Origin of the sequence: Algivirga pacifica, assembly GCF_039543525.1 — a bacterium.
Classification (GTDB): Bacteria; Bacteroidota; Bacteroidia; order Cytophagales; family Flammeovirgaceae; genus Algivirga; species Algivirga pacifica.
Genome location: NZ_BAABJX010000042.1, coordinates 1 through 57,671, shown reverse-complemented (window position 1 = coordinate 57,671; position 57,671 = coordinate 1). Strand labels below are relative to the sequence as shown.

The following is a 57,671-nucleotide window of genomic DNA, read 5'->3' as shown; positions in this document are numbered from 1 at the left end:
TACTAGAAAAGCAGCTATAGCATGCTCATTTTCCAGAAAATGTAAATCAATGGTATAGATCATAACTTAGGGGACTATTAAAAATTTTTCCAGTACAATATTTGCTTGGCATTATACAATCGACTAAACTTAAACTGATATAAATATACCAATTGTCCAAGAATTTATTTCAAAAGCTTAATCTCAAAACAATATGAGTAATCTTAAAGATCTGTTTTCTGGAGTTATCCAAAAGCTCAACGATACAGCAATTGACTTGACAACCCTTGATGTGACTACTGTTACGGGTGACCTTACCCATCACATCAACGACGAAGGGGGAATTGATTTCAAGAATATCCTGAACGAAATCAAAACCAAAGGTGGTAAAACAGAAGGTGAGTTAAAGCTATTAGCAGCTACTCACATTGATTTTGACCATGATACATTCAACTTCGTAAAAGAACAACTAACAGACCAAGAAAAAGAGCTACTAGGCACACATGTGTTGATGATTGAACAAGCACAAAAGGCTAGAGCGGCCATGTTCTCTTTTATGCAGGAAATCCTTAACTAAAATTTCCTGACAATCTTGCTAGTACTATTGGTGTGTAGTCCTCGCCTGAGACGCAATGCCATCAATTTAAGGAAATAGTACATGTAGAAAGCGTAGTGCAAACTCGCTTCAGGTCGTAGGGAGGACCCTACGACCAGTTTCTACCTTTTTACTTTCAGCTTAAGTTGACAGCATTGGGGTCGCCCCTACCGTTACCTTTTACCTTTTACTTATTACCTTTTACCTTTTACTTCTATCATGGAATTACTGGATGCGCTCAATGAACAAATAGACCTCTCTGCTCCAAAGAAAACTGCTGCTACTAAAAAAATAACGTTCATTGCTCCTCTTAAAGAACTAGGATATCTTCCTTCTGATTATCAAGTAGAAGATCGAGATCAATTAAAACAAGGCATTCAACAGTTTCGAGCAGAGTATCAAAAAGCAAAGCTTCTGGAGCAAGACTTCCTGTTTGAAGAGGATGTCGATATGGAAGCCCAAAAATATACGCTCAATCCTATCGAAGTAAAGCTACTGCATTCCATGCTTAGTTTAGAGGGAGAGTTCCGCATCCCTGTAATTCCTACAGAAGGAGTTCTATCGATTAGCAGCAGGGTTACCCACTATCGATTGGATGTCCTAGACCTATTGGATGGACATGCAGGAAATCCTTTTTCTCAACAAAGCCTAGAGGCTATTCATAAACTAAAGTTATGGCTTCCTGATGAGAGTACAGAAACATTAGTACGTAAAACGGCCAATATCCGACAACTTACCAAAGAAATTCTTCAAGGAGATTATTGTCAGGAACATCATCCCATTGCTTTTTTCCGCTATCAGGATGAGCAAATTGAAAAGCCTGCCAATAGTGTCGCCTTTAATCGAAAACTAAAAGATGTCCTTAGTGGGAAAGGCTTTAGAGCACTCAATAAAGTTCTTAAACTAAGAAAAACCGCCAATAAGGATAAACGAGATTTTGATTACATACAGGGACTTGAAAATAACAAAGGAAACTACTTCCTGATCAGACTACTGCAAGTATGGCAATGGATGGAGGGTACCTATCAAGGTAAACTGGACAATCAGGTCAAACAAGCAACCTATCAATCCATCGTTACAGTTTGTGAGCGAGAAGAAATCCCTTTAGAGCAAGTCATCAATTATATGGGAGAAGATTACTGGGCCTTAAATATACAGTATCTTCTAAGAGATATGAGTGAGGAAGAAGAAACAGAAGCGGTCACTTCCACTACTAGTGCTTTAGAGAGTATCGCTACCTTGATTGAGAATCAACTTGACCGAGCAGAAGACCGACTAGAAGCCGAACAATTGCTTCGCTCAGAATGGGCCAATAAAGCCAAAGCACTGGCGGAGCAATCTGCCTTAGGACAAAGAGCCTATTACGGTATCAAGACCCTGACACAATCTGTTATAAAAGGATTAAAATGGTTAATCAGAAAAACCAGAGAGATTGTTCTAAAAGCCAAAGAAGTGGTTTCAAAACTCTTGGAAACACTGGAAGGGGCCATTCTTGCTTTACAGGAAGAAGTACAGGAAGGGTTGCTCATTTTACGCCAAGGACTCAACTTTATCCTTAAAGACAAATTTGTGAGAACCACAGATCAGAGCGGCAAAACACTTTTATTCTCTCACTTTGACAGTGACTTTGATTGCACCACCTTTGCCTCTCCTACGCTAAACAAGGAAGCGTTGCAGCAACATTTACAACAAGCAGATCAGAAAGTCAATGGGCTACAACTCAGTATGAAGCTACTCGGCAGAATCATTAAATGGGTTATCACGTATTCCAATCCAGTAGGTTGGGTAAGATTAATGCTGCAGATTGCGATGTCCTTGCGAAAAATTCTTCAAGAAATGATCGCTCGGAAAAGCAGTAAAATCCAATATGCGATTGAATTTTAATATCGTAGGGGCAATCCCAATGCTGTCAATTTAAGCTAAGAACTGGTCGTAGCATCCTCGCTACGACTAAAATCATAACTTGAGCGTCCTCGCTCAAGGCCTTAAAAACGGGAGCGAGGACGCTCCCATTATGTTTAAGTCTTAGCCTGGAGGCTAAGACTAGTGTCTACCTTTTCTTAAATTGACAACATTGGGGGCGCCCCCACGTGGTCGCCCCAACACAGGTAGTAGGTAAAAGGTAAGTTAATTAGGGTTTTGTTACGATTCATTAAATTATAGGACTTTTTCAATAACTTTTATTCTTTTATAATCGTACATCCTTATTGGGTTTACCATCTACTGCCCGTAGCGTCCACGCTACGAGTATAACATAATTTGAGCATCTTCGCTCAAATGTAAAGGCAAGCGTGGACGCTTGCACTATGCTTTAGTCGTAGCGAAGACGCTACGACTAGTGTTTATTGACTGATTAAGCAAAAAGCAATCTAACTAACGGCTTTCAGCCACTTCAACAACAAACAGCTAATGAATCACATTAAACAACTAACGACAGCCTCCTTCCTCTTTTTGATCTCCTTACTTGTCACTACGATGGGAGTGGCACAACAGGACGAAGAGGAAATGATAGAACAAACCGTGCAGAAAATCAGCTCAACGGAAATTCTGGACGCTACTGTGATCAACCATAATCGCAGGACTCAACTTAGTAAGCGTGACGTAAAACAAAACGGTTATCGTCTCCTTCCTTTTTATTTTGAAGAGCCTGATGAATTGCTTGAAATCAGAATCAAGCTCAAAAAACCTCATACTATTGCTTCCGTTAAACCTATTCTTTCTCCTGAATATGAAATTGACGGAGAAATCATCAACGTTAATGAGGAATTCTTCCGAGTATATCTACGATTTACCAATCTGGTTCGTACCAACACACCCTCGTTTACTTTTGCCATCTGGACGATGGATGGGCAAGAAATACTACAGGAACTTAAGTTCTTACCATATACGGAAACCCGTATCGAAATGGCTGACCACACCTATCGTAACAAAACCTTATATGTGGGGGAAGATCAGGTTTTCGATTTGATTAGCAACCATCCAGAGAATATCAAAACAGATAATTTATGGAAAGAATCTGATGGCATCTTCTATCGCATTGCCAACGAACAAGGAAAATTACAATTACATGTGATGACACAAAATAGCCGGGATGATCAGCTTTCTTTTCGTGCCGATACTTATATCCCTCATATCCTGGCGGATACACTATTATACCAGACGAATCCAATCAACCTTACTTTTTCTGTCAAAAGTAGCCGACTAGCCTTTTTGGGTGCCAATCAGAAAGAAATCACCCTAACCAATGAAGCCCTAAGTGAAGGTGTAGAAATCGAAATTGAAAATCACCGTAACCTACGTTTACAAAAGACCTACCGCTTAGAAGAACAAGAAGCCAAGGGAGGTAAGCTCATGGCTGAGCTCTATACTAAGGCACGTTTGAGCAACAACCGTATCCTTTGTGAACTACGCCCTTATAGTACACACGATGCAGCTACAGGATACCTATATATCAAGGATGGGGATACCCCTTTGTTCCTCACCAACTTTACCCTTAGTAAGCCTGCACAGATTCAAAAGGTTAGCATCTTAAAAAGTGGAAGAAACTGGAGCACTAACCTGACGGTCAACCCCGGAGAAATTGTTGACTTACGTATTGAGGGTGAAGAGTTGGACAAGAGTTATTTTAAATTTGCAGGTACTGACGAGATCAAGGAAGACTCTTTGTTGAATACCCCTACCTTACACGAGGTACGTATCCGAATTCCGATGAATATTAATCTATCAGAAATTCCGATTTATGATCATCACAAACCAACCGGGTATAGTCTAAAAGTTCAAGAACATCAAAAACCCCGCAAGTTCGACTTTGTCACTTTAGAATACGATGACCAACACCAATATCGAGTAGATCAAATTGATAAAAATCTCTTTTATGAATCGAATATCAGGGATATTGTACTTTCCTTCAACCCTGCCCTATTGGACCAGCCCAGTAATATGAATGGAAAACAGTATCTGGAGGTTGATGTCAGGGTACTCAATGACAGGATGCAATTGACTGAGATCGCTAAAATTGAAAATTTTGTAGTATGTCCTGACGACAGCTCCCCTCGCTACCAACATTACGACAAAAGTGATTGTACAGCGTCCAGCCTTCGACTCAATGATTACCTGGCGACAAAAACCTATAACCTAGAGGGATGGTCCCGCATAGAGATCAAGGTGAAACACAAAAGAGACAAATACCAAGACACTATTCAGGAAAAGAAAATCACGCTTATCCTAAGCCGTAGATATAACTTTGACATCGATGTTTCTTTTCCTGCCGGACTTCTGGTCAAACGTTTTAATGAAGACGACATTGGTGGCCTTGGGGGGGTAAGTATTGCCGCCATGGCACAGTTTCAGTTCTATAAGAAAGGAACGATTGCCAAACTACAACCTTACCGTATTGGTGTGGGTAGTATCGCACTAAACGCCTTTAACCTGAGTGATGATAATACTGACCGAGACTTGGGATTGGTTACCCTACTATCTCTACATCCTCTGTATAAACCAGGAAGAAAGCTCTCCTTGCCAATCTATTTTGGGTTTGGTTACCTGATTAAAGCCGAGACCTGGTTTGTGATGTTGGGGCCAGGGATACGGGTGAGCATATAATGGATAAAGGAGGAAGGATAAAGGAATAAGGGTATCTCAATAGTGATCCTTCTTCCTTAAACCCCTTTAACCGTAGTACTTAACTGTAAGTTTACTTGGCATTCAGCCCACTAGAAATGTATTTTTTCGCTTATACAAAATACAGCGTGATAAAGTCTACTTTTTATTTAAATTAATAACCTCAAATTCTTTATGTCTAAAAGACCTTTACTCTCGTACATCAGCTTGATGATGATACTGTTTTTTTCATGTCAAGACAATGACTTCTTTTTAAGGTCGGGGCCCCCTACCGTAACTACTGAAAGTGCAATTAAAAATGCAGACGAAGAAGTCATACTCCAAGGGTTCCTCAAAATGAATAATACTGAAATAGAAGCTCTAGGCTTTGAATACGGAGAAGCCGGTGACACCTCAAGAAACGTTGTGTACGTAAAAAACAGTCCTGACAAAGGGAACTTCAAATATGTTATATCTTCCGGATTAAGCAGCGATATCACTTATTTCTACAGAGCATTTATCGTTACGGACTCCAGCATTTACGGAGAAACAAAGAACTTTTCCTTTACGGGATACACCCCAAAGGTCGATAGCCTCTCCAGTAATACAGGACAAGTGGGTGATACATTAAGGATTTACGGAAAACGCCTTAGAGAGAAAACTTTCCCTACCGATATACGATTTGGCAATCACTCCGTCTATATGATTCCCGCTTCCAATGATTCTATACTACAATGCTTTATTTCACACAACCTTCCCATTGATGATAGTACAGCTGTAACGGTGACTATCAACCAAAACGTCAGCAATGCTCATTCCTTCATTCTTAGCACCCCTAGCATCCATCGCTTTGAGCCAATCTCCGGTTTTGATGGAGATGAGATCACGGTCTTTGGAGAAAACTTCAGTAATAATATAGGATACAATGAAATCTTCATCAATGATAAACAGGTGGAGCGATTAACCTCTAGCAAGGAGCATATTACTTTTAAGCTTCCCTACATGAAATTCCATGGTAAACTTCCCATTAAACTATCCATTGGAAAACAAGTTATTTTATCCGAAGAGCTTCTTGAAATAAAAGGTCCGGTGATCAAAAGTTATTCCGCTAATGAAGGGTATTCAGGAGACACGATTTCCATAGTCATGGAAAATATTCAAGAAGACAATACTTTCGAAGTCCTTTTCGGTGATTATACCGCCGATATTATCGAGCACAAGAATGACTCTCTCAAGGTCATTATCCCGAGTGTCTCTAGATCCAGCTTACTCTACAATTACTTCTCTCCTATAAAAGTTATCGTCAACGGTTTAAAAGAGACTAGCTCAAGCACTTCATTTAAAATCAAGCAGCAATGGCATTCAAAAGCAGCCACTCCTTTCTCATGGGGGCATCCATATACAGCTTTTACGTACAACAACCTAGGCTATATTTTGGAGACCAACGACAAAGTATTTTACCGCTACAACCCATCTGTCGATACATGGCAAAGGGAAGAAGTAGTCTTTCCGGGGGAACGAGGTAAACACAGTCTCTTGGTCGTCAAAAGTAATAAATTACTTAAAATAGGTGGTCTTGTCAGAGGGGAACCTTCCCATAACTTTTGGGAATATAACTTTGACACAAACTCCTGGACACAAAAAGAAAATTTGCCGTTCTCTTTCACACGAGCCACTCACTTTGAGTATAATGGGCTATTATATATTCTTACAAATCAAGGAGAAGTTTGGACCTACAACTATTCCTCCGAAGAGTTTACCCAAAAGAATAACCTCCCCATCACCTTCTATGACTTCGCTTTTGCCTTTAAGGATAATCAAAACATCTACCTGATCACTTACGGAAGCAATTGGTTGTACGACCCTAATATGGATAGTTGGCAAGAGAATTCTCAAAATACCATAAGACAATACGATTACCTACAAGCCCCTGTAGGAGTGTATGCTGAAAATACTGCTTATATCCTTGATCAAGGGCAACACTTGCTCCGATTTGACACTCCAAGTGAAAGTTGGGTAAAAGTATCTACATACCCGGGCTGCGGGGGTTCTAACGCTTACAAGACTACATTTACGATAGACGACAAGATTTACTGGGGTGCTACATCCGGTGGTTATGGAGGGTGCACTCCCTTGATGTTTTCCTATCAGCTACCATAGTCATTGTTGAAGGCAAGTATTAAAAAAGATCTTCATCAAAACTATATCATCCCTCTTCGTACATAGTATATGTGAATAGATCAGAAGGCTAGCTATTCTCAGTTAGCCTTTCATTTTTTTATAAAAGTATGTTAACACAACCATTACTTACATGGTGTGGTTGCTTTGTACCTAAAATAACGAAAGTATTTGCTTTCAAGTTACCCATTTCATAACAACTCAAAAGCAAATACTTTCGTCATTTCCAGTCCAAGAAAAATTCTTGGACTAGCATACTTTTGGGGTCCATCCCTAGCAACGATAACTGAGAATAATACTTCAGCATTAATTCTCTTTAACTCTCTATTGCTTCCTGTACACTTGCTTTATACTGTATATCCAGCCTATGGATGATACTCTCCTTATACTCGGCTAGAATCTTAGCTCTCCCTGCTTCTACGGCAAGATTAAAAGCAGGTTGATCCTGCGGCAATACTTTGCGGTGTACCGAAAGCCCCTTACGATACATTTCTTCTTTCCAGCTAACGAAATACCATTCCATTGAAGGTTGATGAAACACACGTAAGTTTTGCTTATCAAAGACAAATTTCCTGATTCCAAACTGTTCAATAAAGGGCTTGATTTCCGTAAAGATTTCCTTGAATTGCTCAATGGGAACATACTGCTTCGTGAGTTCACAAATCAATATACTTTCATCTGGTAACAAAAATACTTTTCCATATGGTTTCTGAATGACTACCTCGAATTTATAAGGTAATAAAGGGAGTACCTCACTAGCAGTAATTTTTACTTCTGAAACTTCCATAAGTTCGAATTTATATTTTAAGTCCTGTAACGACAATATCATCGGTCTGAGGTATTTGTCCCTTCCATTTTAACAAAACCTCAGCAAGGTTATTCTTTTGTGTTTTGAGTGGTTTTTCCGCTATATGTTGTAAAAGTGTAAAAAGTCTTTTGCGGTTAAGCTTACGATCATTCTCACCTCCAAACTGATCCGAGTAGCCATCGGAAAAAGTATAGAACATACTTTCTTCCTTTACATGAATGATATGATTCACTACATCTTCTATCCTTCTATCTGGAGAACCGATGGTATACCTTGCCCCTTTATACACCATGATTTCCCCATTACATACTTGTACCAAAGGACGTTTTGCTCCGGCATAAACAAGTGTTTTTTCATCTGGAGTATACTTGATGATTGCTAACTCGGCACTGTCTGCTGTTTTATTCGATACATACTCCTGTACTAAACGATCCAAATGCCTTATAATAGATACAGGATCTTCTACGTTAAAATGGCTGACAATATGGTTAAGCATACTGATCACAAAGATGGAAAGCATTGCCCTAGGAACACCATGTCCAGTACAATCTCCCACCCCCAAGTAAATACTTTTACCCTGTTGATGGGTCCATACAAAATCACCACTAACAATATCTTTAGGAAGGTATAGAATAAACGATTCAGGAATCAATTGCTGTAGAGAATGATGGCCTACGACAAAAGCATCCTGAATGTGTTTAGCATAGTTAATACTATCCGTTAGTTTTTTATTCGTTGCTATAAGATTTTTCTCGGACTCCCTCAGCTCCTCCTGTAATCGTTTTAGATAAAGAGTAGTCATCTCATACATACTAAGCTGAGAGGCATTCTGTTCTTTCAGCGCTTCATTTTCAAGTTCCAGATGCTTAATATATTCCTCTGTACTTTGTAGCATATTCGCGGGTAGATTATGTTTAATCACTAGAATATATATACCTTACATAGAAAGCAGGCGCTAAATAGTGCATTCTTTGTAAGGTATTTTATACTATTTAGCAGATAATACTACAAGTTTATGCTTTATCCTACCTTTACAGAAGACATTGACTTTCTAACAAGAATATAATTTCCTTTTCCAACAATATTCCATTAAATTATAGGAATATTCATCTTTAATCATTCAAGAACTATGGTAGAACAACAAACACTTTTTGAGCGTATCGGAGGAATGGATGCCGTAAACGCAGCCGTGGACATTTTTTATTCCAAGGTACTGGCCGATGAAAGCATCAGCCACTTTTTCAAAAATACGAATATGGCTACTCAGGCGGGAAAACAAAAAGCCTTTTTGGCTTATGCTTTTGGAGCTCCTATGGCTTATACTGGTAAAAATATGCGTGATGCCCACGCCCATATGCAACTGGAAGAAGCACACTTCAATGCTGTGGCTACGCACTTGGTAGCAACACTACAAGAACTTAAGGTTGCGCAAGAGCTGATTGATGAGGTGGTGGTGATTGCGATGAGTACGAAGGATGATGTGTTGAATCGATAGATTTTTTTATCGATTAGACCTCTTTCTCCTTCAACATTATTTATTGAGCGAGGACGCTCAAAATATGGAAAGGTCGTAGCGAGGACGCTACGACCAGTTCTAGGAATTTTCAATTATTAAAAACCACTCCTTAATAATTAAAAACTCTTCATTAAAAATTAAAATCAATCCGCCTTTTGAAGGGCTCCTTCAATAATCTGATCGACTACTGATGGATCCAGCAACGTAGAGGTATCTCCAAAGTTGCTTACTTCTCCGTTGGCAATCTTTCTTAGGATACGGCGCATGATCTTACCCGATCTTGTTTTCGGTAAGCCTGTTACAATTTGGATCTTATCCGGACGAGCAATTGGACCGATGATATTGGATACCGTCAGCTTGATCTCCTTGATCAGGTTCTCTTCGGTACGGTCTGTAGTATCAGCAATCACATAGGCATAGATGCCTTGTCCTTTGATCTCGTGATCATAACCTACTACGGCAGACTCTACCACTTTAGGGTGCTCGTTGATGGCATTTTCTACCTCGGCAGTACCCATTCTATGTCCTGATACGTTGATCACATCATCCACTCTACCCAAGATACGGTAGTATCCGTCCTCATCACGCTTCACTCCGTCACCGGTAAAGTAATATCCCTTAAACATAGAGAAGTATACTTGCTTACAACGGTCGTGATCGCCATAAGTCGTGCGCAGCATACTTGGCCAAGGGAACTTCACACATAGGTTTCCTTCTACACTATTCCCTTTTAGTTCGTTGCCTTGGTCATCCAATATCGTCAACTGAATACCTGGTAACGGCAAGGTCGCATAAGAAGGCTTGGTAGGCGTAATTCCTGCGATTGGGGAGATCATAATCCCTCCTGTCTCGGTTTGCCACCAAGTATCCACGATCGGACATTTTCCTTTTCCTACAAAAGCGTGGTACCAGTGCCATGCTTCTTCGTTGATCGGCTCTCCTACCGTACCCAATACTTTCAGAGAGGATAGGCTATACCCTTCCAATGGCTCCTGACCGAAGGCCTGTAACGCCCTGATGGCTGTTGGTGCTGTATAGAACTGATTTACTTTATATTTGTCGATTACCTGCCAGAAACGGTCTGGCCCTGGGTACGTTGGCACTCCCTCAAACATCACCATAGAAGCTCCTGCCAGCAATGGTCCGTAGACGATATAAGAATGTCCTGTGATCCATCCTACGTCCGCTGAACACCAGAAGATATCATCTGCCTGGTACTGGAATACGTTTGTAAAGGTAAAGTGCGTATACACCATATAGCCACCACAAGTATGAACCACACCTTTTGGCTTACCCGTAGATCCACTGGTATAAAGAATGAACAACATATCTTCTGAGTCCATGGCCTCTGCCGGACAAGGTCCTTCATTGCCTTGGATCGCCTCATGCCACCATAGGTCTCTTCCTTCTTTCATGGTCACCTCCTCTCCTGTTCTCTTTAGGGTGATCACTTTTTCTACAGAAGTTGTATTTTCCAATGCCTCATCTACAACAGATTTCACTGGGATTTTTTTCGCTCCACGGAAATTTCCATCTGAGGTAATGACCATTTTCGCCTGACAGTCATTAATACGGTCTGCCAATGCCGTAGAAGAGAATCCAGCAAATACTACCGAGTGTACCGCACCGATTCTGGCACAAGCCATCATCGCGATTGCCGCCTCCGGTACCATTGGCATATAGATAATCACACGGTCGCCCTTTTCTACACCCTGCGCTTTCAAGGTATTAGAGAACTGACATACCAAGTCATATAATTCCTGATAGGTAATCGTACGGTGTGCTTCATTCGGGTCATTAGGCTCCCATAGGATAGCCGTTTTGTCTGCACTGGTAAACAGGTGACGATCCAGCATGTTTTCGGTAATGTTCATTTTACCATTGACAAACCATTTTACGCTAGGTTCCTCAAAGTTCCAGTCAACGACATTATCCCATTTCTTTTTCCAATGGAACGTTTCTGCTATTCTCCCCCAAAATTTCTCTGGTTCCAATACGCTCTTTTGGTATTCATGAAAATACCCACTTAATGTTTGAATCTTTAAGTTCATGTCTTGTTATGGTTGTCTATTATTTTGTGTGAAGTTGTTATTAGTATTATCTATAAGAGTACAGGATAAGAAATTGTACTTATCCCGTATTGCTTTAGAGCTTGTTTGGAATACGTCTTCAGATAGAAAATTCCTCTAATCACTGTTCAAATCGACTCAAATTTTCGACAAATAGAACCACTATTATTCTCAAATTTGAATCAATTTGAACAGGCTATAGAAATTTTCTCTATCTAAATCAGTATTCCAAACAAGCTCTTACTGTTTTAGACGCCTTGAATCAAAGCTAATGGGCCAACACAGAAGAAGGCTCCTCCTCTCGTGGCGTACCATCTGATTTTGGGTAACGAATATGTTCCACCATCTCTCTTACTTCCTCCGGTGGTGCTGGTGTAAAGCGTGAGATGATCATAGATACGGCAAAGTTGATCAGCATGGCAATCGTTCCGAATCCTTCTGGAGATACACCAAACCACCAATCTTCTTTAGTTCCTCCACCCAAAAATCCGAACTTATATTTCAAGATGTAAAATAGCATAACGGTCAATCCGACCACCATACCTGCCACGGCACCTTCCTTGTTCATTCGTTTGGAGAAGATCCCCATGATGATCGCCGGGAAGAAGGATGCTGCCGCTAACCCAAAGGCGAGGGCGACTACTGCGGCTACAAAATCTGGTGGATTGATTCCAAAATACCCTGCCACCACCACTGCTCCAGCAGCGGCAATTCTTGCTGCCCATAATTCTCCCTTATCAGAGATATTAGGCTTTAATTGTTTTTTGATCAGGTCGTGCGCTACCGAAGTAGAGATTACCAGAAGTAAACCTGCAGCCGTAGACAATGCAGCAGCCAGTCCTCCAGCAGCTACTAATGCAATTACCCAATTGGGCAATTGGGCAATCTCTGGATTGGCCAATACCATAATATCACGATCCACATATAGTTCGTTGGTGGTCGCCGTATTCACATTACTTAGCAGGCGTTCGCCATTTGCTCCTCGTTGCTCTGTAAATTCAGGCTTGCCCGTCAAGGCTGCTCCTGCGGTGTACTGTATCTTGCCATCTCCGTTTTTATCCGTCCAGGCGATCAGTCCCGTCTTCTCCCAGTTCGCAAACCAAGAAGGTAATAAGCTATATTCTTTATTCGATACGGTTTGTAATAAATTGGTTCTGGCAAAAGCAGAAATTGCTGGTGCAGTGGTATACAGAATGGCTATGAACAATAGGGCATAACCTGCAGATATACGTGCATCCTTTACTCTAGGCACCGTAAAGAAACGGACAATCACATGGGGCAATCCCGCTGTTCCGACCATCAAGGCCGCTGTAATAGCAAAGACGTCAATCATACTCTTGGAGCCACTGGTATAGGCTGCAAAGCCTAGATCAGTACTTAGTCCATCCAACTTATCCAATAAGTAAACATCCGTACCGTTTAAAGTTGCTCCAAAGCCCAGTTGCGGTAGTACGTGCCCTGTCATCTGTATAGAAATAAAAATGGCCGGCACCATAAATGCAAAGATCAGAACACAGTACTGTGCCACCTGCGTATACGTGATCCCTTTCATACCGCCCAATACGGCATAGAAGAGAACGATGATCATCCCAATGACCACTCCCGTATTAATATCTACTTCCAGGAATCGGGAGAATACAACGCCTACTCCCCTCATTTGTCCTGCTACATAAGTAAAGGAAACGAATAGTGCACAGATTACTGCGACAGTACGAGCTGCATTGGAATAATAGCGATCGCCGATAAAATCCGGCACCGTAAACTTTCCGAATTTACGAAGGTAAGGGGCCAGCAATAAGGCTAGCAAAACATACCCTCCGGTCCAGCCCATCAGGTATACCCCTCCATCATATCCCATAAAGGAGATCAATCCAGCCATGGAAATAAAAGAAGCCGCTGACATCCAGTCGGCAGCCGTAGCCATTCCGTTAGCCAGTGGAGATACACCTCCTCCGGCTACATAAAACTCTTTGGTTGAACCGGCCTTGGACCAGATCGCAATGCCGATATAAAGCGCAAATGATAGTCCTACCAGTAGGTAGGTCCAGGTTTGAATATCCATAAGTTTGTGTGTTGTTGTGGTGTGTGTCGTTTTCTAAGTACTTAGAACTTGTTTAGAATACTGATTCAGACAAGCTCTTAGTCTTCTTCTAGATTATATTTCTTGTCCAGTCGATTCATAAGTCGGACATAGACAAAAATCAGGATTACGAAGACATAGATTGACCCCTGCTGAGAAAACCAGAAGCCTAGCTTAAAGCCTCCCATTTGAATCATGTTCAATTGCTCTACGGCCAGCACTCCAAAAACATAGGATACCAAAAACCATATACCCAGCAATACAGCCAGGTAAAAGAGGTTCTCTTTCCAGTATTGTTTGACGTTTTGTTGCATGTTATTTAATCGTTGTTAGTTGTTTAATAGGTTTCCATTACGACAATCAAATGCCACAATATTATATTGGAAATATTACATAAATAATAATTTTATTTCACATAAACACTTATAAATTGCAAGTATTCCTTATTCTAATTGTATTTTCCCTATGAAAAACCTGTGGTTACTTTTCTGTATTCTCCCCTCTTTGGTCTCTGCCCAGGAGGTTCTTTTTTCTGAACTACCTCCTGCATTGCATCAGCAATACGAGCTTTCTGCCATGGATAGCAGGGACGACACTTTATACATTATGTCTGAGAACTGCGCGACAGTATTTAAATATTACCCTGATACAGAAACACTTACTATTCTTCCGTTAACTTTAAGCGATCAGGAGTATGACATCGAAGGGATTGCGCTCTACCAACAGTACTTATTCTTCAGCAATGAAGCATCCAATACGATACATCTACTCGATCTCCACACCGGAAAAGAACTCCCTTTGGACGTCGATTCCTCTTTCGGCCCATGTCAGGACTTCAAAAGAGGAAAAGGCATTGAAGGATTAGAAATCGATGAAAAAAGAGGTATCCTATATGCGCTAAGGGAAAGTAACTTCTGGTTCTCAGAAGCCTCTCTGTACTGTTTTCAGATCGAATGGAAAAATGGTCAATGCACCTTAAGCCTCTTGGCAGATCATGAAGAGTTCTTACTGCAGCTTCCCGATGGAGAAAGGTATACGGATATGGCACTCATGCCTAACTCCAACGAACTTTATCTATTCAGAAGTAAAAGAGGAACTTATGGTATGGACATCCTTCCTTTAGCCCAAATCAATGGACTGCCTACTCAGGAAGAACTTTCCAGAGCAGATTTTAGGCAACATAACTTTTCTGCAGCTATCAATACCCAAGGAGAGAAGGGGTACAATACTAATGTAGAGGGCATTGCTCCCATCGGAGATATCCTCTACCTGATTAGCGATAATGTTTTTGGAGAAGGAGATTGTGGAGAAGAAGGGAGTAAGCCTGTTTTTGGAAAAATTTTTAATTTTCAATAGACTTTATCACGGTTTGTTTCATGTAAGTAGAAAATACATCCTTGGGGAGCCGATGTAGTAAATCGCTTGGTCCAAGAGCAATTCCTTACTCGTGCCTCGTTCGGAATTTGAACTCTTGGACCAGTTCACTGCTTTTTCCTGCTTATAAACAACGAACCGTGATAAACCCTATTTTTCATTCTTCATTCTTCATTCTTCATTAACAATTGACCTACTCTCTTTTCCAACCCTTTGCGTATTCCTGGTGAAAGCGTGGAGAGGTATTCTTCTTCCAACAGATAGGTTAGTTCTTCTTTCAGTTCCGGATATTTTTGAATAATCGCCAACATAAGGTTCATCGCCATAGAGCGTACCGAAGGAATTTTTCCAATGCTCTCCCAAATCTGAACGGCATAATCAAACAACTCACCTTCCTGCTCTTCATTTAGCGTCAGCTCTTGTATTCTCTTTAATAGTTCTCGCTGATAACCATCGGATTTATCGGGCAAGGTAGCGATCAACTCTCCTACCCGTTGCTGTAGTCTATACTTGTCAGCTACAAACCCCAATAACCAGGCAGCCCTCCACCCTTCCGGATGTCGGCCTGAAACGGCTAAGTCAATCAGCTCTTCAGTCCATTCGGGATGTTCGTTCAAGATGGCGAGCAGCTGCTCTTTGGTGTGGCGTTGAGTGAGTAGTTCAGATAACATACTATTTATTTTTATACCCATGGCGGTGCCATGGGCTATGAAGTAATATTTAATATAATGATGCCATGGGCTATAGGTTAATATTTAATATAACCGTGTTATGGGCTATAAGCCAATAATCAATATAACGATGCTATGAGTATGGCTATTATTACCAAGCTCCATCGTACTTTTTTAGGAATTCTAACATTTAGTAGAAGCAATGAGTGACGACAATTAGCATTAACACATATTACCTCTTTGAGTACTTCTATTAACAAGTGCCAAAATAAGTATTTATGACACGAATAATAAATGAATATATATTCACATTTATTTTAAGACAATAAATAACAACCTACACATTAATTACAAAATAGTATATCATCCGCTTTGGTTATGAGACAAAATGATTAGTACGATTAATCTAAAAACACAATACATTAACACAATAACACCATTAATAAAATTAGAATAATCCTATTATCTATAGTGTACAGAAGACACTTAATTAAATCCCTCTCAAATCACCCTTAATAACACAACCTTCTACAAAACAATATTTTAACTATTTTTTTGATACTATTTAAAAGCCTACGTTTGTGCCTTAATAAACTACAAACACTTCTAATCTTAAATTTACTTTAAAATGCACGTTAGAATTTTACAATTCACACTTGTAGTACTGGGCTTTGTGTATTTCACCAGTGCAACTGCTGTGGCACAAAATACCACTGCAGCTATGAATGGCGTTGTTACTGATCGCGCAGGCGAACCACTTCCAGGTGCAACAGTAATCGCTGTCCACGGACCTTCCGGAACACAATACGGAATTTCCACGCTTTTTGATGGCAGCTATACGCTAAGAGGTATGAGAGTTGGAGGCCCTTACCAGATCTCCATCTCCTTCATCGGTTACCAAAAACTGGAGCTTAGTGGCATCTTCCTTAAACTGGGAGAATCTAAGAAGCTAAACGTTACGCTGGCAGAAGATGCTGTGAACATGGATGAGGTTGAAGTTACCGCCAATGCAAGTGCGGACATCAACTCAGAAAGAACAGGAGCAGCGACTAGCGTTTCTAGTGAGCAGCTTAAGGCACTTCCTACAATCAGCCGTTCTACTTCAGACTTCACACGTCTGACACCTCAATCGAACGGAAACTCTTTCGGTGGTAGAAACAATCTTTACAACAACTTCTCCCTTGACGGATCTGTATTCAACAACTCTTTTGGGTTGGATGTAGCGACTCCAGGTGGACAAGCTGGTGCTCAGCCTGTATCCTTGGATGCTATTGAGCAAGTACAGGTATCTCTTGCACCATTTGACGTAAGAGAAGGTGGATTTACAGGAGCTGGTGTAAACGCTGTCACTAAATCAGGTACCAATGAATTCAAAGGTACGGTTTACACATTCGGTAGAAATGAAAACATGATCGGTAATAAGGTAGCAGGTCAGCAAATTGACAACCTGGATTACTTTACGCACCAAACTGGTTTCTCTTTGGGTGGCCCGATCGTAAAAAATAAATTGTTCTTCTTCGTGAATGCGGAGGCAGAAAGAGCGAATGAAAGAGCACATGGCTTTGTTGCCAACCGTGGCGAAGAAGTAGGCGGAAACGTTACTTCTGTAAGCTATGACGATATCATGGCGGTGAAAAACCACTTGATGAATGAGTGGGGGTACGATGCTGGTGAGTTTGAGAACTACAACCACCAGAAATCAAACGATAAGCTATTGGTGAAGTTGGACTGGAACATCAACAAAGACCACAACTTCTCTATTCGTTACAACCACCTGAGTGCATGGAAAGATATCCTTCCTCACCCGGAAGCAATCATTGGTAGAGGTCCAACGCCTTACCGTTTGCCATTCTCGAACTCATCATACAAAACGAACAGTGTGATTAACTCATGGATGGGTGAATTGAACTCTCGTTTTGGCAACAAAGCGTCGAACAAATTACAAATCGGATACTCGAACTTCCACGATTTCCGTACTCCATGGTCTGAGCCATTCCCGGTAATCGATATCTTCGATACAAATGGACAGTTGGCAATTACAGCTGGTTCTGAGATCTTCTCAACCAACAACGTAGTTACACAGGATGTATTCCAGTTCAGAGATGATTTCACATACTATACGGCGAAGCATACCTTTACTGCAGGTACAAACATCGAGATCTTCAAGTTTGACAACTCGTTTAACCTGTTCTACTATCCATGGCATATGTTCTTCTCTCTTGAGGACTTCCTGAACACGACAAAAGCAGACATGGACTTTAATGCACAGGTTACTGAGGCTCAGAAAAACGATTACTTCTGGTCTGAGCTAGATGTAGCACAAGCGGCATTCTATGTACAGGATGAGTTCCAGGTAACGGACAACTTCAAGCTAACAATGGGGGTAAGAATGGATATTCCAATCTACCTAAGCGAAGTAGCTTACGATTCAACAACAGCGGAATTTGACGGATGGGTAGATGCAGACGGAAAACCTGCTAATGTAGATCCATCGACCTTCCCTAAGGCAAGACCACTATGGTCTCCAAGAGTTGGTTTCAACTGGGATATCACGGGTGATCAGCGCAAGCAATTGAGAGGTGGTTCAGGTATCTTTACCGGGCGTATCCCATTTGTATGGTTGGGTAACCAAGCAACAAACTACAAAATTGATCCAGGATATACGTTCCAGGTGAACGACACAGAGGATGATTTCAAGTTCCCTCAGGTATGGAAAACAAACCTAGCCTATGATCACTCATTCGGTAAAGGATGGTTTGCTTCCCTGGAAGGTATCTTCTCAAGAGACTTGAATGCCGTAGTACACAGAAACTACAACATACTGGCTCCTTCAGAGAATGCAGAAGGTACAGGTGATAACAGACCTATCTTCGGTGGATTTGATGAGACTAACATCTACTCTGGTTCTGAAGGTTCTATTGGTTTCCTTGATGCAGGAGCAATCGTATTGGAGAACGTAGACAAGGGCTACCAGTATTCATTGACTGCACAAGTGAAGAAGCAATTCCTATTCGGATTGAACATCATGGGTGCTTACACCTTCCAGGAGTCTAAGGACTTTACTTCTATCCCTGCAGAGATCGCTGCGGATGCATTCCAGCGTAACCCTCAGGTAATGGGTCCTAACAACTCTCAGTTTGCGCACTCAAGATACGGTCTTCGTCACCGTTTCATCACTTCTGTAGACTACAGAAAAGAATATGCTGGTGGAAAACTAGCGACATCTATCGCATTATTCGGTGAAGTAGCCAAAGGTAACAGATACTCTTATACGTATGTAGGAGATATGAACAGAGATGGTATTGCGACGAACAACGACCTGATCTACGTTCCTGCAGACCAAAATGATATCGTCTTTGCAGATCCTACTACGGCAGACGCACAATGGACAGCATTGGATGCATTTATTGAGCAAGACCCTTACCTAAGCACAAGAAGAGGTGAGTATGCAGACAGAAACGGTGCAATGCTTCCTTGGTATACACAGTTTGATATCAGAATGCTTCAGGACTATAACTTCACGGTGGCAGGAAGAAAGAATACGCTTCAGTTGTCATTGGATATCCTGAACTTCGGGAATATGCTGAACTCAAACTGGGGTGTAAGACAACTTCCAACCACTACTTCTCCAATCAACTTCGAAGGATACCAGGACGGAACAAATGTTCCTATGTTCTCTTTCGATACCAACCTGAAGGAATCGTTCACTAACGACGTATCAATTATGTCGAAGTGGCAGATGCAGGTAGGAGCTCGTTGGATCTTCTAATTGAGATAGAATTATGTTTATCGCTCATCGGTTATTGTTTATAACCGATGAGCGATTACGTAACATCTCTAAACCATATATATACCGTAGACTACGACAAGGAATAGTCTACGAAAAGCCTTACTGCATGATGTAGCAAGGCTTTTTTGTGTATAGATTTATCCATCGCATTTCGTATAGTGACGGATTGAAATCCGCCCCTATGTGATGTCACCCTTTCAGGGTTTTCACGGTATAACACCAAAGTAATCCATTTACTCTCAATCCTCTACCTCCTCAAAAAAAACGATATCAAGATCCTCCTTAATCACCTCATTGTCTTCTTGTAAACGGTATTCCTTTATCCCCTCGATACTTTTCATCATTTGCTCATAATAATGTTCGTGAACCGCTAAGGCATCCGGGCAAAAAGGTTGATCCTTTTCCAACTGCCCTAACAAAGCAGTGAGGGCAGTATCGTTTTGTGTACTGCTCTTTACTAATGTTTCAGAAGCAAAACATTGTACTCTGAAATCTTTTATAACTCCCAACTCCTCATTAAAATACAACTCTCTGGTACTATTAGGGGAGGAAACCCCACAAAATGAAGGCCACGAACGTTTCTGAATGAACTTTATTACTTCCACAAGCCTTCCCTCTACCTTATATACACGGTTTTCTCCATACCGATAATTTATCGTATCACAAGCTGCTCCATCAATCTTCAAATATTCTAAAAACTGCCGATTCAAGGGATTAAATTCAAGGATACGTTGATATCTCGAATCTCCTTGTTTTTGATAATTGTACTTCTTTTCCCCCTTTATTGTAACTGTTTTTCGCAAAATCTGGGGCATATACATATTACGCTCAGGAACTCCCGTCAGTTCTGAAAATATGGAAACCGTATCATACGTTACCGTTACATTTGAAGCAATGGGTGTTGGCAACTCCGCTTCAGGTTCCATCCATTGGCAGGAGCAAATCGAAATAAGAAGCAATAGAGAAAAATGGACTCGTTTCATATTGATAGTTTTTGATAGAGGTTGTGAATATTTTACATATCATTTACTCTATAAATACGAGACTACTGGTTGGTTACAGAATTCAATCACTTTGCTCTGTTTAATAGAAAAAAGAAAAACCTTTTTCGGTACACTTAGATTCAAGTATCTTTGCACTCCATATTATAATCTTACGATTAATATACTACTTACTTTTTATCTTAAGTTCAATGACAAATATGAAACCATTCTTTTACCTATTTATGATACTTCTTGCTCCTTTGAGTACTTTAGGACAGGACCACTCGATCAAGGTTTACCTAAAAAGTGGAGCTATAATGGAAACGAATTACATTGAAATCAATAATAATGTAACTATTAGCCGTGGAGAACATATTGTCTTACATAAACCCAAAGGAAGCGCTATTCCTATTTCAGCTATTGAGCATATTGAGGGATTTGACTCAAAGCTAAACAAAGAGCGTTACATTAAAGTCGTCAAGACAGGTACTAGAGAGATTTTTTCTGAAAGGAGTTTTCAAAGCAAAGAGCTTTCTATCTTCCAAACCAGAGTATATTACTCCCACTATAATTGGGGTATTTCACAGAATACTTACTCAGATGATTGGTATAGATATAGTATAGGTGACAATCAGATCAAAAAAGCCAATTACTTAAACCTGAAGAGAGATCTTAAAAAAAGCCAGGAATCTATGCAATTTCTCAAAAGGGGAAATGAGTATAGAATACTCGAACTTGGGCTTATGGCTGCAGGGACATTAATGCTTACAGGAGGAATTGTTAAGTCCATACAAAATAGCTCTGAAAACAGCGAAAATAGCATTCCATCTGAGGGTACAAGCTTTGAAGCTCCACATTGGACTGTATTTACTGGAGCTATCTGCTTTCCTATAGCGCACTTCTATGCCAGAAAACGTAAAAAGGATTACTTCATAAAAGCATTGAAGAGTTATTAAGAGCATGGTACACAGTGCAATTTGATAAAATTATAGCTACTGTACATGAAATCACCTTCATGTATTTTCACACATTCTGGACATACCTTTGGTATGTCCTTACGCTATTTTCAAGTAAAAGAAGGTGGAAAAAACACATCATACCCAGTAGTCAGTATATTACTGTTTCAGTAGCCTATGCTTTTCAATACCGTCTTTTGTCTTCACGAATAGTATATATACACCACGTTCTAATGATTCAATATTTTGTGTAAAAACAGATACTCCTTTTCCCTCATATGTTGCTGAAAGCGTTCCATTTTCACGGATAAGGATCACATTTTCTATAGGCTGATCACTCTTGATATTGAACTCCTTTTGGGTAGGGTTAGGATATACAGTGAGTGAGGAGGCTGGAATGTTTGAAGTCGTTTCTTCTTTTGATTTTGATTGTTTTGTTGTAATCAGAATCACACCTGCAGCACCACTAGATCCACATAAAGCAATAGCTGTTTCATTTTTTAATACAGTGATTGATTCAATCTGCTCAGGGTGTATAACAGATGATAAAGTATCATAAGGAGTAAATACCCCGTCAATAATTAATAGTGGATTACTATCTGGAGCTTTAGTACTATAACAGTTCCTGACTTTAAGCTCAGCAGTTGGTTGATTTTTTTCCTTTGGATTTTCCTGAGCAACAATTGAGGTGATACTCAAAGTACTTAAAGCGGTAAAAAATAGAAGGGTTTTCATTTTTAAAGCATCAATGATAAAACAGTATTTATAGCGAAAGCCATCCTTAATTTACTGATAATTTTCATTTTATATCAAAATTAAATCTATTTTGACATACAACTTAAGGAAGTTATAAAAGAGAAAAGCATAAACAACGTGATCATAAAACGTAAATAAATTTCATTGACAATGACTGCTATAGATATAACTATCAACAAATATGCTCAAGGTAAACTTCCCTATGCAGATATCATGAATTGGTTTGACACTTTTAGCTTATCTGAACAAAAAGTAATCATTGAAAAATTAGCCTTTTTTATTCAGCAAGCTCACCCTACCGAAGACTTAATATATCAAGGTAAAAGTAGCCCCCATTAAAGATACCATGACTCCTGTTGTACTCTTTAAAACGCAAACATTGAATAATGCCCTAAGAAAAATAGAAACGCTTGCTGCTAATGAGATGAGGAAATCCTTTATTATCATGCTAAGTATCTTTAAGACTGCTGATAGCTACAGAAGAAAAACAGCATGTCACCACGGCTGTACCCATGAGTGGCATAACCTATAAATCAAATACATTCAAACGATCTACACTATGAACTCACAAATCACGAAAACCACTTTTTGCATCCTTGCTGGCTTAGGATTAATACTAGGCCTAACGGTTCATATTATCTCATTACTTGGCATCTATATCGGAGACAGTATTCCTTTTGTTTGGATGCTACACCTTGGAATTTTTGTCGTTTGGGTACCTGCTGTTCTCCTACTCAAGGACAACCCTGAGTTACAACAACTCAATGCCAGCAAAAATAAGAATCCATTGAAGTTTTATGGTATACTTTTTAAAAATGCGCCTAAACCTGTGATGGTTATTTCTTTGTTCTTCTTCGCCTATGCCATGATTAACTTTTTCCTTTTTATGCAGAGTGGAGGCGGTGGTGTTCCTTCCATTATCGATGGGAAATACGTCATCAATAATCATGGTAATATTATCAAAGAATTGACTGAAGCTGAATTCTTTAAGATGAAGGCCAATGAAATTCGTGGATTTTCTGGACACTGGATTGCTTTTTATAGTTTATCCATGGGCATCTTATGGCCAAAAGCACAGGTAAACAACTCATCAAATAAAGTAGCCTGAAGCGTATGAGAAGAAACATCAGAGGGTTTTCTAAAAAGCAGAGAAAACAGCTACAGGTAGAGAAAACCCATCGTATCCAACAAGAACATAAGCGTGATCGAATTCGAAAGATTATTGGGGGAATTATGATCGGTAGCTCTACGTTTATGATACCCTTTGGGAATGTATACTTTGGATCTACGTTTATTGAGCTCTATAAAATTATTCTTATGGGCCTTGCGGTATTCCTGTTAGTCCTTTGGGCGATGACAAAAAGCGTTATTTTCCCATCGGCCTTTTTTAAGAACAAGCTGCTTACTCCTGCATTTTTTGCCCTTACTTTTTGCTTTGGCTTTTTAATGCTTAATACAGAGGTTCCTTTTTCCGAGAAGGTCTACTATGAACAGCATACGATTTTGGATAGAGGTGAGGGAATTAGAAGCAAAGGAGGCTCTTGTAAACCACCTTTTGTAACTATACTGCGCAATGGGATTGAGAAGACACTGGACTTCAGGTGTCCTGACAATGCTAATGTCTGGGATAAATCTTATTTAAATATTAAAGTACAGAGAGGATGCCTTGGTTTTGATGTTGTCGTTTCTAAAAAGCTTATAAGGTAACTATGCACTGATTCTGTCGTATTACAGCAATAGAGTCTACTTATTACAATTAATATCCATCTGATCATTCTATACATGCACTCAGAACTATTTTTTGCACTAAACCAATTTGCTACACTAAGTCCAGAGGACGAAAAATTCATCGCTGAAAGCTTTACTTTTCGCACTTTAGAAAAAGGTGACTTCTTTTTAAGGGAAGGAACTGTCTGTAAATATGTTGGCTTTCTGAAGAAGGGTCTGGTCCGGTATTTTGTCCTAAAAAATGAAGAAGAATCTACATTCGAATTTACGAAAGAAGGGGAATTTATCTCTGATTATTCCAGCTTTAACCGACAAACAAAATCTGTTCAGAATATAGAAGCGATTGAGGATTGTGAATTGCTAGTGGTTGATTACGAAAAGCTTCAAACCATTTTCAATACTATTCCTAATGGAAATTATATCGGTCGACATATTATTGAACACCGTTTTGACATTATGGTCAATCAATTGCTGGCAGTGTATATGCAAAACAGCGAGCAACGATATCAGAAGTTCATTGCAGAATATGCTGATTTGACACAAAGAATCCCTCAGTACCTAATTGCTTCCTATGTAGGCGTACAACCTCCCTCATTAAGCAGAATCCGAAAACGATTATCTAGATGATCTTTCTTAACCTGGGTTAACCGAACTTAGTCCCTAAGGGGGCTACCTTTACTATTATGTTCCACTAAATGCATGATAGACAAATGTTAACCGTTATATTAATTATTTTTGGATTTTGCTTTCTACTAGAAAGAATACACCCAGGATGGAAATTACCAGAAGTCCCTACCTGGACGATCAGAGTCTTAGGGGTAAATTTTATTCAACTTGCGATTGTAATCCTTGCCGGCATCTCTTGGGAGAAATGGTTATCTACTGATTCCCTTTTCAATTTATCTACAGTGACTAATCCCTACCTCGGTGGTGTCATTGCCTATATAATTGCCACTTTTGTCTTTTACTGGTGGCACAGATGGAGACATACTGTTGATTTCTTGTGGACAAGATTTCATCAAATCCACCACAGTCCCCAAAGACTGGAAGTAATCACTTCATTTTATAAACACCCTTTAGAAATGACAGCCAACTCCATCATAGGAAGTTTACTGGTTTACACATTTCTAGGATTAAGTGTAGAAGCAGGAGCCATTTATACCTTATGTACAGCACTGGGTGAGTTCTTTTATCATACGAATGTCAAAACCCCTCAGTGGGTTGGCTATATTTTTCAACGTCCTGAAATGCATAGGATTCATCACGAGTACAATAAACACACGAACAATTATGGTGACATTGTCTGGTGGGATATGCTATTCGGAACTTACGAAAACCCCAAAGAATTTAACACCTCCTGTGGATTTGACAATGAAAAAGAACAAAGGCTTCTTGATATGCTTCGATTTAGGGATGTTCATAAATAGATTGTAATCCTTTCCCCTATACCCTAACTTTGCCGACCACATCACTAATCACATAGCATTCGATGAACAGAGCGGATATTGAACAAAGTAACAAAGGCAATCTAAGCGACTTACAAGGGCATAAAAACTTATTGGTCTCCTTTGGAGGGGTATCACAGGGATTAGGGGTTCCTGTTTTCGAGTTTTTCAACTCGATTGCGGATATTCCTTGCGATAAGATTTTTCTGAGGGATTTTCATCAGGCTTGGTATCAGAAAGGAGTGGATGAGGAGCTGAATCATGTGGATAAAGTGATTACCTATCTTCAGGATATCATCTCCACTCACTCTTACGAAAGGGTCTGCTTCATTGGAAACTCTATGGGAGGATATGCTGCCTTGTTATTTGGCAGTATCTTGAACGTCGATCAGGTTATTGCCTTTGCTCCTCAAACGTTTATTGATAAATGGCATCGGTTCTTGTATAGGGATCGAAGATGGAAAAAAGAACTTGCGGAGGTCTATACTTTTGAAGGGCAAAAAAAGATGTTTTTTGACTTGAAAAAATACCTTAGTGAGCATCGCTCATCTACGACTCAGTTAAGTATTTATTATGCGCATAAGCATCGACTGGATAGAGGACATGCCAAAAGACTGAAAAGCATTCCTAACGTAGTATTACATCCGGTAAAAGAAGGAGGGCATGAGGTGGTGAAGGCTATTAGGAATAAGGGAGAGTTGAAAGCAATTATTAGAGGGTGTTTTGAAGCGTAATGGGAAGTACCTGTTTAACGCTTATCAGTTATCGTTTATGTGCTATAAACGATAACCGATAAGCAATAAACCTTATTCTTGTTCTTGCATTTCTTCCAGCTTTTCAGCGAGCTCTTCCCAATCCTGATGCAATTGCTCCAGCTCTTGCTTTAGGGCTTCATAGCCTTTGGTCAATTGCGCCATCTTTTCCGGATCTTCGTACAAAGATGGATCGGCCAATTGTGCCTCCAGTTCTTCCAACTCCTCTTCTTTCTCCATCACTTTCTCTTCCGTCTGTTCCAAAGCCTTTTCAGCTTTTTTCAGCTCTCTCTGGAATGCTTTTCGATCTGCATCTGAACGTTGTTTTTTCTCTGACTTCTTAGGCTTCTCTACTGCTTGTTCCTCTTGTTCCGCCAGCATTTTCTGCTCCATGAACAAACAATATTCATCGTAATTCCCTAAGAACTCCTTCACAATATCATTCTCAATATACCAGATCTTGTTGGCAATGTGAGAGATAAAATGTCTGTCGTGAGAAACCACCACATAGGTTCCTTCATACGCCTGCAATGCTTGTATCAATACATTGACGGACTGTATATCCAAGTGGTTGGTAGGCTCATCGAGCATTAGAAAGTTTGCTTGCTCAATCAAGGTTTTGGCTAAGGCCACTCGAGACTTTTCACCACCAGACAGTACTTTTACTTTCTTGTAAACATCCTCTCCTCTAAATAGGAACGCCCCAAGAATCGAACGTAATTCCTGCTCTGTCTTTTCAGAACCCGATTGCTTCAATTCATCTAATACCTCATTGGTCAAGGTAAGCGCCTCCAACTGGTGCTGTGCATAAAAAGCGGTAATCACGTTGTGTCCCAACTTACTTTCCCCTTGCTGGATAGGCTCTGTCCCTGCAATCACTCTCAACATGGTCGACTTACCCTTTCCATTGGCTCCGATAAAGGCAATCTTATCCCCTCTCATAATCTTGAGAGTAGAATCCTTGAAGATAAGGTTCTCACCATAAGCCTTGGTGACATTCACTAACTCTGATACCACTTTTCCTGATTCCTGCTGGAAAGTAAAATCCAGGTCAAACTCAGGATTATCGTCCTGCACTTCGTCTACCAGGTCCATCTTCTCCAACATTTTCACTTTGGACTGCACCTGTCTTGCCTTGGTAGCCTTAGCACGGAAACGCGTAATAAACTGTTCGGTTTGTTTGATTTTTTGCTGCTGGTTCTCAAACGCATTTTGCTGCACCTCCATACGTTGTGCACGCTCCTTCAAGAAAAAGCTGTAGTTTCCAGAGTACTGTATCAATTTCCCTCCGGATACCTCTACAATAATATTCACTGTGCGATCCAAGAATTCTCTATCGTGAGAGACAATCAACACCGCTCCATCATATTTGGAGATATACTGCTCCAACCACTGAATGGAAGGTAAATCAAGGTGGTTGGTAGGCTCATCGAGCATCAGTACTGAAGGCTTTTGCAAAAGCAATTTTGCCAACATCACACGCATACGCCACCCCCCGGAAAAGCTTCTCAATGGACGATCAAGTTCTTCTGTTGTAAAGCCCAGACCTTCCAGAATCTCCTCTGTTTTTGCCTTTACGGCATATCCATCCAAACGCTCCAACTGCTCTTGTAATGCGGCCAGCTTACTAACATGTTCCTCCTGATAGTTCGTCTCCATTTCTTTTAGCAGAAGATCGATCCTCTCTTGTACCTGCAGCACTTCCTCAAACGCTTGCATGGCAACATTCAAGATACTCTCATCGGTATCGTAAGACAGCATATCCTGATTCAGGAAACCTACTGTACAGTCATTTGGTTTGGAGATTGTGCCCTCATCAGGAGTCAAGTCTCCATAAATCAACTTCAATAAAGTCGTTTTCCCTGCTCCATTATACCCGATCAAGCCGATCCTGTTTTTTGGTTTGATATGCAAGGAAGCCTCCTTATACATAATACGGCTACCGAAATAAAATGAAAGGTTTTGTATTGCCAGCATGATGTTTTTCTTCTCTAATCAAAGTCATATACTTACTCGTATATGACCATTTATTTTCTGTCAAGCTCTTCGTTTCTGATGGATGCATTTGCTCAGTTGAGGCGGCTTGCGCCGCTGGTTGAGTGGCACTGCGTGCCGTTGAATGGAGCTTCGCTCCGTTGAGCCTTTACATGGTGTAGGCTTCATACGTTGAGATTTTGCAATACTGCCCCTTCTCAACAGCCCGAAGGGCTACTCAACGGCACGCAGTGCCACTCAACCAGCGGCGTAAGCCGCCTCAACTGTCAGTTTTCAACCTTAATATAGTGCATCCCTACGGGTTTACTTTATATCAAAATCCAGGAATTTTTCTCCTTCGATATGTCCTTCCAATCGATCTCCTACTTTGATCTCTCCTACTCCTTTAGGGGTACCGGTAAAGATAATATCACCTTTTCTTAAGGTAATAAACTGAGAAATGTAACAGATGATTTCCTCAAAGTCCCATAGCATCAGGCTTGTATTGCCTTCTTGCTTTACTTCTCCATTGACTTTAAGATCGAAGTTGATGTTTTTAAGGTCTGCAAACTTTTCTTTTTCAACAAAGTGAGAGACAGGTGCAGAACCATTGAATCCTTTCGCCAATGCCCAAGGTAAACCTTTTGCTTTAGCTTTAGCCTGTAGATCTCTAGCGGTAAAATCTACTCCCAATCCAATGGCATCGTAATAGCGGTGAGCGAATTTAGGACTAATGTATTTTCCTTCTTTACAGATTCTCAGAAGCACTTCTACCTCATAGTGAATTTCCTTTGTAAAGTCAGGATAATAAAAAGGGGTATTATTTTTTAGTAGCGCTGTATCCGGTTTTGTAAAAATCACCGGCTCATCAGGACGCTCATTATTTAACTCAGCAATATGATCTGCATAGTTTCTACCAATCGCAAGAATCTTCATACCTTCTCTATCTTTTGTCTAAAAATTAATGACAAATATAGAAAAAGTTTAAGGATGAAGGACAAAGGTAATCCTCCTTTATCCCTCCTCCTTCATATTTTTAATATCATCCTGCTCTAAAGGCTTTTTTTTTTCACGATTGTAGAATACCCTTTAGGAGTAATCATACTATTAAACATATGATTGATTCCTTCGATACTTCCTTTCAATACTCTACGTCCAAAAAAGAAGTAAAGGCTAAAAATAATAACCAGCGTGAATAATTCTTTTCCCTCAATGGAGAAATATAACGATTCAGACATTTGCTTGTTTGTTAATTGATTTTCACCGCAAATATACAAGATTTATGTTCAAAAAGTGATAGTTAAAAAAAATGTGCACGCAATTCACTATTCTTGACCTCACCCCATCACCGATTAAAGGGAGGATATTATCACCGTACGCAGGGTTTAGCACAAAAAAAGGAATCGTTTTCACGATTCCCTAATATATATAAATGATTATCAGCTAAGTCTGCGTTCTGCTTTTTCCCAGATCACTGTCTGTTTTCCCCTGAGCAACCTCAATAATCCAAGATAAACACTATAGTTCATCATAAAGAAATAATAAGGGATGAAGAAGATCTTGTAGCGTATCTTATGATTGGATATCAACCAGCCTACAGTAACTAGACTATAGAACAATAGCTGTCCCAACAATAATACATTGTATACCCCTCCCTGATCCATCGCCAACCATATATTTGTAAATAACAAAACAGCCAAGGACAATGGTGCTAAGGTCCAACGAATAGCCCGATGAGATACGTACTGAAAAGACAGCATGCCATACTTAAAGATATTCAGTAGAGGGAATAGCATAAATACGGCCTGCAAACCTCCCGCTGATATTCTGACTTTTCTTTTCAATTCCTCTTTTACGGACACAGAAGCAGTCTCCACCGCATAGGCATCGGGTTCATACACAAACTTGTACCCTGCCATTGCGATTTTTAGTGACATGTAAAAATCTTCAATCAGAATTGCTGTACTCACGTTTTCGTATAGCTCGGTACGAATCGAGAATAATTCACCTGCCGCACCAACCACACTGTTTAGCTCAGAATCCCATTTCTTAAGCGTAGACTCATATCGCCAATAAAATCCTTCTCCTGCACCACTGGCATTGTCTTCGTCCAGCTTCATAATTCTTTTCTCACCAGCTACGCCTCCCACTCGCTCATCTTGATAATGACGCACAATATTCACAATGGCATCTTGATTCAATAGTGTATTCGCGTCACAATAAATAGTAATAGGACTAGTAACAAAAGGCATCACTCGGTTAACCGCAGCAATTTTACCAGCTCGTCCATCCTGATGGTAAAGCATAATATCCGAATATTGAGCAATAATATCCTGCGTGCTATCGGTTGAACCATCTGTCACAAACAACAGCTTGAGCTTATCTTTGGGATAATTAAGCTCAAAGCAATTTCTGATTTTCTCCCGGATAAAGTCTTCTTCATTGTAAGCCGCTACCACCATGGTTACTTCGGGGTAGTCACTTAGTTTTGGAGGTTGTTTTTTGCCAAAGAGCATACGTTTAGCCTTGACCAGTAGTCCCAACAGCACACCATATCCCAGGTAAGCGTAAAGCACAACGGCCAGTCCTGTCCAAAATAAATATTCCATAGCTGATTGTTTTTAATGATAGTTATTGTTTCTGGGTTCTGAATAATACAGTGATGTATTATTTTATCGTTGGTGATTTGACCGCATCAAAGGTTCCATCCAATAGCGCCTTTAGGTTGGTCATACGCACCATAAATAGGTACTTAATCATTTCTTTAGGTAATACCACCGAGAAAAAGTATCCCTTGAATAAGCGATACTCCTGCTTACTAAAATTCCTTTTCATGAATAGAATTCTATTTCTCGTATGGTAGTAAGTTTTTAGTGGACTCATCTTTCCTGTTGCCACCGACTCCTTATGAAAAACAAAAGCCTCTCCTACATACTTAATTTTATAACCGGCTTTTTGGATCTGTGCACTCCAATCTAGCTCTTCATAATAAAGGAAGAAATCCTCACTCATTAAGCCCACCTTTTCTATCACAGCCCGGGAGATCATCATCGCCGCTCCATGTACGGAATAAGTCTCCCTGGTCTCATCATATTCCGACGTATTGAACTGATTTTTCCCTATTGCCATATTCCTTCCTGTAATAGGGTGAATAGAGGAAAAGCCTGCATATTGGATTTTTTCAGGCGTATAGAAATAACGGATCTTAGGACTTGCAGCACCTAGTTGAGGATCTTCAGCAAAAGCCTCAATCAAAGGTTGAATTGTTTTTTCTGTTAGAATGGTATCATTGTTAAGGTAATAAAGGTAATCCCCTTTCGCATGACGACTACCTAAATTATTTCCCCCTGCAAAACCTAGATTTTGTTCACTTCTCAATACAATCACCCCTGGATAGGCCTCTTGATACACAGAAGAATTATCTTGGGTTTCTTCATTGTCTACCACAATGACTTCCAGGTTAGGGTATTTCGTTTTGGGTATTGATTCCAGCATTTTGACCGTTTCTTGTACTTGCTTGTAATTCACGGTCACAATAGAAACTAGAGGATACGACATAATGGGTTACTTTAAGCATATGAATAATAGAAATACATTAACGCTCATTAATATTAGAATTTCTGGAAGATTAATGAAAAAAGGCTTGACGTATACCATGTACATATCCTTGAAGAACAGGTAAGATAACCCCCATAAAGTCTGTCGTTATCGATTGACTCTAATTTGTACTTCTTCTCTCAAAAGCTTTCTCCATGTGAGCATACGTTTCTCCCAAGTATTAGAAGCAGCGACAGCTTTACGTTCCGAGATCTTGTCTTCCCCATCAACTGTTAACGCTTCTTGCATTTTTTCCTGAAACTCCTCTTTAGATTCATATAAATACACCACATCCTTAAAAGAAGAGAAGTCTGCAAAGTTACTGACCAATACGGGTTTACCCATTGACAGGTATTCATTGATCTTCAATGGATAAATATGACGGGTATACTCATTGCGGATAAATGGAATGATACACAAATCAGCTCCCTTTATATATGCAGGTACCTTTTCATAATCTTTACGTCCTAAAAAATATACATTCTTATATTTTTTGAGGGCCTCTCCTTTAAATTCCCTCGAATTTTCCGGGCCAGCAAACACAAAATTCACTCCTTCATTTTCCGACACAATATCCTCTAACATAGTATAATCCATCCGTAATCCTATATTACCTAAATACAGCACTCTTGGATAAGGAATAGAAGCCATATCTTCCGGCACCTCTCCTTTGAACTCATCAAACATGCTGAAATCTGCTGCATTTTCGATGGTCATTGCCCTTCTGTTCCATTTTCTAAGGCGTTTTGTGATCGGCTCGGAAGTCCCGATAACAATATCTGCTTGTTTGGCAAAGAGCTCCTCTGCCTGTACACCGTGTCGGGCGATATATCGCTCTCCTGGCATATAATCAACGGAATGATAAATCTTAAGAAGTACCTCCTTGGTCGTATCTACCATCGAATATACAGGATCAAAAGAGTTAAGGTAGACGAATTCGGAAACCGCAAAACGATCCAAAGTCATATTGATGTAATTCCACACCAGTCGATTATTATATGCTCTACACTGGTTATACACACTTCCAGGAGGAAGAAAGTTAATAGAGGGCACTGGCTTTGGAGAGATGATTACCAGGTTAGGTAGATCCTTAAATGGTTTTTCATGATATGTTTGACGATTCCAAAGGGCACGTCTTCTTTCTAGTTGTGCTTCTGCACTTTTATTCAACATATCCTTCCAGGTAAAAGGATGGTCGACATAAAAAACAAGTCGATCCTTCGACAACTCTTTGGCAATCGTAAATGAGGTAGAGGCGTAAGCACCATCCCATCTAGGCATGGCTTGAATTACTACAGCTGGTTCAGCAAATGGGTTCATAGTTGAGTTAGTAAGGGTTAAAAACTACAGTATACAAATTGTTAATCGCAAGGTCAGTTACAGGGGTCAGGAGACTTCTTTGGGCAATACTGGCTTTTGAATACTGACGCCTTGTGTTGTTTTCTTTTGGTATTTGTCTCGATACGTTTTTTCTGCCTCCATAAATGTTGGAATCAAATACAGTAAAGACACCCACCACGAAATATTGATAAATATTCCCTGTAAAAATATCGAGGGTTGTAGGATAAACCGGAATCGTGACTTGAAGATCAAAGGCAAGTGCTTACAAAACATCTTTCCATAGATATTGACCCAAGGATTAACGGCACGCTTCCTTTTATAATCCTGTTTATTCTTATGATAAAGTAAAAACTCTGATTCCAGAATTTTCATTCTTCGTATCAACTTACTTAGCTTTTCCTTTCGAGGAGGATGGATGATCTCCATGGAAGGAATAAACTTCACCGTCCCAAGCTTCTCAAGTCTCCAACCAAGATCTGCATCTTCATTATGTGCATATGGGAAACTCTCATCAAACCCTCCAATATTTAAAAATGCATCTCTTCTGATTGCAACATTGCATGTAGGGAAATCAACACTCCCATGTTGATTATCTATCTGATGGGTCAATGGAGAACACAGATGCTTGTAAGTAGATGTTTTCCCTTGTAAGCCCACTAAAGAATCATCCTCAAACGATTTCATAATATTGGAGATCCAATCTTTAGTGACAATACAATCGTCATCCGTAAAAGCAATAATATCACCTCTGGATATACTTACTCCTACATTTCTGGCTTTCGCGGGACCTTCAGCATGTTTACTGATATATTTCAACTCAGGCCTTTGCTTACACAGCGATTTTACATACTCCACAGATCCATCAACGCAGCCATCCAGTACAACAATTACTTCAAAGGGTACGACTGGGTCCATTTCAATAAAGATGGAGTCTAGCAGTTCAGATAACGAGTCTCTCCTATTATGGGTAGGGATTACGATTGATATTACAGGGTTTTTACTGACAACATTTAAGCTCATCGTCAACGTTTTTTAGGTAGTTAAATCAGTACAGATAATCTATTCTACACCTTGTTATAGGGCGTATTAATTTTTGGTATTTGAGGAGTTTCCCTGACGGCTTCTAACATAAGCCTTGCTAGCTTTATTCCATACTTTTTGATAACTAGTAGGAATCATCAGAAAACAACGTATATAATTAATATTCAATTCTCTATTCATAATTACAGAAGTCCATATAAGGCTTACGAGTTCAGCAACCAAAGGCCCTAGTATTGTACCCCATAAGCCAAATAAACTAATCATTACGTAAGTTGCGATGACATTTACTAAACTCACAACTATTAACAACCAGGTATTTACTTCTGGCTTTCCTATGGCATTGATAGCACTCCCAAATGCATTTCCAAAAGGAGCTGTAATTGCCGACATACAAAGGATCGCCATAATCAAAGGAATAGATCTTTGGTACTCAGGTCCATTGACAATCGGAACTGCAATAGGGGCTATAAAGAAAGCTCCGACAACCACAATCACAAACATCCCCATCAAGGAAGACACGGTATTCTCAAACATATGCTTCACTAGCTTATGTTCTCCCTGATTTGCCGCCTCACAAAACTTAGGAAATAGCAAACTTTGAATCGCACTATTGGGCATAAGTACTAGATGAATATACTTTTGGGCTACACCATAAATGGCTGTATCCGTCATCGTTAATAACCCAGCAGTCAAAAAGACATTAATTCTATTGGTGATATTCCCTGTAAACCCTCTAAGGGCTCCATGTCCTCCATAACGCTTGATTACCTTAATGTGCTCTTCTCTATAATTACTTTTCCACAGTTTCTTTATGCCAATGACACCGATACCATATATTGCTCCCACACTACCAGAAACCGATAATACAAGGACCAAATAATGTACAGGGAGTTCCATCCTATACACTAACAATGTCGATATGACTAAACAAATAAATACCAATACATTTCCCCGGAAAATAACTTCCACTTGGTGTTGTAGTAAGTGTGCGTACACTTGCCAGCGATAAGCTGCCCAAGGAATGGCTCCCAATGGATAGAAAAGTAGGAAGTCATTGATCGATTCTCCCAACCCTAGCAATCCAATGGATAAAAAGATGATACTGATGACAAACTCCAGTACCGTATTGACCGTAAAGCTGAGTTTCATCGCATCATAACGACACTGTTCATCCACTCCACTTCCCGACTTATTCAAAGCCGTTTGTATTACACCTTCTCTAATTCTTGTAATCAAGAAAAAGATGGTTGTAAACAAAATCCATCGTCCCGCATCCTCTGTTGAGTAAAAGCGGGTGACCAAAATAAGTAATCCGACACCTATCATTAGGTCAACCACATTACTCAGTAATGCCCAAATAACTTTTTTAAGTGATAGCATCCTTCTCCCTTTCTTTAGCTCCTAATTTGTTACAGTTGATTGCAAGAGCAATTAAAACCCAGAATAATACATTAAATGGTAACTTACTGATAATATCCTGCGCATACTCCACAACACAAAGCGGTAGGGTACTAGTCAAAATAGCCATCCCTAACCATCGATACTCCCTTTGTTTTATTCCATAATATTGCATGATCGTATTCAATATAATACGCCCCCAAAGCATCAGATATACAATCAATCCTACCCAACCCATCTCTACCGCTACTCGCATATATCCTGAGTCTGGAGGGAAATTAGCCAGAAATGTATTGGGGCTGAATCGCTGCCCCCAAACCCCTGTTGATCCTAATCCACCACCCATAGGGTGACTCAAAATATAAGGAGTAATCAATTCCCTATTCTGTTTTCTCACCAGGTAAGATGCATCCTCCTCTGAGTTAAATGTTGACTGAATCCTTTTGATATGGTAGTTATTGGTCGGAAGGATCATCAATACCCAAAAGCAAGCTCCTCCGATTAATCCAAAGAAGTATAGCTTTGCATTCTTTGCCAGTACTACCATCAACCCTATACCCACTGGAATTACAGCATAAGCGGTCCGTGTTCCTGAGTATACCAAACTTAGCATCATCACGACTCCACCTATGGCATACATTATTTTTTCAAAAGTGTTTCCTTTCACCCAAAACATCATAAAGGACAATACACACCCCACTGCCATAGCTACCCCAAACTGAGATGGAGACCCCAACGTTCCAAAGCACCTCCATCGACCTTGTATGTACACAAGGTGAATCATATCATTCGCCTCCAGAAAGTCCATTTCAAATTTAAAGTATCCGTTAAAATACTGAATCAACCCCCAAGTACCCGAAAGGAACAATAACCACCATAGGTATTTTAAGAGCTGTCGAATAGACTTAAGTGTATTAAACATGCGGTAGGTGACAAAAAACAGCATAATATAACCCACTGCGGGCCTCATCACATAGAACCATGCGGTTCGGGATGCTGCATCTGGGTTCATCAACTCCAACATATGCCAACCTATCCATAGAAATATGGCCCAGGTTAGAGGAGATTTAAAAAAGGTAAACTTTTTTGTATTCAGATCATGAAACAGACAGCTTAAAACCATTAATAAAATGATATAATCCATACCTATACCAACGGGCACTTGTGGCAAGAGCATACGAAATATATTCAGTGTCATACTCACTAATATCAAAGTATACACACCTGTACGAACATATTTCACTAAGATTACAGAAATAGGAACTCCCAATATCCCCGCTACCAATAGATAGGAAACGGACCAATGTGTAACTATAGGTAACACAGCCATCATAAAGGCCAGCAAAGCACTTCCTACAATCCATAGGGATTTACTAAAATCAGGCTTGGACACATTGTAAATAGACATTCTTTATCAATTCAGGTTATTGTGTTACATTTTGCTTGGTCTTCAAGTATTGCTGAAGCTTAATGACTAATAAATGAATCGTTATACCATATAGATATTCCATAAAAGCCACTGGCAGTTGATAAATCAATTTCAATAGCCGGACATAACGTGCTGGCATGTCCCATAATAAAGTCATACCTCCCAGTAAAACGACAAACATTACTAATGACAGCAAATAGATTCCGCTATTGAACAATAAGTACTCCATGATAGAAGCTATTGTAATCCCTAGAAACAATATAGGCGCTGATATGCTGACTATCGATGGAGGTCTTACGGTTAACAATCGGAGCACTCGCTCTAATAAGTTTTTATCAGTTGCGTTAGCATCTTTATACGCAATAGCATCCAGCACCCCTTTGTAGACTAATACTTTTGAGAAGCTCTCCGTGGTTAAGAAGTAATTATCCAAAAGTCTCTTATCTACAATTTCGCCCTGCCACTTTATCGATGCCTGATCAAAAACGATTTCCTCTTGACAGTGGCTCAAGCGTTGCTCGTACACATCAAATAACTCCAATAAGCTTCTCCATAAAGCTCCATGGTAAAGTTTTCGGACAATGCCCTGAATCATATGATGTACCCCTGTATAAAAGGCTGTTCTTTTCAAATAATCCCTTCTCAAAAAGACTCCTTCTTTAAGGAAAACCCAATGTGTTGGATGAGCCAGCACATCTTTACAATGACGAAGAGAAGCTTGATAAACATAGCTCATCAACTTATGATCCATATGCCTCTGACAATAAGGCCCAGGTATTTCCTCTATATAACAATCTAATCGATTGTGAATCATTTCGTGATTAAACGTATGTCCTTCCGGTAAAAACAGGTGTACATGTAAGCGCCCGGCAAAATCCAACTTGCTTATATTATCCAGCTGTCTTTTCAACTTATCTTCCTTATCTCCTATAAAAGTGGTAACCATATACCACTCCATAGCAGAGGTATCTACTACCTTTATTGACTTTCTTTTTTTGCGCTCCCTATAATATGCCATTAAAAGACTTATCGTACTCTTTGTTATTGAAGCTACTACAATGAGGGCTATTAATAGGTATAAGTAATAAAGGTAGTTCATCGTATTCATTATGGGTTAGGATCTCAATAAAGCTCGTATGTCTGCATTATAGAAGCGGTAGATTTCAATAGACACCACTGTTCCCGCCAGTAAGATCAGGGTCGCTACAAATGCTCCAATGACCATCAAAATTCTCTTTGCTTCTTCTGGTTTGTCTGGAGGTAGCGGTGTATCGATGATAATAATATCCTTTACTCCAGCTTCTTTTTCTGCTAAAACGGCCGTCTCCAGCTTGCTAAGCAATTGTAAATATTTTTCTTGCGCCACCTTAACATCCCGCTCTAAAGAGTACATGCTAAACTCCAATGGAGCAAAATCCTTCGCATACCCTTTGATTCTCTTCAACTCATTCTGGACTAATGGCACCATAGATTCTTCTAACTCAAGATCTAATTGAAAAGTGATATAACGCTCTTGCAAACCATCCATTGGCTTCTCTGACGTCATCGCTACTAAACTCTCGTCATCCAACCCTTTCTGCTGTAGCAACTCTTCTGATATTTGTCTGCGAAGCTGATCCGCTTGTTGTTGTAATGCATACTTTTCTGCCTCATTACTCTCTGCTTGAATAGTCAGGAAAAACAATTGCTCTCCCACCTGTTTTAAAGAATCCTTTAATGCTAAAATTCTAAAATTATTATTCAAGGCTTGATCATTGACTGGTGCGACTAGCTTCTCTTGCTCAAGCATATCTTCCAGTTTAGATAAAGCATTTCGTTTAGAGGTAATTGCTTCTTTCAAATGAATCAAACGCACTTCCATATCCACTACCTGATTGACTATCGTACGTGTATATTCATCCAGATTGATAATATTATTATTGATCTTAAAATTTTCGAATTTCTTTTCCTTAATCGCCAGGTCAACCTTTGCCTTCTGTACTAACTCCTCTGTCTGCTCTCGCTTCGCAATATATTTGGCCTTAGCAATAGCTTGGTTATTGATCACTAATTCATCCAAAAGCAGTTCTAGCAAATACGTTGATTTATCTGGATCTTCAGCTGTAAGCGTAATGGCGATGTAGTTACTCGTCTCCATACGGTAGACATTAAGATTTTCAATGATATGCTCATATGCCAATCCATTCTCTTCAAATAAAGAGAGTACTGTGGCATCATAAACATTTCTCGAATCATAAAGTAATCCTTGCTCATAAAGGTTACTGTTGTAATTTTTGAAATGATCCAGGTCTTTTGACAGCTGCTCCTGCTCCTCTGAAAATTCCAAAAACTCGTGCTGGGCTAAAAACCAATCCGTAAGTACTCTTTGTCTTACCTTATCCACTACACTTCTGGATTTCAGTAATTGGAATAGGTTATCAAAATGGGTATCAATTTCGTACTGTTGTACCCCTTGATCTATTAAGCTTAACTTTTTATCCTTTAGGTTAAGTAAAATTCTGGCTTGAGAGCTATAATGCTTTTCCATCAGAAATGACCCTGCCAACACGGCCACTCCAGATAATAATGGCATGAGAAGTATAATCTTCCACTTCAAAAGCAGCGCCCTCAGTATATTGCGGTATAACATAAGGTGTAATCGTTAACTCATTCAACAGTTATTATAAGTGTTATTTACAATACATTTGATCGCTCAAAAATCATTGTAAATATTGTTATGAAGACCTCTCATTCTCCCACAAGCACATTTAACTCTGCCTGATACTTCAAAACAATCGCCTGTAATTGCATTAATTCCTGACGGGCTTTTTCTTCTAGTTCCTCCGCTTGCCCCAATTCTATATCACTGGCATCTCCCTTCTTGTACCGCTCTCTGGTTAAATACAGGTTCTGTTTGATTGATTCATAAGAGGCTGTCTTATCTCTTAAGACAGTGACATAACTCTTGTAATCCACCCACAGCACTTCAATCTCCTTTCTTAATTGTCGTATACGCTCTTCCTTTTGAAGTTCTACCTGCACGTATTCGGCTTCTGCCATCTTGGTTTTATTATTTGCCGTAATCAAGGTATAAGGACTTACCCCCACATTTACCCCTACAGCTGGAGAGTAGTCTGGCTGAAACCCAGACTCCGATGATCCAAAATTGGTTTGCCTACTATAGATCTGGATACCAAAGTTGAAGCCTTGCAACCAGCTCTTCTTCATCATCCGGACATTGTGCTCACTTTTTTTTCGTTCCTCTTCCAGCATTTGTAAGCCGGGCTCATTAGCTATTGCCTTCATCAATAATGAATCTACTTCCGTATCTTTTTCTACGAAGGTTTTCCAGTCTTGTGCTTGTGCATTAAAGGTGAATAGCGTTACTAATGAGAGGAGTATTAGGTAATAGTTAATGGGTTTCATTAGTACGGTGTTCAACTGTTATTCATTTCCAACTAAACATTTTCCTTTTGGAAAAGCGCCGGAAATGTTTTTAATATGATTTTTACATCTTGCAGGAAATTCCCTTTTACGGCATATTCTTTATCCAAAGACTTTCTTTCCTCTTCGGACATGTCTTTTTTTCCTCTTTTAGTCACCTGCCATAACCCAGTAATACCTGCCGGGGCCTTAAAGCGGGCAATTGCTTCATCCTCCGTAAGTTTTTCTGCTTCGTATAACGGCAGAGGACGATTGCCTACAATAGACATATCCCCTTTCAGTACATTAATCAGCTGCGGAAGCTCATCAAGACTTGTAGAACGAATAAATCGTCCCATCTTTGTAATTCTTGGATCATTGTGGAACTTGAGAAATGCCTGCTCCTTACTGCTCTCTTTCAAATGATATTCACAAACCTTATGTCCGTCGTCTGCATAAACCAAGGATACACAAGCCGATAAATCAGAGCGTAAACACAAAGGACACACCTTCTTGCTTTCCTCTTGTTTTATTTCATGCTCCTCCCCTTTAGCATACATGTTATGATCCTTCATCTCTGCTATACGCTGATCTGCATCAGCATACATACTTCTAAACTTAAAGAAGTCAAACACTCTATATCCTTGCCCTACTCGTTTTGAAACATAAAACACATCTCCTCTAGACTCTATTTTAATTCCAATCGCCACCCCCAACAGTACTGGAGAAAGTAATAATAAAGAAGCTGATGAAAATAGTACATCAAATACCCTCTTATACCAAGGAATCTTCTTGGAAGATAGTCTTTTCAAGTTTTTATTTCTCCAGGTAGAAGGGTCATCATCATCCTTCAATAGACGGCTGACTCTCAGCTTAAGCTCTTCCGGATGAAAAGGCTTCATTACAAAATCAGAGGCTCCTTTATTCAAACTACTGATTCTATCCTGGCTTTTATCACTACCAGATAGGATGACTACCGGAATACTATGCATCTCTTGCTCTGTATTCATCCAGTCCAACAATTCCCATCCAGTATGATCACTCATGTAAAGATCTGAGATTACTAAGTTAGGCTTCCATTCTTTAAGTAATTTCATTCCTTCGTCGAGATGATCAACCACACGTAGGTCATAGTGTTCCTCCAATAAAATTGCAGAAAGGAAATCTCTCATGAATTGGTCATCATCCATGATCAACACTTTATTTCTCATAGCCTTGGGATTATTGATTGTATAAGTGGTTCATTATTACAGATAGGGTGTCACTGCAAAGTGCCTTACGAAAAAGGGTCATTATCTTGGTCATCCTGCATCGCAATCAAAAAGCGATTACAATCAAACAAGAAATCTTTTATCGTAATATGCAGTACCTCTTTAGGCTCAGAGTCGTACCATGAATTATCATTCATCAGGTTCAGTACAGGCGAAAACTTGTAAATTCCCATAGTCTCAAACACAGGCTTCAACTTATGGGCAGTAGCTTTTATCACCCCCCAATCTCGAGAGCCTAATGCTTGATCCAACTCCTGTAGGTCTTCCTGAACACAGGAAAGAAAAGAATGGATTAATTGATGGTAAAATTCAGGATGGCCTTCCGTATATTTTGAAAAGGCCCTGAAATCATAATAATTCGTTTTCATAGCAAAGTAAAAGCTGAGAGTAGTTAATTTCAATAATTAATACAGATGTATTATTGTTGGGTATTTACAATTTTTATTTACATCAATATAGTTATACCTATAAGGCTTATCAATCATACAGATCAGCTTTAAAACTTATTATCAAATAATTAGGCCGTCCTTCTGATTTCAATAGGTCATCAATTAGAATACAACAAAACACCCCTGATTGGTTTCAGAATAACCCTCTAAAAAAATATATTGATGCAATAAGTGGGTAATAGGGCTATATATCTCTCTAATATTAAATTAAAGCTAAAAAAAATACTACCCCTATAAACCAAGAGGTAGTACTGACTTCAAACTATATATAGTATATACTTATTCCGTATACTGAATGGCCCCTACATCTATCGCTTGTGTAGAAATGCGATGATTATAAAAATCCGTTTCTACACCATAATGATGTACACTTTTACCCTTACCTAAAGCGGGAGAAGCTTTTGATAGCCTAAAATCTCCCTTTTGGTACCCCACAAACTTCACTTGAGCGGGGTCATATACCTTAAGATTATTTGATGCATTAATTACGGGTACCCCTGGACACCCCTCAAAGGTGATGAATTTTCCTGATCGTGGAGCAGCAATGATATTATTCAATATATCATTTTGTTGTACCAGCTCGGCGTATATCCAAATGCCATGCTTTCCCGGCTCTATGATCGTATTGTTAATTACTCTAAACCCAGACCCTTTTCCCAAAACAGTAGAAGGTGGTCGCTCATCAATGAAAATCCCTGCTCCAGCTGGCCTTACCAAGATATTATTGTACAATACGTTATCCCCCAACCCCAAAACAATAATTGCATTGGCGCTAGCATCTACTACCAAATTATTGTAACATCTCCCTCCTGTACCTTCTCCTATTTGAATGCCATTCTGCTGGCTTTTACGTCCATTAAAAGGATTAACTCCTGCTCTGAAGACCTTATTTCCATAAATCTCACATCCCCGAACAGCACAACCTACTTGTATCCCCTCTGCTCCAGTATCCTCCACAAGGTTATTATATAATTTAAGATTGACGATCTTATGAGGATACACTTTACCACAATCCTTCTTCATACCTCCTGCATAAAAAGAATTTCCTATATAAAACCCTTCACCTGTACCTGTCTCGTGGACGTAGTTATCATGTATTCGAACATCTTCCATCGTAAAGTTATCACGCCAGGTTTCAGGAGCACAGGTAGGATCTGTCTTAGCCATGATTCCAGCAAACCCAACTTTACTTACTTCCATATGGTCCAACTCAAAATTGGTACTTAATCCAATCATCTGTACTCCTATATTTCCACCTTCGATCTTGATCCCGTATTGTTCTTTCCCCGCTCCACTACCTGTAAGTCTAAAATAACTGGAACCCTGTACCTTTAATCCAAATGATTTGTCACTTGCCTGCTTAATCATAAACACTCCATCACAATTTTGAATAACAATAGGCTGTTCTGCGGTTCCTTTAATGTTCTTAATGACCAAAGGGGAAGTGCGTACTCCAGACTGTAAGCAAACCGTCTCTCCGGGTTTAACAGCACTACCATCCCAATTATATCCATTGTCAATCGCTATGGTATGATCACAATTGCAGGAAGATTCCTGGCTTCTGCTAGAGAAAGGTAGACAGCCCACCAAAAGTATAAATATCCCTAATGGAAGTATTCGTAATAATGGATGATTAAAGTATTTCATGAGAACATTAATGGGTTAATTAATAAAGGTAATAAGTAAAAGGTAATCGATAATTTGTTAAAGACTTTTCTTTCCACTGCTTCACACTTTTACTTGGGTATTTATAAGACAATACATCTTACTTTCTCTACAAAGTATAAGATTTCTTTTATAAATGTTTAACAGAAACCCCTACACCTAACATTACACCAATATTCTACCGTATTTTAAGCAAGTAGCATAACATTTATTTAAATAATAATATATTTGCATAATGAATGAATAATTCATCATTACTATTCTTAACCAAACCTTTTAACACTATGAATGAAGCATTAGAAAGTGCCGTGAAAAAATTGGATCTACTGAATGAAAAGCCCTCTAATGATATTTTACTGCAACTTTATGGGTTGTATAAGCAAGCTACTGTAGGTAATGTGAATACGGAAAGACCGGGTGGTTTTGACTTTAAAGGGAATGCAAAGTGGGATGCATGGAAAAAACTAGAAGGAACTTCTGCAGACGAAGCTTCCCAACAATATATTTCCTTGGTGAATCAACTAGTAGCATAAATAAAGGGCGACCACAGGGGTCGCCCTTTATGTTTCAACAAAAGCTACAGCCTATCCTTGTAAGACTCGTAGCCAAAAGACTTAAACAGCTCAAAAGAACCGTCTTTCTTATACATTCCAATTGATGGTAGGTTCACCCCATTAAAGGTAGTTGTTTTTACCATCGTGTAATGAATCATATCTTCCAGGATAATCTTATCTCCTACCTTCAGAGGGGCTTCAAAAGAATACCCTGCCATAAAATCACCAGCCAGACAAGTAGTTCCCCCAAGGTTGTAGTGATATTTCCCATCTTCTACCGCTCCCCTAACTCGTGGTTTGTAAGGCATTTCCAACGTATCTGGCATATGTGCCGCAAAAGATACATCTAACATGGCTGTAGTTGTTCCCTGATTCTCGACGATATCCAATACCGTTGAGATCAATGGTCCGGTCTCCCAACCGACTGCACTACCGGGCTCCAGAATCACCTGCAGATTATAATTCTTCCTTAATTGTTGTATCAGGTTGATCAACAGTTCAGTGTCATACCCCTTTCGGGTAATCGCATGTCCACCTCCCATGTTCAACCATTTTGCCTGATGCAGTAAGTGTCCAAAACGTTCTTCCACAGCCTCCAGGGTACGCTCCAAGGTCTCTGCTCCATTCTCACACAAGGTATGAAAATGTAACCCTTCTATACCTTCTGGCAGCTCATCTCCTATTTGCTCGGCACGAACGCCCAAACGGGAACCCACCACACAAGGATTATAAAGATCCGTAGTTACTTCAGAGTACTCCGGGTTAATTCTCAATCCAGCACTCACGCCTTTGGCCTTTACCTTCTCTTTGTACCTCTCCCACTCTGCAAGAGAATTAAAAGTCACATGGCTAGCATGCTCCAAAATACCATCGATTTCATTGGGCAAGTATACCGGGCTATAGGCATGAATCTCCCCTCCGAACTCATTCACCCCCAAAAGTGCTTCGTTCAATGAGCTAGCTGTCACGCCTGGAAGATACTTTTTTACCATGGGAAAAGTATGATAAGTCGAAAACCCTTTCAAAGCGAGGATAACTTTTCCTCCTGAGGCTTTCTGTACCATATCCAACACCTTCAAGTTGTTTTCCAAAAGCTCCTCTTCAATCACATAACAAGGAGATGGAATTGTATTTATAGTATTGATGTCCATTGACTGTCTATTCATTTTTCAAGAATTGGCAAGAACGACCACATGGAGTCGCCCCTACGTACGGGTACGATGCATTGCGCCCTTTTCAAAAAAAGGACTTCCCATATTTGATGAGAAGTCCCTGTTTCACTGATTATTCGTAAGAGTGAGGAAGTGTTCCTCCCACCTCTTCGTGCCATTCCAAACCGTACTTTCCAAGTTCAGCCAAGAATGGATCAGGATTAAACTCCTCTACGTTAAATACTCCGGCTCCATTGTCCCATTTCCCTTCCAGGAACATTTTTGCTCCTAGCATGGCTGGCACACCCGTTGTATAAGCAACACCTTGTCCACCTACTTCATCAAAGGCAGCCTGATGACTACAGTTATTCCAGATGTAATAGGTCTGCTCTTGCCCATCTTTGATTCCTTTGATCTGACAACCAATAGACGTCTCTCCTGTATAGTTCTCGCCCAAAGAAGATGGCTCTGGCAATACTGCCTTCAAGAACTCTAAAGGAACAATATCCATTCCCTGATACTTCACTGGCTTAATGCTTGTCATTCCGATGTTTTGCATTACTTCCAGGTGCGTCAAGTAAGCTTGTCCAAACGTCATCCAGAATCTTGCACGCTTAAGCGTTGGATAATTTTTCACCAAAGACTCCAACTCCTCATGGTACAACAAGTAAGATTCACGAGGACCAATATTCGGATAACTGATCGCCTTATGCTTTGACATGGCATCGATCTCTACCCATTCGCCATTCTCGTAATATTTCCCTTTTTGTGTAATCTCACGGATATTGATCTCTGGGTTGAAGTTCGTTGCGAACGCCTTTCCGTGATCACCCGCATTACAATCCACAATATCCAGATAATGCATCTCATCAAAGAAGTGTTTCGCAGCTCTAGCGGTAAATACCCCCGTTACACCTGGGTCAAAACCACAACCTAAGATTGCTGTAATTCCCGCTTCTTTAAACTTCTCCTGATAAGCCCACTGCCAGCTGTACTCGAACTTTGCTTCATCCTTCGGCTCATAGTTGGCCGTATCTAAGTAATGAACCTTCGTTTCCAAACACGCATCCATGATTGGCAAATCCTGATAAGGCAACGCCACGTTGATTACCATATCAGGCTGTACTTTTTGAATTAGCGCTACCAATTCAGGTACATTGTCGGCATCTACCTGTGCCGTAGCAATCTCCTTACCGGTACGTTGCTTAACAGCAGCAGCGATCTCCTCACATTTACTTACTGTTCTACTTGCCAACGTGATTTCTTCAAATACCTCAGAAACCATAGCGCATTTGTGAGCAACAACATTTCCAACGCCGCCTGCTCCAATAATAAGTACTTTAGCCATTTATTATAATAAGCGATTTACTTAATGATGAATAATGATTAAACTATTTCCGCCAGAGTGGCTGACTCTAAAGATAAACATCCTTTATGTCAATCTTAATGACCTATGCCGGCCATTGGCAGCGCAAAGATAGAAATCCATTCTTAGGATAAAATTTTATTATTGATTTATTCCAACACTTTCATTTTACCCATTGATTTACAATTATTTATATTTAATAAACAAGAAATATTCTTATTATACATTTAAAAAATCCTAAATAATCTGTCACAAATCTACAATTTTGCCATCCTTATGGGTAGATCTTGTTAGTTTTGTGCTTTAAACAAACTCGAAAATATGATGACTAAAGTAAAACTGACTTCTCTTTTTAGCTTCCTGGCTCTTGTACTGTTTTTTTCTAGCTGTAAAGTGCATCAACCTGAACTAAAAAGTGTTCGTAATGTAAGCATGGGTACGAAAAACGATGGAAAGGTATTCGTATATGGCGATGCTGAGCTATATAACCCCAACAAATTTTCCATGGAGATACGAGAAATTCATGTGGATGTCTTCGTTAATGGAGATTCTGTAGGGAGTGTAGACCAAATGCTAGAGCAAACGATGCCAGCACAAGGTGACTTTAGCTTGCCATTGGAAGTTGCTTTTCCTCCGGGACAAATTTTCAGCAGCATGCTTACAGGGATTTTTGGAGCAGCAACCGGTAAGCCTTTTGAAATTAAGTATAGAGGATATATCAGAACAAAGGCTGCGGGCGTTCCATTGAAAGTTCCTATTATCTCAAAGTCTAAAATTAAATTTACAAAATAAATACTATGGCTAACGCTTTTAACCAGTCTATTCATCTTGCACAGTCCGCGCAACAAAATGCCGAAAAATACGGCGAGCGAGCTGCTTTGTATTATCAACGTCATGGAAGAGGAGAATGGATTCCAGTATCTTGGCAAAAGTTCTACCAGCAAATCCAAGGAGTTGGTAAAGCTTTACTAAAAGAAGGGATAAAAGTTCAGGAAATGGTAGGCATTTTCTCTCAAAATATGCCTGAATGGAGTATGGCAGACTTCGGGAGCCTGAGTGTACGTGCCGTACCAGTACCAATTTACGCAACCAATACCGCTGAACAAACCGAATACATTATCCATAATGCAGATATTCGTATTCTTTTTGTAGGAGAGCAAGAGCAGTATGACAAAGCGTTAGCCATATTACCACAAGTCCCTCAGATCGAACGTATCATTGTTTTTGACTCCTCAGTGAACTTGATGGGAGAAGAGAAGGCTGTACATTTTTCTGACTTTATCAAAATTGGAGAAAATGACCCTTCTTTGGATGAGATCCTTCAGACACGAACCAAGGAAGCACAAATGGATGACCTGGTCACTTTGATCTATACCTCTGGAACGACTGGCAACCCCAAAGGGGTAATGCTGGATGCTTCCAATTTTTCTGCCTGTATGCAGATGCACGACCAGCGCTTGCATGTGACCGATCAGGATACCTCTCTTTGTTTTCTTCCGCTAAGCCATATTTTTGAACGTGCCTGGTCTTACTACATGTTCCACAAAGGTGTCACCAACTATTATAACCTGGACCCTAAGAACATCAAGGAAGCACTAACGAGCATCAGACCAAATCTACTATGCTCTGTTCCTAGACTGTATGAAAAGGTTTATAGTACCATCATTGGCAAAGTTGAAAAGGCTACCCCTACGAAAAAAGCACTCTTCAATTGGGCAGTTAACGTAGGAAAGCAAGTCACGAAAAGAAAAGAAAAAGGTAAAAAGCCTTTCGGTCTACTACAACTGAAATATGCAGTAGCTGATAAGCTTGTCTTAAGCAAGTTGCGACAAGCCACTGGACTAGATCGAAATAAATTCCTTCCTGTAGCAGGTTCCCGACTATCGACCGAAGTCAAAGAATTTATGTTCGCCATTGGACTGAATATTAAGTACGGATATGGCTTAAGCGAAACGTGTGCTACGGTATCTTGTTTCCAGGATAAGATATTCAAACTAGGGACTATTGGTACTCCTATGCCTGGTGTAGCCGTAAAACTGGGAGAGAATAACGAGATTCTTGTGAAAGGTCCTACAGTGATGAAAGGGTACTATAAAAACCCTGAGGCTACGGCTGAAACCTTTGAAGGGGAATGGCTAAAAACAGGAGATGCCGGAGATATCGATGCAAGCGGCAATCTCATCTTCACGGAACGTATCAAGGACTTGATCAAGACTTCAGGAGGAAAGTATGTTGCTCCTCAAACGGTCGAAAATACCATCTGTAGAGACGAGTACGTGGAGCAAGTAGCCGTTGTAGGAGATGAACAAAAGTACGTAACCGCATTGATTGTTCCGGCTTTTGAAGCACTGGAAGAATATGCTCGCAATGCAGGAATTGCCTTTAAGGACAGACTGGAGTTAATTTCTCATGCCGATATCCAACAACTGTTTGATAATCGTATCAAAAAGATTCAGGATAATCTGGCACGCTTTGAGCAAGTAAAGAAGTTCACCCTATTGCCTGAAGCCTTTACTATTGAGAAAGGAGAAATTACGCCTACTTTAAAAGTAAGAAGAAAGATTATTCTGGAGCATTTTGCTAATGAAATTGCTTCCATGTATCCAGCTATCTAGGTTGAATCGTTGAATCGTTGAATTGAGCTTCGCTCGTTGATTCGAGTTGATTTGTTGATTGAGGCATGTACTATACTCACTTAACAAATCAACTCGAATCAACTCACCGAAGGTGAAATTCAACGATTCAACAACCTTTATCGCTTTACCCTTGATTGCTTCACCTCCTTTTTGCGCTTCTGCACAAAGTACTTCCGCATACCAATAAAGTAATCTTCGAAGAAGTGCTTTGAGAGGTAGGAGATCCCTATTGTTCCAATCATAATCAATCCGTGATAGCCGACAAAACTCACCCAACCGCTATACTCAAACAGCACCCCTCCAATCCCGTATACAATCCCAAAAATCACGAGTAAGTGATACATATATATCCCATAAGACAGCGACCCCAGCCATTCCAGGAATGGGTAATTGACATTGAACAATCTTCTTTCATTCAGCGATATATTTAGAATTAGCCATAGAAATAAGCCATTCATTAATACTGTACCGAATACCGGTGTCATAAAAATCCATTGGTATATCCCTGACAACAGTCCCTCCCTATTCGCCAATGTTTCATGGAAAAGAAAACGTACCCCCAATAATCCTAGTAATAGCAATTGGGCTCCTGTTCCAAACAAACGATAACTTCCTATCGGACGACGGGTATGAAAAACAAAATAAGCCCCCAGTCCTCCTATGGCCATAGCATCCATACCAAACGTGGTGGCTATTTTGGTCATCACCGGATGCGTTGTATCCACAAACTCGTAATAATATCCCCAGGATAGGCGAATCGCAATTACCATAAAAAAGATAGGTGGTAAAAACTTAATCAGAAAACGCACAACGGGTGCCCATAACACATAAAACACCTCTTCTACCCCGATAGACCAAAGTGGATACAATAAAGAGTAGCCATATTGGGCTGATACCACAAAAGGCATAAAAAAGATATAATACCAGAGTACATCACTGACCTTATAAGGCAACTCATAAGCCACCGAAAACCATTGGGTCAGTAATGGTACTATTGCCAAACCGATGAACACCAGCAGAAAATACAAGGGCCAAATCCTGATCACCCGCCGCATATAAAACTTCTGAATAGACACCCCTCCATACTCCTTATGTTCTTTTAATAAAAGGTAAGTGATCAGAAAACCGCTCAAAACAAAGAAAAAGCTCACGGCAACACCTCCCAAACTGAATACTGTCCATTCATGTAGATTGGGCAATCCCCTACTCTCTTTTACGCTTTCTGCATGGTGAATCACCACCAGATAAGCCGCTATAAACCGTAGGGCATTTAGTCCCGGAAAGAATTTTATACTTTTCATAGCTAGACGTCAAAGCAAACTGTTCGTATTCTTCATTTAGTACTACCAATTTCTTGGTATTAATAAATTTACCTCAATTTAAGCTAAACTAACCTAGTATATAATTCATTTACAAGTGATTATAATCATACCTTAGAGACTGAAAATTGTATTATTTCCTAATTAAGGTCAATTTTCTGTTATAATTCCCGATTATCTTTTTCGCTTTCAGTATAACCGATTACATTTGCGGGATAAATAATCATAATCTTCTAAGAGTAAAGATGACAAGCATTCGTAACGTTGCTATCATAGCACACGTTGACCACGGTAAAACAACCCTGGTTGACAAAATCTTGCACGAAGCAAAATTGTTTCGTGACAACCAGGAAACTGGGGAACTTATCCTAGACAACAATGATCTTGAAAGAGAAAGAGGTATCACTATCCTTTCCAAAAACGTGTCCGTAACTTACAAGGATACAAAGATCAACATCATTGACACTCCTGGTCACGCCGATTTCGGTGGAGAAGTAGAGCGTGTATTGAAAATGGCTGATGGGGTAGTACTATTGGTAGATGCCTTTGAAGGTCCAATGCCTCAGACACGTTTTGTATTGAGCAAAGCATTAGAATTGGGACTACACCCTATCGTAGTTATCAATAAAGTGGATAAACCAAACTGTCGTCCTGATGAGATTCACGACGGTGTATTTGAATTGATGTTTAACTTGGATGCTACTGAAGAGCAGTTGGAGTTCACCACTGTTTACGGTTCTTCCAAGCAAGGATGGATGGGACCAGACTGGAAAAACCCTACCGACAATGTTCAATACCTATTGGACGTGATCATTGACGAGGTTCCTCCAGCACCAGCACCAGAGGGTACTCCTCAGTTGCAAATCACTTCTTTGGATTTCTCTAGCTACACAGGTCGTATTGCGATCGGTCGTTTGGTAAGAGGAAAACTGACAACTAACATGCCTGTTGGTGTCGCAAAGAAAGATGGTACTATCCAGAAAGGACGTATCAAAGAGCTTCACGTATTTGAAGGTCTTGGTAAAAGAAAAGTAGAAGAAGTAGTTGCTGGTGATATCTGTGCGATTACAGGTATTGATGGTTTCGAGATTGGTGATACGGTTACTGATCCTGAGACTCCAGATCCACTACCACGTATTGCGATCGATGAGCCAACGATGAACATGTTGTTCACGATCAACAACTCTCCTTTCTTCGGTAAAGAAGGTAAGTTTGTAACTTCTCGTCACCTTCGTGACCGTCTTTACAAAGAGACTGAGAAGAACCTTGCCCTTAGAATCCAGGATGGAGAATCAGAGGATAAATTCATCGTTTACGGACGTGGTATCCTTCACTTGGCGGTATTGATTGAGACAATGCGTCGTGAGGGTTACGAGCTTCAAGTAGGACAGCCACAGGTAATCTTCAAGGAAATTGACGGACAACGTCACGAGCCTGTTGAGACCTTGGTAATCGACGTTCCTGAAGAAGTAGCTGGTAAAGCGATTGAATTGGCAACACAACGTAAAGGTGAGTTGTTGATCATGGAGCCTAAAGGAGACTTGCAGCACCTAGAGTTCGAGATTCCTTCAAGAGGTTTGATCGGCTTGAGAAACAACATCCTTACAGCAACACAAGGTGAGGCCATCATGACACACCGCTTCAAGGAGTACGCTCCTTACAAAGGAGATATCGGTGGACGTATCAACGGTTCTATCATCTCTATGGAGAATGGTCCTTGTACTGCTTATGCGTTGGACAAACTACAAGATCGTGGTACGTTCTTCGTAGCACCAGGTACTGACCTTTACGGAGGTATGGTAATTGGTGAGCACAGCCGTCCATCAGATATTACAGTAAACGTACAGAAAGGTAAGAAGCTTACCAACATGCGTGCTGCCGGTTCTGATGACAGTAGCAAGCTTCCTCCTCCACGTGCATTCTCTTTGGAAGAATGTCTGGAGTACATCCAAAAAGATGAGTACGTAGAGATCACTCCTGAGTCGATCCGTATGCGTAAGATCCTATTGGATGAAAACGAGAGAAAGAGAGCAGGAAACAAATAAGACCTTTTGGAAGTAAAAGGTAATAAGTGATAGGTAAAAGGTAAGGCGTCAGGATTTTTATTCTGCATGGCTTACCTTTTGCTTTTAGTAGCCTATACGATTAATTTCATGTTGAACCGTTGAATCGTTGAATTGAGCTTCGCTCGTTGATTCGAGTTGAACTGTTGATTGAAATATGTGCTGATAAGCATACATACAACATATCAACTCGAATCAACGAGCGAAGCTCAATTCAACTCACCGAAGGTGAAATTCAACGATTCAACAAACCTATAAGAACATGCTGATCAAGAAACAATACGACCAACTCCCCCTATACCATTTCGAGCATCTATCGAAACAAGAGGATATCAAGCATTATATCTCTTCCAGAGAAGGCGGAAATAGTGAAGAACACCTCTCCTCTCTTAACATAGGTCTTGCGGTAAATGATCACCCTGAGAACCCCGTAAATAATAGGGCTAAAATTGCCACTGCATTGGGTATTTCTCCCTCACATCTCATATTCCCTTCCCAAACACATAGCGATCATATTACTGTCATTGAGGATATAGATACCCCTACTCTTGATACAGATGCCCTGATCACCAATAAAAAAGGTATATGTATTAGTGTCATGACGGCTGACTGTGTTCCGGTTTTACTGTATGATCCCGTTGCTAAAGCTGTCGCAGCCATTCATGCGGGCTGGAGAGGAAGTGTAGAAGACATCTGTGGAAAAACGATACAGTTGATGAAAGAAAAGTATAACTGCCAACCTCAGCATATATTAGCAGGAATAGGCCCTTCCATCTGTGTGAAAAACTATGAAACAGGAGCAGAAGTGATTGAAGCCGTACAAAAGCTAACCGGAGATGCTCACCCCTTTATCGCCTCACCACAAGCTAATGGAAAAGCAAACCTGGACCTATGGACACTCAACCAGTATTTACTCCAAAAAGCTGGAGTACTTCCCGAAAATATTGAAATCGCAAATATTTGTACTTTTGAAAGAAATGATTTATTCTACTCTGCCAGAAGGGGAAAAACAGGACGATTTGGTAGTGGAATTCTTTTACAGTGAGCAGTGAGCAAATTATTTAAACAGTAGAGTTTATCTCAGTTAATTATCTATGAGTAAAAAAGTCTACTGAACTGCTTCTAGAGTGGGTTAATTTTCAATGATCAATTTTCAATTTTTAATTAAAATGAATTCCCCAAAAAGGCTACTGAACTAGTTCTAGAGTGTAATCAATTATTGAAAATTAATCATTGATCATTGAAAATTATAAAAGCTATAGCGTACCACTGACCTATTTTAAAAGCTCAGAGTTTTCTGCTTAGAGCTTGTTTGGAATACTGATTTAGATAGAGAAAATTTCTATAACCTGTTCAAATCAAGTCAGATTTGAAGATAATAGTGGTTCTATTTGATGAAAATATGAGTTGATTTGAGCAGTGATTAGAGGAATTTTCTTTCTGAATCAGTATTCCAAACAAGCTCTTATACTAAATTAACCGTGAACCACTTACAGGACATATATATGAAAATCAAACAGTCTACACACATTGTACTACTCATATTACTCGGGACATTCCTACGACAATATAGTTTCGGGCAAGAGAGATATATTCTCTTTTTTCAGGATAAATACCCTATAGAAAGCTATTCTACAGAGGAGCTACTTAGTCCCAAAGCACTCGAACGCCGAGAGACGCAAAACATCCCTTTGGATGAAAAAGACCTCCCGATCAAAACAACCTACCTTAATAACTTAAATAATAAAGGCATTCCTATTATCCTTACCTCCAAATGGCTGAATGCAGTAGTCGTTGACCTCGATACAGAAGTGTTGAATAGCCTTCAACAAGAGTCTTTTATTCGAGAAATCTTACCGTTACATAGCAAAACAGTTCCTGAATATGTAAACACTAGCAGTACAGCCCTGGTAGCACAACCAACTAGTCCAGCCAATGAATCTTTCTATGGAGCAAGCTTTACGCAAAACGACATGATAGGTATCCCACAAATGCATCAAGAGGGATATACTGGCAAAGGTATTTGTATTGCTGTATTTGATAATGGTTTTTTACGCTTGGATGAATCCTCCTATTTTGAACACCTCAATATTCAAGGGACCTATGATATTGCTGAAAAAGAGGCGGATGTCTTTGACGATGGATCTCATGGTTTACAAGTCCTCTCCATTATCGGTGCCTATAAAGAGAATGACTATATAGGCGGTGCCTATAATGCTGATTATTACCTCTTCCGCACCGAAGTGGATGCCTATGAAAGCAGAATGGAAGAATTGCACTGGCTGAAAGCGGCAGAATTAAGTGATAGCCTGGGTGTAGATATTATCAATTCTTCCTTGGAATACTTTGATTTTGATGATCAAAGAGCCAATTACAGTGCCGATGACCTTACTGGAAAAACCGCCTGGATCTCTTTTGCTGCCAATGTTGCCAGTAGCAAAGGGATATTGGTTGTCAACTCAGCCGGTAATCAAGGAAGTAGCTCTTGGCAAGAAATCACTTTTCCTGGAGAGGCAAACTTGGCTTTTACCGTAGCTTCCGTAAATCGCTTGGGGGAAAGAGCATTCAGCAGCTCCAAAGGCTTTTACAGAGATGGAAACCTAAAACCTGATATTGCCGCTATGGGAGAAGGCACAGCCGTTATCACAGCCAATAACTCTGTAGGAAGTAATCGGGGTACTTCATTTTCCGCTCCCCTTATCACAGCATTAGCCGCTGGCGTATGGGAGAAATACCCTGAGCTCACCAACTTAGAACTGATGGATCTACTGCGTCAATCCAGCTCCCAGTACTCCTCTGCAGATACATTACTAGGGTATGGCATCCCTTCTTACTTACGTATTACAGATATTATCAATGCGGTAGACACTCCTTTCTCCCTTGATCAACTAGCCCCTTATCCTAATCCAACAGATGGGCAGATAAAAATTCGTACCGAACAATACATAGGGGAAACTATAAAGATTTTTTATTATACGCTGGAAGGAACCTATATAGGACAAGAAGAAAGAAAGATTACTCATACTACCGAAACTTTCAATATCACTCCTTACACGAGTAATAAAACATTCTTGATACGAATCATGGTAAAAAAAGATTCCCGATATTTCAGAATCATTACCAATTAAGCATTACCACTACTTATGAAAACAAGAATCTTAGTTACTGGGGGAACAGGCTACATTGGCTCCCATACTGTCGTGGAACTACAAGCACAAGGATTTGAGGTAATCATCATTGACAACCTGTCCAACTCCGACAAAAACGTACTGGATGGCATTGCAGCAATCTCTGGAGAAAAGCCTGCCTTTGAGCAAGTAGACTTAAGAGATGAAAAAGCCACGGCAGAGGTCTTTCAGAAATACCCAAATATTGAAGCTGTCATTCACTTTGCAGCTTACAAAGCGGTAGGAGAATCTGTAGAGAAGCCATTGGATTACTACGAGAACAATATTGGCTCTTTAGTCAATCTATTGAAGTGCATGAGAACCTATGAGGTTCCTAATATGGTATTCTCGTCTTCTTGTACGGTATACGGACAACCCGAGTCCCTACCTGTTACAGAAAATGCTCCTGTGCAACCTGCGGCTTCCCCTTATGGCAATACCAAGCAAATTGGAGAGGAAATCCTGCAAGATGCGATCAATGCTTATCCGGAATTGAATGCTATTTCTTTAAGATATTTCAACCCTGTAGGGGCACATGACTCTGCCTTGATCGGAGAATTGCCTAAAGGCGTTCCTTTAAACCTAGTGCCATTCATTACCCAAACGGCTATTGGCATCCGAGAAAAGCTTAATGTCTATGGTAGTGACTACAACACCGTTGACGGCACTTGTATTCGTGACTATATCCATGTGGTAGACCTGGCCAAAGCACATATTATTGCTGCAGAGCGTATGCTTCAGAAAAAAGGAAAAGCTGCTTATGAGTTCTTTAATCTAGGGACAGGAACCGGCAGCTCCGTATTACAAGTCATTCAGGCCTTTGAGAAAGTCAGTGGAGAATCACTCAACTACCAACTTACCGACCGCAGACCGGGAGACGTAGAGCAAATATGGGCAGATACTACTTTTGCCAACGAAGAACTGGGATGGAAGTCCGAAAGAGACCTGGACAATATGATGGCTACCGCCTGGAAGTGGGAACAAGCGCTTAAGGAACGAGTGGCTGCTATTTAATTTTTGGTTATCGGTTATCGGTTATCGGTTATCGGTTATCGATTCTAAACAATAACTTCTACCTACTCTAAGAGTTCAGATTTTATCTTTTGCTACAGTTTCCATTAAGAACTACGGTAAAAGATAAAATCGCTCTTAGAGTTTTTTTTTTTGCTATCAACCTATAATCAAAGAGCGATTTTATCGGTGACACTTGGGTAGTATAACTATCGTTTTGTAGCCGATGAAATATGAACTCTTTGGCTAGTTAGAGCTCGGGGATAGCACTATTGGTTCGTAGTCTCCGCGCCATGAGGCGAGGTCTCGATTCTAAACAATAATTTCTGCCTACTCTAAGAGTTCAGATTTTATCTTTTGCTACAGTATCCATCGGGTACTACGATAAAAGATAAAATCGCTCTTAGAGTTTTTTTGCTATGAACCTATAGTCAAAGAGCGATTTCATCTGTGATGCTTGAGTAATATAACTATCGCTTTGTAGCCGATGAAATATGGGTAGTGTCATGAATTAACTGAACTAGATATTTGTTGTTAGTGAAACAACCCTTTTGAATA

Annotated in this window: 49 protein-coding genes (1 of these 49 running past the window's edge); 22 read left to right on the top strand and 27 right to left on the bottom strand. The window is 40.0% G+C overall.

Features of this window, described 5'->3' with window-relative positions; translation table 11 throughout:
• Positions 1-63, bottom strand: partial view of an MBL fold metallo-hydrolase gene (locus ABD985_RS13910; protein WP_345372706.1) — the 5' end (the start) only. The gene continues 822 nt to the left of window position 1, outside the view; the window shows 63 of its 885 coding nt (coding positions 1-63); its start codon is at positions 61-63; the stop codon falls past the left edge of the window.
• Positions 64-193: 130 nt separating this feature from the next.
• Here ABD985_RS13910 and ABD985_RS13905 point away from each other — a divergent pair, with 130 nt between their 5' ends.
• The 4 genes from ABD985_RS13905 (at position 194) to ABD985_RS13890 (ending at position 7,333) form a co-directional block, all read left to right on the top strand.
• Positions 194-556: a hypothetical protein gene (locus ABD985_RS13905; protein ID WP_345372704.1), complete on the top strand. Its 363-nt coding sequence runs from the start codon at positions 194-196 to the stop codon at positions 554-556.
• Positions 557-793: 237 nt separating this feature from the next.
• Entirely contained in the window at positions 794-2,458 is a 1,665-nt protein-coding gene (locus ABD985_RS13900; protein ID WP_345372702.1) for a hypothetical protein, read from the top strand.
• Between the two features lie 525 nt (positions 2,459-2,983).
• Entirely contained in the window at positions 2,984-5,176 is a 2,193-nt protein-coding gene (locus tag ABD985_RS13895) for a hypothetical protein (protein WP_345372700.1), read from the top strand.
• A gap of 192 nt (positions 5,177-5,368) precedes the next feature.
• Positions 5,369-7,333 carry an IPT/TIG domain-containing protein gene (locus tag ABD985_RS13890; protein WP_345372698.1) on the top strand — a complete coding sequence of 655 codons (1,965 nt, stop codon included), beginning with the start codon at positions 5,369-5,371 and terminating at the stop codon, positions 7,331-7,333.
• A 334-nt stretch (positions 7,334-7,667) separates the two neighbouring features.
• On the opposite strand, the gene ABD985_RS13885 is transcribed toward ABD985_RS13890, so the two are convergent.
• Entirely contained in the window at positions 7,668-8,138 is a 471-nt protein-coding gene (locus tag ABD985_RS13885) for a hypothetical protein (protein ID WP_345372697.1), read from the bottom strand.
• Positions 8,139-8,148: 10 nt separating this feature from the next.
• Complete coding sequence (locus ABD985_RS13880) at positions 8,149-9,054, bottom strand: PP2C family protein-serine/threonine phosphatase (RefSeq protein ID WP_345372695.1); 906 nt, start codon at positions 9,052-9,054, stop codon at positions 8,149-8,151.
• A gap of 234 nt (positions 9,055-9,288) precedes the next feature.
• Between ABD985_RS13880 and ABD985_RS13875 the strand changes: the two genes are divergently transcribed.
• Positions 9,289-9,654 (top strand): group I truncated hemoglobin, encoded by a 366-nt coding sequence (locus tag ABD985_RS13875; RefSeq protein ID WP_345372693.1) that lies wholly within the window; start codon positions 9,289-9,291, stop codon positions 9,652-9,654.
• Positions 9,655-9,818: 164 nt separating this feature from the next.
• On the opposite strand, the gene acs is transcribed toward ABD985_RS13875, so the two are convergent.
• The 3 genes from acs to ABD985_RS13860 all read right to left on the bottom strand — a co-directional run bounded on the left by acs (position 9,819) and on the right by ABD985_RS13860 (position 14,138).
• Positions 9,819-11,726, bottom strand: coding sequence for an acetate--CoA ligase (gene acs / locus ABD985_RS13870; RefSeq protein WP_345372691.1), 1,908 nt, complete (start codon positions 11,724-11,726; stop codon positions 9,819-9,821).
• 286 nt (positions 11,727-12,012) lie between these two features.
• Positions 12,013-13,806 carry a sodium:solute symporter family protein gene (locus ABD985_RS13865; RefSeq protein WP_345372689.1) on the bottom strand — a complete coding sequence of 598 codons (1,794 nt, stop codon included), beginning with the start codon at positions 13,804-13,806 and terminating at the stop codon, positions 12,013-12,015.
• 77 nt (positions 13,807-13,883) lie between these two features.
• The gene (locus ABD985_RS13860) at positions 13,884-14,138 is read right to left on the bottom strand and encodes a DUF4212 domain-containing protein (protein ID WP_345372687.1); all 255 of its coding nucleotides are present in this window, start codon (positions 14,136-14,138) and stop codon (positions 13,884-13,886) included.
• Positions 14,139-14,289: 151 nt separating this feature from the next.
• Here ABD985_RS13860 and ABD985_RS13855 point away from each other — a divergent pair, with 151 nt between their 5' ends.
• Positions 14,290-15,180 (top strand): esterase-like activity of phytase family protein, encoded by an 891-nt coding sequence (locus ABD985_RS13855; RefSeq protein ID WP_345372685.1) that lies wholly within the window; start codon positions 14,290-14,292, stop codon positions 15,178-15,180.
• A gap of 182 nt (positions 15,181-15,362) precedes the next feature.
• Here the strand turns inward: ABD985_RS13855 and ABD985_RS13850 are convergent, their stop codons facing one another.
• Positions 15,363-15,890, bottom strand: coding sequence for a hypothetical protein (locus ABD985_RS13850; RefSeq protein ID WP_345372684.1), 528 nt, complete (start codon positions 15,888-15,890; stop codon positions 15,363-15,365).
• 607 nt (positions 15,891-16,497) lie between these two features.
• Here ABD985_RS13850 and ABD985_RS13845 point away from each other — a divergent pair.
• Positions 16,498-19,638, top strand: a complete 3,141-nt coding sequence (locus tag ABD985_RS13845) for a TonB-dependent receptor plug domain-containing protein (RefSeq protein WP_345372682.1) — start codon at positions 16,498-16,500, stop codon at positions 19,636-19,638.
• 260 nt (positions 19,639-19,898) lie between these two features.
• On the opposite strand, the gene ABD985_RS13840 is transcribed toward ABD985_RS13845, so the two are convergent.
• Positions 19,899-20,642, bottom strand: a complete 744-nt coding sequence (locus tag ABD985_RS13840; RefSeq protein WP_345372680.1) for a hypothetical protein — start codon at positions 20,640-20,642, stop codon at positions 19,899-19,901.
• Positions 20,643-20,860: 218 nt separating this feature from the next.
• On the opposite strand from ABD985_RS13840, the gene ABD985_RS13835 reads away from it, so the two are divergent.
• Positions 20,861-21,598 (top strand): hypothetical protein, encoded by a 738-nt coding sequence (locus ABD985_RS13835; RefSeq protein ID WP_345372679.1) that lies wholly within the window; start codon positions 20,861-20,863, stop codon positions 21,596-21,598.
• A 159-nt stretch (positions 21,599-21,757) separates the two neighbouring features.
• On the opposite strand, the gene ABD985_RS13830 is transcribed toward ABD985_RS13835, so the two are convergent.
• Entirely contained in the window at positions 21,758-22,333 is a 576-nt protein-coding gene (locus ABD985_RS13830) for a T9SS type A sorting domain-containing protein (RefSeq protein ID WP_345372677.1), read from the bottom strand.
• A 171-nt stretch (positions 22,334-22,504) separates the two neighbouring features.
• Here ABD985_RS13830 and ABD985_RS13825 point away from each other — a divergent pair, with 171 nt between their 5' ends.
• The 7 genes from ABD985_RS13825 to ABD985_RS13795 all read left to right on the top strand — a co-directional run bounded on the left by ABD985_RS13825 (position 22,505) and on the right by ABD985_RS13795 (position 26,261).
• Positions 22,505-22,693: a DUF5958 family protein gene (locus tag ABD985_RS13825; protein ID WP_345372675.1), complete on the top strand. Its 189-nt coding sequence runs from the start codon at positions 22,505-22,507 to the stop codon at positions 22,691-22,693.
• A 7-nt stretch (positions 22,694-22,700) separates the two neighbouring features.
• Positions 22,701-22,886 carry a DUF5958 family protein gene (locus ABD985_RS13820; protein ID WP_345372673.1) on the top strand — a complete coding sequence of 62 codons (186 nt, stop codon included), beginning with the start codon at positions 22,701-22,703 and terminating at the stop codon, positions 22,884-22,886.
• A gap of 27 nt (positions 22,887-22,913) precedes the next feature.
• Entirely contained in the window at positions 22,914-23,462 is a 549-nt protein-coding gene (locus ABD985_RS13815; protein ID WP_345372672.1) for a hypothetical protein, read from the top strand.
• Between the two features lie 5 nt (positions 23,463-23,467).
• The gene (locus ABD985_RS13810; protein ID WP_345372670.1) at positions 23,468-24,061 is read left to right on the top strand and encodes a hypothetical protein; all 594 of its coding nucleotides are present in this window, start codon (positions 23,468-23,470) and stop codon (positions 24,059-24,061) included.
• Between the two features lie 75 nt (positions 24,062-24,136).
• Positions 24,137-24,709, top strand: a complete 573-nt coding sequence (locus tag ABD985_RS13805) for a Crp/Fnr family transcriptional regulator (RefSeq protein ID WP_345372668.1) — start codon at positions 24,137-24,139, stop codon at positions 24,707-24,709.
• Between the two features lie 83 nt (positions 24,710-24,792).
• Positions 24,793-25,509, top strand: a complete 717-nt coding sequence (locus tag ABD985_RS13800; protein WP_345372666.1) for a sterol desaturase family protein — start codon at positions 24,793-24,795, stop codon at positions 25,507-25,509.
• A gap of 62 nt (positions 25,510-25,571) precedes the next feature.
• Entirely contained in the window at positions 25,572-26,261 is a 690-nt protein-coding gene (locus tag ABD985_RS13795) for an alpha/beta fold hydrolase (RefSeq protein WP_345372663.1), read from the top strand.
• 72 nt (positions 26,262-26,333) lie between these two features.
• Here the strand turns inward: ABD985_RS13795 and ABD985_RS13790 are convergent, their stop codons facing one another.
• From ABD985_RS13790 to ABD985_RS13720, 15 genes are all read right to left on the bottom strand, one after another.
• Positions 26,334-28,256, bottom strand: coding sequence for an ABC-F family ATP-binding cassette domain-containing protein (locus ABD985_RS13790; RefSeq protein WP_345372661.1), 1,923 nt, complete (start codon positions 28,254-28,256; stop codon positions 26,334-26,336).
• A gap of 321 nt (positions 28,257-28,577) precedes the next feature.
• Entirely contained in the window at positions 28,578-29,189 is a 612-nt protein-coding gene (locus ABD985_RS13785; protein ID WP_345372659.1) for a fumarylacetoacetate hydrolase family protein, read from the bottom strand.
• A 116-nt stretch (positions 29,190-29,305) separates the two neighbouring features.
• Entirely contained in the window at positions 29,306-29,491 is a 186-nt protein-coding gene (locus ABD985_RS13780; RefSeq protein ID WP_345372657.1) for a hypothetical protein, read from the bottom strand.
• A gap of 201 nt (positions 29,492-29,692) precedes the next feature.
• Positions 29,693-30,862 (bottom strand): glycosyltransferase family 2 protein, encoded by a 1,170-nt coding sequence (locus tag ABD985_RS13775; RefSeq protein ID WP_345372655.1) that lies wholly within the window; start codon positions 30,860-30,862, stop codon positions 29,693-29,695.
• Positions 30,863-30,920: 58 nt separating this feature from the next.
• The gene (locus ABD985_RS13770) at positions 30,921-31,811 is read right to left on the bottom strand and encodes a glycosyltransferase family 2 protein (protein WP_345372653.1); all 891 of its coding nucleotides are present in this window, start codon (positions 31,809-31,811) and stop codon (positions 30,921-30,923) included.
• Positions 31,812-31,958: 147 nt separating this feature from the next.
• Positions 31,959-33,170, bottom strand: coding sequence for a glycosyltransferase (locus ABD985_RS13765; protein ID WP_345372652.1), 1,212 nt, complete (start codon positions 33,168-33,170; stop codon positions 31,959-31,961).
• Positions 33,171-33,236: 66 nt separating this feature from the next.
• Positions 33,237-34,211 (bottom strand): glycosyltransferase family 2 protein, encoded by a 975-nt coding sequence (locus ABD985_RS13760; RefSeq protein WP_345372650.1) that lies wholly within the window; start codon positions 34,209-34,211, stop codon positions 33,237-33,239.
• A gap of 66 nt (positions 34,212-34,277) precedes the next feature.
• On the bottom strand, positions 34,278-35,612 hold the full coding sequence (locus ABD985_RS13755; RefSeq protein ID WP_345372648.1) for a lipopolysaccharide biosynthesis protein: 1,335 nt from the start codon (positions 35,610-35,612) through the stop codon (positions 34,278-34,280).
• Positions 35,599-37,038 (bottom strand): O-antigen ligase family protein, encoded by a 1,440-nt coding sequence (locus tag ABD985_RS13750; RefSeq protein ID WP_345372646.1) that lies wholly within the window; start codon positions 37,036-37,038, stop codon positions 35,599-35,601. The genes ABD985_RS13755 and ABD985_RS13750 overlap by 14 nt, the downstream gene beginning before the upstream one ends.
• 16 nt (positions 37,039-37,054) lie before the next feature.
• Positions 37,055-38,077: a hypothetical protein gene (locus ABD985_RS13745; RefSeq protein WP_345372643.1), complete on the bottom strand. Its 1,023-nt coding sequence runs from the start codon at positions 38,075-38,077 to the stop codon at positions 37,055-37,057.
• 96 nt (positions 38,078-38,173) lie between these two features.
• On the bottom strand, positions 38,174-39,688 hold the full coding sequence (locus ABD985_RS13740) for a GNVR domain-containing protein (RefSeq protein ID WP_345372642.1): 1,515 nt from the start codon (positions 39,686-39,688) through the stop codon (positions 38,174-38,176).
• 98 nt (positions 39,689-39,786) lie between these two features.
• Positions 39,787-40,464, bottom strand: coding sequence for a TolC family protein (locus tag ABD985_RS13735; protein WP_345372640.1), 678 nt, complete (start codon positions 40,462-40,464; stop codon positions 39,787-39,789).
• Between the two features lie 32 nt (positions 40,465-40,496).
• Complete coding sequence (locus ABD985_RS13730; RefSeq protein WP_345372639.1) at positions 40,497-41,672, bottom strand: sugar transferase; 1,176 nt, start codon at positions 41,670-41,672, stop codon at positions 40,497-40,499.
• Positions 41,673-41,737: 65 nt separating this feature from the next.
• Complete coding sequence (locus tag ABD985_RS13725) at positions 41,738-42,100, bottom strand: Hpt domain-containing protein (RefSeq protein ID WP_345372637.1); 363 nt, start codon at positions 42,098-42,100, stop codon at positions 41,738-41,740.
• Between the two features lie 360 nt (positions 42,101-42,460).
• Positions 42,461-43,828, bottom strand: coding sequence for a right-handed parallel beta-helix repeat-containing protein (locus ABD985_RS13720; protein ID WP_345372636.1), 1,368 nt, complete (start codon positions 43,826-43,828; stop codon positions 42,461-42,463).
• A gap of 302 nt (positions 43,829-44,130) precedes the next feature.
• On the opposite strand from ABD985_RS13720, the gene ABD985_RS13715 reads away from it, so the two are divergent.
• Positions 44,131-44,379 carry an acyl-CoA-binding protein gene (locus ABD985_RS13715; RefSeq protein ID WP_345372635.1) on the top strand — a complete coding sequence of 83 codons (249 nt, stop codon included), beginning with the start codon at positions 44,131-44,133 and terminating at the stop codon, positions 44,377-44,379.
• Positions 44,380-44,423: 44 nt separating this feature from the next.
• Here the strand turns inward: ABD985_RS13715 and nspC are convergent, their stop codons facing one another.
• Complete coding sequence (gene nspC, locus ABD985_RS13710; protein WP_345372633.1) at positions 44,424-45,566, bottom strand: carboxynorspermidine decarboxylase; 1,143 nt, start codon at positions 45,564-45,566, stop codon at positions 44,424-44,426.
• 118 nt (positions 45,567-45,684) lie between these two features.
• A complete protein-coding gene (locus ABD985_RS13705) occupies positions 45,685-46,899 on the bottom strand; it encodes a saccharopine dehydrogenase family protein (protein ID WP_345372632.1) in 1,215 nt (404 codons plus the stop codon).
• 339 nt (positions 46,900-47,238) lie between these two features.
• On the opposite strand from ABD985_RS13705, the gene ABD985_RS13700 reads away from it, so the two are divergent.
• Complete coding sequence (locus ABD985_RS13700) at positions 47,239-47,709, top strand: LEA type 2 family protein (protein ID WP_345372630.1); 471 nt, start codon at positions 47,239-47,241, stop codon at positions 47,707-47,709.
• Positions 47,710-47,714: 5 nt separating this feature from the next.
• A complete protein-coding gene (locus ABD985_RS13695) occupies positions 47,715-49,532 on the top strand; it encodes an AMP-dependent synthetase/ligase (protein ID WP_345372628.1) in 1,818 nt (605 codons plus the stop codon).
• A gap of 137 nt (positions 49,533-49,669) precedes the next feature.
• On the opposite strand, the gene ABD985_RS13690 is transcribed toward ABD985_RS13695, so the two are convergent.
• Positions 49,670-50,854: an acyltransferase family protein gene (locus ABD985_RS13690; RefSeq protein ID WP_345372626.1), complete on the bottom strand. Its 1,185-nt coding sequence runs from the start codon at positions 50,852-50,854 to the stop codon at positions 49,670-49,672.
• A 263-nt stretch (positions 50,855-51,117) separates the two neighbouring features.
• On the opposite strand from ABD985_RS13690, the gene typA reads away from it, so the two are divergent.
• From typA to galE, 4 genes are all read left to right on the top strand, one after another.
• Entirely contained in the window at positions 51,118-52,917 is a 1,800-nt protein-coding gene (typA, locus tag ABD985_RS13685) for a translational GTPase TypA (protein ID WP_345372625.1), read from the top strand.
• Positions 52,918-53,197: 280 nt separating this feature from the next.
• A complete protein-coding gene (gene pgeF, locus ABD985_RS13680; protein ID WP_345372623.1) occupies positions 53,198-53,980 on the top strand; it encodes a peptidoglycan editing factor PgeF in 783 nt (260 codons plus the stop codon).
• 460 nt (positions 53,981-54,440) lie between these two features.
• Positions 54,441-56,063 (top strand): S8 family serine peptidase, encoded by a 1,623-nt coding sequence (locus tag ABD985_RS13675; RefSeq protein ID WP_345372622.1) that lies wholly within the window; start codon positions 54,441-54,443, stop codon positions 56,061-56,063.
• Between the two features lie 15 nt (positions 56,064-56,078).
• Complete coding sequence (gene galE, locus ABD985_RS13670; protein WP_345372620.1) at positions 56,079-57,116, top strand: UDP-glucose 4-epimerase GalE; 1,038 nt, start codon at positions 56,079-56,081, stop codon at positions 57,114-57,116.
• Positions 57,117-57,671: the final 555 nt, after the last annotated feature.

Bases quoted from the DNA above. Each gene is read 5' to 3' on its own strand.
- ABD985_RS13815 (WP_345372672.1), top strand. From the start codon at position 22,914: ATGAACTCACAAATCACGAAAACCACTTTTTGCATCCTTGCTGGCTTA.
- ABD985_RS13745 (WP_345372643.1), bottom strand. From the start codon at position 38,077: ATGGCATATTATAGGGAGCGCAAAAAAAGAAAGTCAATAAAGGTAGTA.
- ABD985_RS13715 (WP_345372635.1), top strand. From the start codon at position 44,131: ATGAATGAAGCATTAGAAAGTGCCGTGAAAAAATTGGATCTACTGAAT.
- ABD985_RS13675 (WP_345372622.1), top strand. From the start codon at position 54,441: ATGAAAATCAAACAGTCTACACACATTGTACTACTCATATTACTCGGG.
- ABD985_RS13855 (WP_345372685.1), top strand. From the start codon at position 14,290: ATGAAAAACCTGTGGTTACTTTTCTGTATTCTCCCCTCTTTGGTCTCT.
- ABD985_RS13700 (WP_345372630.1), top strand. From the start codon at position 47,239: ATGATGACTAAAGTAAAACTGACTTCTCTTTTTAGCTTCCTGGCTCTT.
- ABD985_RS13705 (WP_345372632.1), bottom strand. From the start codon at position 46,899: ATGGCTAAAGTACTTATTATTGGAGCAGGCGGCGTTGGAAATGTTGTT.
- ABD985_RS13735 (WP_345372640.1), bottom strand. From the start codon at position 40,464: ATGAAACCCATTAACTATTACCTAATACTCCTCTCATTAGTAACGCTA.
- ABD985_RS13880 (WP_345372695.1), bottom strand. From the start codon at position 9,054: ATGCTACAAAGTACAGAGGAATATATTAAGCATCTGGAACTTGAAAAT.
- ABD985_RS13795 (WP_345372663.1), top strand. From the start codon at position 25,572: ATGAACAGAGCGGATATTGAACAAAGTAACAAAGGCAATCTAAGCGAC.
- ABD985_RS13885 (WP_345372697.1), bottom strand. From the start codon at position 8,138: ATGGAAGTTTCAGAAGTAAAAATTACTGCTAGTGAGGTACTCCCTTTA.
- ABD985_RS13775 (WP_345372655.1), bottom strand. From the start codon at position 30,862: ATGGAATATTTATTTTGGACAGGACTGGCCGTTGTGCTTTACGCTTAC.
- ABD985_RS13860 (WP_345372687.1), bottom strand. From the start codon at position 14,138: ATGCAACAAAACGTCAAACAATACTGGAAAGAGAACCTCTTTTACCTG.
- ABD985_RS13695 (WP_345372628.1), top strand. From the start codon at position 47,715: ATGGCTAACGCTTTTAACCAGTCTATTCATCTTGCACAGTCCGCGCAA.
- ABD985_RS13785 (WP_345372659.1), bottom strand. From the start codon at position 29,189: ATGAAGATTCTTGCGATTGGTAGAAACTATGCAGATCATATTGCTGAG.
- ABD985_RS13875 (WP_345372693.1), top strand. From the start codon at position 9,289: ATGGTAGAACAACAAACACTTTTTGAGCGTATCGGAGGAATGGATGCC.
- ABD985_RS13895 (WP_345372700.1), top strand. From the start codon at position 2,984: ATGAATCACATTAAACAACTAACGACAGCCTCCTTCCTCTTTTTGATC.
- ABD985_RS13805 (WP_345372668.1), top strand. From the start codon at position 24,137: ATGCACTCAGAACTATTTTTTGCACTAAACCAATTTGCTACACTAAGT.
- ABD985_RS13840 (WP_345372680.1), bottom strand. From the start codon at position 20,642: ATGAAACGAGTCCATTTTTCTCTATTGCTTCTTATTTCGATTTGCTCC.
- ABD985_RS13790 (WP_345372661.1), bottom strand. From the start codon at position 28,256: ATGCTGGCAATACAAAACCTTTCATTTTATTTCGGTAGCCGTATTATG.
- ABD985_RS13690 (WP_345372626.1), bottom strand. From the start codon at position 50,854: ATGAAAAGTATAAAATTCTTTCCGGGACTAAATGCCCTACGGTTTATA.
- ABD985_RS13765 (WP_345372652.1), bottom strand. From the start codon at position 33,170: ATGAACCCATTTGCTGAACCAGCTGTAGTAATTCAAGCCATGCCTAGA.
- ABD985_RS13780 (WP_345372657.1), bottom strand. From the start codon at position 29,491: ATGTCTGAATCGTTATATTTCTCCATTGAGGGAAAAGAATTATTCACG.
- ABD985_RS13900 (WP_345372702.1), top strand. From the start codon at position 794: ATGGAATTACTGGATGCGCTCAATGAACAAATAGACCTCTCTGCTCCA.
- ABD985_RS13770 (WP_345372653.1), bottom strand. From the start codon at position 31,811: ATGTCGTATCCTCTAGTTTCTATTGTGACCGTGAATTACAAGCAAGTA.
- ABD985_RS13820 (WP_345372673.1), top strand. From the start codon at position 22,701: ATGACTCCTGTTGTACTCTTTAAAACGCAAACATTGAATAATGCCCTA.
- acs (WP_345372691.1), bottom strand. From the start codon at position 11,726: ATGAACTTAAAGATTCAAACATTAAGTGGGTATTTTCATGAATACCAA.
- ABD985_RS13890 (WP_345372698.1), top strand. From the start codon at position 5,369: ATGTCTAAAAGACCTTTACTCTCGTACATCAGCTTGATGATGATACTG.
- ABD985_RS13750 (WP_345372646.1), bottom strand. From the start codon at position 37,038: ATGTCTATTTACAATGTGTCCAAGCCTGATTTTAGTAAATCCCTATGG.
- ABD985_RS13850 (WP_345372684.1), bottom strand. From the start codon at position 15,890: ATGGGTATAAAAATAAATAGTATGTTATCTGAACTACTCACTCAACGC.
- ABD985_RS13740 (WP_345372642.1), bottom strand. From the start codon at position 39,688: ATGTTATACCGCAATATACTGAGGGCGCTGCTTTTGAAGTGGAAGATT.
- ABD985_RS13725 (WP_345372637.1), bottom strand. From the start codon at position 42,100: ATGAAAACGAATTATTATGATTTCAGGGCCTTTTCAAAATATACGGAA.
- typA (WP_345372625.1), top strand. From the start codon at position 51,118: ATGACAAGCATTCGTAACGTTGCTATCATAGCACACGTTGACCACGGT.
- ABD985_RS13800 (WP_345372666.1), top strand. From the start codon at position 24,793: ATGTTAACCGTTATATTAATTATTTTTGGATTTTGCTTTCTACTAGAA.
- ABD985_RS13720 (WP_345372636.1), bottom strand. From the start codon at position 43,828: ATGAAATACTTTAATCATCCATTATTACGAATACTTCCATTAGGGATA.
- ABD985_RS13835 (WP_345372679.1), top strand. From the start codon at position 20,861: ATGAAACCATTCTTTTACCTATTTATGATACTTCTTGCTCCTTTGAGT.
- ABD985_RS13810 (WP_345372670.1), top strand. From the start codon at position 23,468: ATGAGAAGAAACATCAGAGGGTTTTCTAAAAAGCAGAGAAAACAGCTA.
- ABD985_RS13905 (WP_345372704.1), top strand. From the start codon at position 194: ATGAGTAATCTTAAAGATCTGTTTTCTGGAGTTATCCAAAAGCTCAAC.
- ABD985_RS13865 (WP_345372689.1), bottom strand. From the start codon at position 13,806: ATGGATATTCAAACCTGGACCTACCTACTGGTAGGACTATCATTTGCG.
- ABD985_RS13825 (WP_345372675.1), top strand. From the start codon at position 22,505: ATGACTGCTATAGATATAACTATCAACAAATATGCTCAAGGTAAACTT.
- ABD985_RS13755 (WP_345372648.1), bottom strand. From the start codon at position 35,612: ATGCTATCACTTAAAAAAGTTATTTGGGCATTACTGAGTAATGTGGTT.
- ABD985_RS13845 (WP_345372682.1), top strand. From the start codon at position 16,498: ATGCACGTTAGAATTTTACAATTCACACTTGTAGTACTGGGCTTTGTG.
- nspC (WP_345372633.1), bottom strand. From the start codon at position 45,566: ATGAATAGACAGTCAATGGACATCAATACTATAAATACAATTCCATCT.
- ABD985_RS13760 (WP_345372650.1), bottom strand. From the start codon at position 34,211: ATGAGCTTAAATGTTGTCAGTAAAAACCCTGTAATATCAATCGTAATC.
- ABD985_RS13730 (WP_345372639.1), bottom strand. From the start codon at position 41,672: ATGAGAAATAAAGTGTTGATCATGGATGATGACCAATTCATGAGAGAT.
- galE (WP_345372620.1), top strand. From the start codon at position 56,079: ATGAAAACAAGAATCTTAGTTACTGGGGGAACAGGCTACATTGGCTCC.
- pgeF (WP_345372623.1), top strand. From the start codon at position 53,198: ATGCTGATCAAGAAACAATACGACCAACTCCCCCTATACCATTTCGAG.
- ABD985_RS13830 (WP_345372677.1), bottom strand. From the start codon at position 22,333: ATGAAAACCCTTCTATTTTTTACCGCTTTAAGTACTTTGAGTATCACC.